The organism is Roseivirga sp. UBA838 (genome assembly GCF_002296035.1).
Taxonomy (GTDB): domain Bacteria; phylum Bacteroidota; class Bacteroidia; order Cytophagales; family Cyclobacteriaceae; genus Roseivirga; species Roseivirga thermotolerans.
The window spans coordinates 57,672-115,342 of record NZ_DBHC01000033.1 but is presented as its reverse complement, the minus strand read 5'-3'; the positions used below and the strand labels follow the sequence as shown (position 1 = coordinate 115,342).

General features: G+C 43.7%; 48 protein-coding genes (2 of these 48 cut by a window edge). 29 read left to right on the top strand and 19 right to left on the bottom strand.

The features are described 5' to 3' along the window. From B3O12_RS11625 to B3O12_RS11610, 4 genes are all read left to right on the top strand, one after another. A protein-coding gene (locus B3O12_RS11625) for a DUF58 domain-containing protein (RefSeq protein ID WP_189629228.1) crosses the window boundary here: on the top strand, window positions 1-604 show its final stretch. Its footprint begins 728 nt before the window's first position; 604 of the gene's 1,332 nt are visible here — the last part of the coding sequence; its start codon lies off the left edge, out of view; its stop codon occupies window positions 602-604. Further along, window positions 601-1,110, top strand: coding sequence for a hypothetical protein (locus tag B3O12_RS11620; RefSeq protein WP_286756399.1), 510 nt, complete (start codon window positions 601-603; stop codon window positions 1,108-1,110). Before B3O12_RS11625 ends, B3O12_RS11620 begins: the two co-directional genes overlap by 4 nt. Window positions 1,111-1,113: 3 nt before the next feature. Then, window positions 1,114-1,509: a hypothetical protein gene (locus B3O12_RS11615; protein ID WP_286756398.1), complete on the top strand. Its 396-nt coding sequence runs from the start codon at window positions 1,114-1,116 to the stop codon at window positions 1,507-1,509. Between the two features lie 297 nt (window positions 1,510-1,806). After that, window positions 1,807-2,310 (top strand): DinB family protein, encoded by a 504-nt coding sequence (locus tag B3O12_RS11610; RefSeq protein WP_189629225.1) that lies wholly within the window; start codon window positions 1,807-1,809, stop codon window positions 2,308-2,310. Window positions 2,311-2,341: 31 nt separating this feature from the next. Here B3O12_RS11610 and B3O12_RS11605 read toward each other — a convergent pair whose 3' ends face one another. Then, on the bottom strand, window positions 2,342-3,562 hold the full coding sequence (locus B3O12_RS11605; protein WP_286756397.1) for a PHP domain-containing protein: 1,221 nt from the start codon (window positions 3,560-3,562) through the stop codon (window positions 2,342-2,344). Between the two features lie 249 nt (window positions 3,563-3,811). Between B3O12_RS11605 and B3O12_RS11600 the strand changes: the two genes are divergently transcribed. The 3 genes from B3O12_RS11600 to B3O12_RS11590 all read left to right on the top strand — a co-directional run bounded on the left by B3O12_RS11600 (window position 3,812) and on the right by B3O12_RS11590 (window position 7,863). Continuing rightward, window positions 3,812-5,836 carry a tetratricopeptide repeat-containing sensor histidine kinase gene (locus B3O12_RS11600; protein ID WP_286756396.1) on the top strand — a complete coding sequence of 675 codons (2,025 nt, stop codon included), beginning with the start codon at window positions 3,812-3,814 and terminating at the stop codon, window positions 5,834-5,836. Beyond that, a complete protein-coding gene (locus B3O12_RS11595) occupies window positions 5,829-6,551 on the top strand; it encodes a LytR/AlgR family response regulator transcription factor (protein ID WP_286756395.1) in 723 nt (240 codons plus the stop codon). The genes B3O12_RS11600 and B3O12_RS11595 overlap by 8 nt, the downstream gene beginning before the upstream one ends. 115 nt (window positions 6,552-6,666) lie before the next feature. Then, complete coding sequence (locus B3O12_RS11590; RefSeq protein WP_286756394.1) at window positions 6,667-7,863, top strand: hypothetical protein; 1,197 nt, start codon at window positions 6,667-6,669, stop codon at window positions 7,861-7,863. Window positions 7,864-7,969: 106 nt separating this feature from the next. Here the strand turns inward: B3O12_RS11590 and B3O12_RS11585 are convergent, their stop codons facing one another. From B3O12_RS11585 to rho, 3 genes are all read right to left on the bottom strand, one after another. Beyond that, complete coding sequence (locus tag B3O12_RS11585) at window positions 7,970-9,106, bottom strand: formimidoylglutamase (RefSeq protein WP_286756393.1); 1,137 nt, start codon at window positions 9,104-9,106, stop codon at window positions 7,970-7,972. 69 nt (window positions 9,107-9,175) lie between these two features. Beyond that, window positions 9,176-11,584, bottom strand: coding sequence for an ABC transporter permease (locus B3O12_RS11580; protein ID WP_286756392.1), 2,409 nt, complete (start codon window positions 11,582-11,584; stop codon window positions 9,176-9,178). Between the two features lie 256 nt (window positions 11,585-11,840). After that, window positions 11,841-13,445 (bottom strand): transcription termination factor Rho, encoded by a 1,605-nt coding sequence (gene rho / locus B3O12_RS11575; RefSeq protein WP_189629218.1) that lies wholly within the window; start codon window positions 13,443-13,445, stop codon window positions 11,841-11,843. Window positions 13,446-13,687: 242 nt separating this feature from the next. On the opposite strand from rho, the gene serS reads away from it, so the two are divergent. Both serS and B3O12_RS11565 read left to right on the top strand, forming a co-directional pair. Next, window positions 13,688-14,959, top strand: coding sequence for a serine--tRNA ligase (gene serS / locus B3O12_RS11570; protein ID WP_286756391.1), 1,272 nt, complete (start codon window positions 13,688-13,690; stop codon window positions 14,957-14,959). 139 nt (window positions 14,960-15,098) lie between these two features. Then, window positions 15,099-15,560, top strand: coding sequence for a GNAT family N-acetyltransferase (locus tag B3O12_RS11565; protein ID WP_189629216.1), 462 nt, complete (start codon window positions 15,099-15,101; stop codon window positions 15,558-15,560). On the opposite strand, the gene B3O12_RS11560 is transcribed toward B3O12_RS11565, so the two are convergent. Beyond that, window positions 15,557-15,859, bottom strand: coding sequence for a DUF4286 family protein (locus B3O12_RS11560; protein ID WP_189629215.1), 303 nt, complete (start codon window positions 15,857-15,859; stop codon window positions 15,557-15,559). The two genes, B3O12_RS11565 and B3O12_RS11560, sit on opposite strands and share 4 nt — an antisense overlap. A gap of 75 nt (window positions 15,860-15,934) precedes the next feature. Here B3O12_RS11560 and B3O12_RS11555 point away from each other — a divergent pair, with 75 nt between their 5' ends. The 8 genes from B3O12_RS11555 to B3O12_RS11520 all read left to right on the top strand — a co-directional run bounded on the left by B3O12_RS11555 (window position 15,935) and on the right by B3O12_RS11520 (window position 22,924). Next, window positions 15,935-16,585 carry a carotenoid biosynthesis protein gene (locus tag B3O12_RS11555; protein ID WP_189629214.1) on the top strand — a complete coding sequence of 217 codons (651 nt, stop codon included), beginning with the start codon at window positions 15,935-15,937 and terminating at the stop codon, window positions 16,583-16,585. Between the two features lie 42 nt (window positions 16,586-16,627). Further along, window positions 16,628-17,077 (top strand): sterol desaturase family protein, encoded by a 450-nt coding sequence (locus B3O12_RS11550; protein ID WP_189629213.1) that lies wholly within the window; start codon window positions 16,628-16,630, stop codon window positions 17,075-17,077. Between the two features lie 4 nt (window positions 17,078-17,081). Then, the gene (locus B3O12_RS11545) at window positions 17,082-17,984 is read left to right on the top strand and encodes a MerR family transcriptional regulator (RefSeq protein WP_286756390.1); all 903 of its coding nucleotides are present in this window, start codon (window positions 17,082-17,084) and stop codon (window positions 17,982-17,984) included. Window positions 17,985-18,424: 440 nt separating this feature from the next. Beyond that, complete coding sequence (locus B3O12_RS11540) at window positions 18,425-18,931, top strand: RNA polymerase sigma factor (protein ID WP_286756389.1); 507 nt, start codon at window positions 18,425-18,427, stop codon at window positions 18,929-18,931. Window positions 18,932-18,947: 16 nt separating this feature from the next. After that, window positions 18,948-20,423 (top strand): phytoene desaturase family protein, encoded by a 1,476-nt coding sequence (locus B3O12_RS11535; RefSeq protein WP_286756388.1) that lies wholly within the window; start codon window positions 18,948-18,950, stop codon window positions 20,421-20,423. A gap of 32 nt (window positions 20,424-20,455) precedes the next feature. Further along, entirely contained in the window at window positions 20,456-21,289 is an 834-nt protein-coding gene (locus tag B3O12_RS11530) for a phytoene/squalene synthase family protein (RefSeq protein WP_286756386.1), read from the top strand. Window positions 21,290-21,360: 71 nt separating this feature from the next. Continuing rightward, window positions 21,361-22,206, top strand: coding sequence for a 4-hydroxy-3-methylbut-2-enyl diphosphate reductase (locus tag B3O12_RS11525; protein ID WP_286756385.1), 846 nt, complete (start codon window positions 21,361-21,363; stop codon window positions 22,204-22,206). Between the two features lie 16 nt (window positions 22,207-22,222). Next, window positions 22,223-22,924, top strand: coding sequence for a fatty acid desaturase (locus B3O12_RS11520; RefSeq protein ID WP_286756384.1), 702 nt, complete (start codon window positions 22,223-22,225; stop codon window positions 22,922-22,924). Window positions 22,925-23,016: 92 nt separating this feature from the next. On the opposite strand, the gene B3O12_RS11515 is transcribed toward B3O12_RS11520, so the two are convergent. From B3O12_RS11515 to B3O12_RS11505, 3 genes are all read right to left on the bottom strand, one after another. Then, on the bottom strand, window positions 23,017-23,691 hold the full coding sequence (locus B3O12_RS11515; RefSeq protein ID WP_189629206.1) for an ABC transporter ATP-binding protein: 675 nt from the start codon (window positions 23,689-23,691) through the stop codon (window positions 23,017-23,019). A 137-nt stretch (window positions 23,692-23,828) separates the two neighbouring features. Continuing rightward, window positions 23,829-26,237 carry an ABC transporter permease gene (locus B3O12_RS11510; protein WP_286756383.1) on the bottom strand — a complete coding sequence of 803 codons (2,409 nt, stop codon included), beginning with the start codon at window positions 26,235-26,237 and terminating at the stop codon, window positions 23,829-23,831. 35 nt (window positions 26,238-26,272) lie between these two features. Further along, window positions 26,273-27,490 (bottom strand): Pycsar system effector family protein, encoded by a 1,218-nt coding sequence (locus B3O12_RS11505; RefSeq protein ID WP_286756382.1) that lies wholly within the window; start codon window positions 27,488-27,490, stop codon window positions 26,273-26,275. A 99-nt stretch (window positions 27,491-27,589) separates the two neighbouring features. Here B3O12_RS11505 and B3O12_RS11500 point away from each other — a divergent pair, with 99 nt between their 5' ends. Next, window positions 27,590-28,426 (top strand): SdiA-regulated domain-containing protein, encoded by an 837-nt coding sequence (locus B3O12_RS11500; RefSeq protein WP_189629203.1) that lies wholly within the window; start codon window positions 27,590-27,592, stop codon window positions 28,424-28,426. A 109-nt stretch (window positions 28,427-28,535) separates the two neighbouring features. After that, window positions 28,536-32,216: a BamA/TamA family outer membrane protein gene (locus B3O12_RS11495; RefSeq protein ID WP_286756381.1), complete on the top strand. Its 3,681-nt coding sequence runs from the start codon at window positions 28,536-28,538 to the stop codon at window positions 32,214-32,216. Here B3O12_RS11495 and B3O12_RS11490 read toward each other — a convergent pair whose 3' ends face one another. Continuing rightward, window positions 32,217-35,243 (bottom strand): PAS domain-containing protein, encoded by a 3,027-nt coding sequence (locus B3O12_RS11490; protein WP_286756380.1) that lies wholly within the window; start codon window positions 35,241-35,243, stop codon window positions 32,217-32,219. Window positions 35,244-35,357: 114 nt separating this feature from the next. Here B3O12_RS11490 and B3O12_RS11485 point away from each other — a divergent pair, with 114 nt between their 5' ends. Further along, window positions 35,358-36,125 (top strand): response regulator, encoded by a 768-nt coding sequence (locus B3O12_RS11485; protein ID WP_189629199.1) that lies wholly within the window; start codon window positions 35,358-35,360, stop codon window positions 36,123-36,125. A 6-nt stretch (window positions 36,126-36,131) separates the two neighbouring features. Here the strand turns inward: B3O12_RS11485 and B3O12_RS11480 are convergent, their stop codons facing one another. From B3O12_RS11480 to B3O12_RS11465, 4 genes are all read right to left on the bottom strand, one after another. Next, window positions 36,132-37,052 (bottom strand): hypothetical protein, encoded by a 921-nt coding sequence (locus B3O12_RS11480; RefSeq protein WP_286756379.1) that lies wholly within the window; start codon window positions 37,050-37,052, stop codon window positions 36,132-36,134. Window positions 37,053-37,134: 82 nt separating this feature from the next. Next, a complete protein-coding gene (locus B3O12_RS11475; protein ID WP_229838537.1) occupies window positions 37,135-37,563 on the bottom strand; it encodes a c-type cytochrome in 429 nt (142 codons plus the stop codon). Between the two features lie 114 nt (window positions 37,564-37,677). Continuing rightward, window positions 37,678-38,910: a diaminopimelate decarboxylase gene (gene lysA, locus B3O12_RS11470; protein ID WP_189629197.1), complete on the bottom strand. Its 1,233-nt coding sequence runs from the start codon at window positions 38,908-38,910 to the stop codon at window positions 37,678-37,680. 93 nt (window positions 38,911-39,003) lie between these two features. Continuing rightward, complete coding sequence (locus B3O12_RS11465; RefSeq protein ID WP_286742451.1) at window positions 39,004-40,008, bottom strand: T9SS type A sorting domain-containing protein; 1,005 nt, start codon at window positions 40,006-40,008, stop codon at window positions 39,004-39,006. 126 nt (window positions 40,009-40,134) lie between these two features. Here B3O12_RS11465 and B3O12_RS11460 point away from each other — a divergent pair, with 126 nt between their 5' ends. From B3O12_RS11460 to B3O12_RS11450, 3 genes are all read left to right on the top strand, one after another. After that, on the top strand, window positions 40,135-41,724 hold the full coding sequence (locus B3O12_RS11460; protein ID WP_286756377.1) for a sensor histidine kinase: 1,590 nt from the start codon (window positions 40,135-40,137) through the stop codon (window positions 41,722-41,724). Then, window positions 41,717-42,424 (top strand): response regulator transcription factor, encoded by a 708-nt coding sequence (locus tag B3O12_RS11455; RefSeq protein WP_189629194.1) that lies wholly within the window; start codon window positions 41,717-41,719, stop codon window positions 42,422-42,424. The genes B3O12_RS11460 and B3O12_RS11455 overlap by 8 nt, the downstream gene beginning before the upstream one ends. A gap of 138 nt (window positions 42,425-42,562) precedes the next feature. Beyond that, window positions 42,563-43,285 carry a HisA/HisF-related TIM barrel protein gene (locus B3O12_RS11450; RefSeq protein WP_189629193.1) on the top strand — a complete coding sequence of 241 codons (723 nt, stop codon included), beginning with the start codon at window positions 42,563-42,565 and terminating at the stop codon, window positions 43,283-43,285. Window positions 43,286-43,306: 21 nt separating this feature from the next. Here B3O12_RS11450 and B3O12_RS11445 read toward each other — a convergent pair whose 3' ends face one another. Beyond that, entirely contained in the window at window positions 43,307-45,685 is a 2,379-nt protein-coding gene (locus B3O12_RS11445; RefSeq protein WP_286756375.1) for a TonB-dependent receptor, read from the bottom strand. An 82-nt stretch (window positions 45,686-45,767) separates the two neighbouring features. Then, window positions 45,768-46,130 carry a hypothetical protein gene (locus B3O12_RS11440; protein ID WP_189629191.1) on the bottom strand — a complete coding sequence of 121 codons (363 nt, stop codon included), beginning with the start codon at window positions 46,128-46,130 and terminating at the stop codon, window positions 45,768-45,770. Between the two features lie 115 nt (window positions 46,131-46,245). Here B3O12_RS11440 and B3O12_RS11435 point away from each other — a divergent pair, with 115 nt between their 5' ends. Both B3O12_RS11435 and B3O12_RS11430 read left to right on the top strand, forming a co-directional pair. Beyond that, entirely contained in the window at window positions 46,246-46,584 is a 339-nt protein-coding gene (locus B3O12_RS11435; RefSeq protein ID WP_286756374.1) for a tRNA-binding protein, read from the top strand. Between the two features lie 11 nt (window positions 46,585-46,595). Further along, window positions 46,596-49,022: a bifunctional UDP-N-acetylmuramoyl-tripeptide:D-alanyl-D-alanine ligase/alanine racemase gene (locus B3O12_RS11430; protein WP_286756373.1), complete on the top strand. Its 2,427-nt coding sequence runs from the start codon at window positions 46,596-46,598 to the stop codon at window positions 49,020-49,022. On the opposite strand, the gene B3O12_RS11425 is transcribed toward B3O12_RS11430, so the two are convergent. Continuing rightward, window positions 49,023-49,178 (bottom strand): hypothetical protein, encoded by a 156-nt coding sequence (locus B3O12_RS11425; RefSeq protein WP_286742437.1) that lies wholly within the window; start codon window positions 49,176-49,178, stop codon window positions 49,023-49,025. 42 nt (window positions 49,179-49,220) lie between these two features. Between B3O12_RS11425 and B3O12_RS11420 the strand changes: the two genes are divergently transcribed. From B3O12_RS11420 to feoB, 3 genes are all read left to right on the top strand, one after another. Further along, window positions 49,221-50,546 carry an HTTM domain-containing protein gene (locus B3O12_RS11420; protein WP_286756372.1) on the top strand — a complete coding sequence of 442 codons (1,326 nt, stop codon included), beginning with the start codon at window positions 49,221-49,223 and terminating at the stop codon, window positions 50,544-50,546. Between the two features lie 70 nt (window positions 50,547-50,616). Further along, window positions 50,617-50,838, top strand: a complete 222-nt coding sequence (locus B3O12_RS11415; RefSeq protein ID WP_229838535.1) for a FeoA family protein — start codon at window positions 50,617-50,619, stop codon at window positions 50,836-50,838. A 5-nt stretch (window positions 50,839-50,843) separates the two neighbouring features. Then, a complete protein-coding gene (gene feoB, locus B3O12_RS11410; RefSeq protein ID WP_286742432.1) occupies window positions 50,844-52,955 on the top strand; it encodes a ferrous iron transport protein B in 2,112 nt (703 codons plus the stop codon). A 91-nt stretch (window positions 52,956-53,046) separates the two neighbouring features. Here feoB and B3O12_RS11405 read toward each other — a convergent pair whose 3' ends face one another. Genes B3O12_RS11405 through B3O12_RS11395 form a run of 3 tightly spaced genes read right to left on the bottom strand, consistent with a single transcriptional unit; the run spans window position 53,047 to window position 56,137 of the window. Beyond that, window positions 53,047-54,519, bottom strand: coding sequence for a carboxypeptidase-like regulatory domain-containing protein (locus B3O12_RS11405; RefSeq protein ID WP_189629186.1), 1,473 nt, complete (start codon window positions 54,517-54,519; stop codon window positions 53,047-53,049). Window positions 54,520-54,527: 8 nt separating this feature from the next. Continuing rightward, window positions 54,528-55,517 carry a FecR family protein gene (locus B3O12_RS11400; RefSeq protein WP_286742429.1) on the bottom strand — a complete coding sequence of 330 codons (990 nt, stop codon included), beginning with the start codon at window positions 55,515-55,517 and terminating at the stop codon, window positions 54,528-54,530. Window positions 55,518-55,564: 47 nt separating this feature from the next. Continuing rightward, window positions 55,565-56,137, bottom strand: coding sequence for an RNA polymerase sigma-70 factor (locus B3O12_RS11395; protein ID WP_189629184.1), 573 nt, complete (start codon window positions 56,135-56,137; stop codon window positions 55,565-55,567). Between the two features lie 134 nt (window positions 56,138-56,271). Between B3O12_RS11395 and B3O12_RS11390 the strand changes: the two genes are divergently transcribed. Then, on the top strand, window positions 56,272-57,671 hold the 5' portion of the coding sequence (locus B3O12_RS11390) for a MutS-related protein (RefSeq protein ID WP_286742424.1). Its footprint extends 403 nt past the window's final position; the window shows 1,400 of its 1,803 coding nt (coding positions 1-1,400); the start codon lies at window positions 56,272-56,274; its stop codon lies off the right edge, out of view.

The window sequence follows — 57,671 nt, the reverse complement described above, 5'->3', positions numbered from 1 at the left end:
GATAGACAAAGGTCGGGTAATGCAAATGCCTTTTGAAGGGCTCAGCTTGCTGGATTATGCCATCAATGCCTCATTGGTAATTTCTAACATTGCCCTCAAAAAAGGAGATAAAGCAGGCATCATCACCTTTCAACACAAGGTGAACTCCATTTTGCCGGCTTCTTCCAGAAACATGCAATTAAACCTTATTCTGGAACACCTCTACAAACAAAAAACAGCCTATAAAGAATCAGATTTTGGGCAACTATATGCCAATATTAAACGGAAGGTCACTCAGCGCAGTCTCATATTGCTCTATACCAATTTTGAGTCGCTATCGGCTTTGCACCGCCAACTTCCTTACCTAAAACGCATTAGACAACATCACCTGCTGGTTTGCATATTTTTCGAAAACACAGAAGTAACCAAGTTGACCAAAAGTAAGGCCAGTGATTTGGAAGAAGTATATACAAAGGGTATTGCCGAACAACTACTTCTGGAAAAACGCCTGATTGCCAAAGAGCTGCAACGGCACGGAATCCACAGCATTCTAACACCACCAGAACAGCTAAGTGTGAATACTATTAATAAGTACCTTGAGCTTAAATCGAGAGGGCTGATATGACTGAGTCTCTGCTTAGCTACTACGAACATATGTCTGCTGGCGATAGATTTCTATTTCAGACTCAGGGTTTGTGGACCACTATATTCTGGGTATTTGCGGCATTCCGCATCTTTCTGCACATGTGGATTTATAAAAAAGCCCAATCTCCATTTTACCACCCCAATGTCACAGGAACTGACGCTTTAAAACAACGGTATCTAGGCCAGTCTACTGCTGATATTGAAAAGCTAAGAAAGAAGCATCCTGATATAAAAGACCCAACGGTCGATGGAAATCATATGGGTAGAGACCAAGAGTTTTTACTCATTTGCTTTTTTACATTCTGGTGGAACAAAGAGCCGGACGACTCAAAAACACTCTTGAAGTGGAAACACAGAGCCAACATTGCCAACTTCATATTCTTAGCCCTACTCCTGTTTGTCATCCTTCTTTTTTTCTACTTGCAAGAATATAATCTACGCCTCGATAGCTTTAAAAAAGACTGGTTTTACTTACTCTCCAATTAGACTATGAAAGCAAAGCGCCTTATTGGATTAACTGTTGGCACAATCCTCATTTTAATGATGTGGAAGACTTTTAGCCAAAAAGGAGTAAGCCATCTCGATACAAGCTTCAGAGAGGTAGCGCGCTATAGAAATGAGAACAATACCGGCCCTGTCAGGCGTGTGTATGTAGTTGCTGTTAACGACACCAACTGGACAGATCTGGAAGCGTATGGCAACTTTCAGCCACACTCAAAACTCGGCACTACCGAGGTGTTCTTCTTTTTAGAAGGACAAGATGTTCCTACAACACTTAACGGTTCGGCCCCATATTTCAGCTCGTCCTACAACCAGCAGGTGATCGCCCATTATGAAAAAAATCCATCGGGTCTGGTTTCATTCAAAATGTTCCCTTTCCGGTAATTAAGCTAACCCTTTAGAGTTTTCAGAAAAACCCCTGAGCTTATCAGCCATGCAGCAATGTGCAGTGCTCGACAAGAGAGTTTGATGGAGATAAGAAAAACAATCTTTCACAGGAAGAAGTAATTCAAACCCCAACGGCATTGATCACTATGCCTAAGCCAAAACAGAGGCCTAAGCCTTATTTAATAAATCACTAAAAAAAGTAGCCTTATCAATCTCTACTGACATAGGGCTGTCACAGGAGCCTGTTTACTTGGCACCATCAATTCATTCATACTTTTTTTAAACACTAAAGAAATGGAAACACAACCCCTAACCTCCAAAGAACAAATGTTTGTTTCAACCGATGTAATGCTAAGGCACTGGCAAGGTCACAGAAACCTAACCAGAAGAGTGATAGAAGCCTTTCCGGAAGACAAGCTCTTTTCTCATTCCATTGGTGGAATGCGACCCTTCGCCCATATGGTAATGGAAATGATTGACATTGCCGAGCCTGGCGTGAAAAGCTTAGCCACCGGAAACTGGGAAAAGGTAGAAGAGTTCGACCACACCAAAACAATGCCCCAAACCAAAGAAGGCCTGCTAGAGCGGTGGGATAAGGTAACAGCGTTGATCGACAAAACGTGGCCCACCATAGCTCCTGAACGATTTCAGAAGGTGGAAATCGCTTTTGGTCAGTATGAAAATGCCAACTACGACACGTTATTTTACTTTATCGACAATGAGATACACCACAGGGCTCAAGGCTATGTTTACTTGAGGTCGCTCGGAATTGCGCCACCTTTCTTTTGGGAAAGATAAGGTCAAATACTCAAACTAATTCAGGTGCCTCTTAATAGGCACCTGAATAGATAATGCCTTTAACACTCCGGCCCTGTGGTGCCACAGGCTGGGTCCAGGCCGTTTCAAAGTCTCCTTCTTCGAAAGGGTTTTCTTTGAGCCGGGAAGACACGATTTTGGTGCGCACAAAGAGCACATCATTAGGAATGGCCAACTGCACTTCCGCTCCTCCTTTAATGGCCAAAACCTCCGCTTTCTTCCTGCCTTTTCTCACCCCAATCAGAGACGTTTTGTAGGTGACTCCTTCTTCTGCTTCAATGGTCAGCGAAATGGTACCCTCTTTTACCCGATAGTTGCTCAGTTTAACTCCGGTAGATGCATAGAATTTACCCTCTTCCATAGCCTCTACAATTGCATTGCCGTTAAGTTCACGGGCCTCAACCATTACCCAACCTCTACCGCTATTGCTAAACTGCGGGCCAAACTGATGGTAGTAGTGGCTATCGTCTGTAGCAATACCATACATTATGGGTTGCCCTCTTTCCAGATAAGCTATGTTAATGGCATCCCACATTTGCTCTGTACTCAGGCGAATTGAATCGCCATAGTTATTTACTGAAGGATGCCCGTTAAACACTTCAAAGAAGCGCTCTCCTTTGAGGGCAATCATATCTTCAAGTGAAATAGCCCAACCAAAATTGGGATGGTTAATATGAGGCATTATTGGCTGACCGGTTGCCTCTCTCTGCTCCAGCACAGCATTGATATTATTTTGCAGCACTTCGGCCACACTATTGCCATGCCTTGGTTCTATCAGGTTCTTTACATTTGTGGCATTCATGTGCAAAGGCTTGCCATTGTAACTATCGGTGATTTCCAGCCCTCGCATAATTAAAAAGTCTTTGTCTTGAAAAAGCGGCAAGTACTCTTCTTCCGTTTTTAGTCTCACCATCAGTCCGGCAGAATCTCTGGAATACTCTACCCAGTCGGTTCCATAAGCCGACAGATAATCATCGAACGCCTGTTGATAGATATGGCTTTTAGGAATCTTCTTCCATTTTTCGCCTTGTTGTAAAGTATTATGGTCAGTAAGACTCACAAAGTCATAACCATTGGATTTATACCAGTCCAAGACCATCTCAGGAAATGCATCACCATCGCTCCAATAGGTATGCGTATGCAAATTTCCTTTAAACCACTTTTGCTCTTCATTTTGGCAAGAGAGTAAGCCAAAGAGTATTAGAGGGGCACAATACTTAAATAAAGTTTTCATTATCAGTATGTTTTGCTTCAGAAAGTTCTAAAAAAATCAGAATCCACATAGGGTATATTCTGTAAAGAGAGTATTAACAATATCTGAAGAGATATACATTCATAGTTGATTGAGTTTACATAAAGCGTTAAAAAACCATTTATTTTAATGACCCAGCGAAAAGCCCTGCCACATACGGTGACCAGGGCTTTTTCATTATCACTGTTATTAGCCAATAAATCTGTACTTTAGATAGGGCATTTTTTAACCATGAGAGCTTCACTCCTGATTATTTTTTTTGGATTTGCAGCAAGCTTTTCTCCAAACCTTTCGGCACAGAGTATTCAACAACTGCGCATCGCCTTCGAAAAGGCTCCCAACGACACCATTAAGCTCAATACCGCCAAGCAACTTTTTGGCCGATATGTCTACTCCAAAGTAGACTCGGCCATTTTTTATGCAGAGCAGGTAATGGCACTGGGTGAAACACTAGCAAACCCAAAACATAAAAGTACGGGAGTCCAATACCTGGGTATAGCCTATACCATAAAAGGAGACTTTGAGCAAGCCGCTAACTACATGCAACAAAACCTAGATTACTATACCCGTATTGGCGACTCACTCAACATGGCATACACACTAAACAACCTGGGGGTTAACTTTCTGTATGCTGAAGACTGGCTTCTGTCCAGTCAAAATTTTTTGCAGTCCGTTCGAATTAAAGAAGATCTGGTGGCTCGGGGAGCTATTGGTTCAAAAGAGGCCGACCTGGCTTCCACATTGCTCAATGTGGCCATTACCTACGACAACCAAAGCGATACCTCTCAGGCTGCTAAGTACTTTACCCTGGCTCTCAATGAAGCCCGAATGGTTAAAGACAGCCTCAACGCTGCCAAAGCGCAAAATGGCTTAGGTAATCTGGCTCTCACCCGAAAAAACTATGAACAGGCATTGCTCTATTTTAAAAGTATAGAACCGGTTTTTGCCGGCCAAAACGACTTGTTTTCTCTTGGTAAACTCTACAACAATATGGCTTTGTGCTATGCAGAGTTAAACAACACGAATGAGCTAATGACTTATGCCAAACGCGCCACAGAAGTGAACAAGGAAATAGGCAATGAGCAATCGGAGGGATTGGCTCTGATGTATTTGGGGCTTGGTTACTTAAAAATGAACCGGTTTGGTGAAGCCATAGAAACTTCTGCCAAAGCACTATCCATTGGGCAGAGGCTAAACACAAAAGCACTAATGGCCGGCAGTTATAAAAACCTCTATGAGGCCTATGCAGCAGTTGGCAACTATACTAAGGCCTATGAATATTCACTGCTATTTCAACAGACAGACAAAGACCTCTACTCTTTGGAAAGAGCAGAGCAAATTGAAAAGCTCAGCGCCCAATATGAAGCAGAAAAGCGAGAAGCTCAGATTCTTCAGCTCAACCAAGAAAAAGCACTTCAAACCCTGGCTTTGGAAAAGGCAAATTCAGAACGCAACCTCCTGCTTGCTCTGCTCGCCAGTGCGCTTATTCTAGCCGCCCTCATTATCTACTTCTACCGAAAAATTGCGCTGAGTAAAAAACAACTGAACCAGAAAAACGTGGAGCTAGAACGGTTGAATAAAACCAAAGACCGATTCTTTGCCATTATTTCGCACGACCTCCGTAGCCATATCAGCGCCTTTCAAAGCTCTGGCCGACTTATGAAACACTATATGGCAGGTAAAGACACTCACAAACTGGAAACTCTGAGTAAGGAACTAGACAAGAGTGCACACAACATCGGTCATTTGTTAGACAACCTGCTGCAATGGTCTATTGATCAGCTACATGGCTATGAACCTAAACCACAGCCGCTTTCGCTCAAAGCGGTAGCCCTTGAACTTATTCAAATCTACGAGCCTCAGGCGTTGGCCAAAGGGCTCTCAATCCATAGCACCATAGATGATAATCATAAAGTGATGGCCGACCGGGGGAGCCTTTTTGTAGTAATGCGCAACCTGCTGGCCAATGCCATTAAGTTTACCGAGCAAGGCCGCGTACAGCTTTTTTCAACCATTGAAGAGAACTGGGTGGTTCTAGGTGTTCAAGACTCGGGCATAGGCATACCCGCTCCTATGCAGGCCGAGTTATTCTCCATAAACGAGCAAAAAATAAGAAGGGGAACACAGAATGAGAAGGGAACCGGTTTAGGCTTGCATTTGGCCCATGAGTTTGTACGAATGAATGGGGGTAAAGTAGCCGTAAGATCCGAACCCTATGAGGGAAGCACCTTTTTAGTATATTTAAAACATGCCTGAGGTGACCGTATTTGTGGTAGAAGATGAGCTAATCCATGCCGAAAACACCAAGTTGAGCATAGAAGAAGCAGGCTTTCGGTTAGCTGGTGAGTGCGCTCATGCCGACATGGCCCTTAGCGCCATCGAAAAGGCACATCCCGATGTGGTATTGATGGACATCTCACTACCCGGCAAACACAATGGCATTAGTTTGGCCAAAAAACTGGCCGACTCAGGAGGCCCGCCTGTTATTTTCACTACATCTTACAACGACACTGAAACCATATCTGAAGCGGCTCAGTCGGCTCCTGTATCTTACCTGGTAAAACCTATTGACACCCACAATCTAAAAGCCGCAATTACCCTGGCCCTTAACTCTCGCACCGGCCCGACCGCCTTACCGCAAACCACCGATCAGGAATCGCTTTTTGTAAAATCGGGCAACAAACTACAAAAAGTATGGCTCAAGGATATTCTGTGGCTGGAAGCAGCCGGAGACAATTACTGCAAAATTGTAACCTCTACGCATCAGCTGGTTTCCCGACATACTGTAAAGGCCATGGTCAGAGAGCTCAACTCAAGCTTGTTCATACAAATACACCGTGCTTTTGTAGTGAATCGCAACCACATAGAAAGCATCAATGAAAAGGAACAAACAGTAGTGGTTGGGGGCAATGAAATTCCATTGGGCCGAACCTTTAAAGAGAATCTCTATGCTCAACTAAAGCGATATTAAACTTCGGCTTACTTCAAAGCTTCATTGGCTTACAGAAACCTGTCACTGGCTGACATTTCGAAAACACGCACCATCAAAATGCCCAGCTTGGATGCATCATTAAATCCATCCAACCATGAAAAAGACATTCGAATTTCTACTGGCCGGCCTAGTGGCCCTGGCTTTGAGTTGTACCGAAAAAGAAGACATTATTCCTGAAATTCCTGTAGAAGACTTTCCAGCCAACTTCTATGATACCGCTTCCCTAACCACCATTCTGAGAAAAATAACAGATACTATTCCCAGTTGGGAGGTACTGAAACGATTTACGGATGAAGCCGAGAGGCTTCCTCTGCCCTCATTTGAGAAAAGGGCACTCTTCTGGGCCGATCCGGATGGGAAGGAAAACCCTTTCAACGATCCGCAATTCGATTACATGACCAACCTGATGCGCCACCACGCAGAGCTGGTTGAAAATTTTGGAGCTAATGAATCTAGCGCGCTCTTTACCTCAGTTCCTCCATTTGATGGCCCCAACGGTGGCGAAATTGTAGTACCGTATCCGTTAGACATTCTGGATGCTAAACTCAGGGCAACTACCGTGCTTTTCTTACGCGAAAAAGAATTGGGTCTGCCCACCATTCTGGTCAATTTTTATCCTCCTTTCATAGACATGCCTGTATTCAAAACCAAAGCAGAATTCGAAACCTGGTTTGCAGACCGCTACCTCCCTGAAAAAGAGGCCGAAGCCAAGGCTGCAGAACTCATGAAGGCTGAGAAATACATTCCATGGCCCATAGAGTTTGAACTGTTCATTACACAAGTCGGGGGTATTTATGACGATGGATTTTTAGCCGGAGCCACTGAAGATGAAATATTGATCTTTGCCAACGAAGTTAAAGATCGCATACTATCTACCGTAAAGCCCCATTATAGAGGCATAGTGGTAGCCCATTTGTACACTAACTATCAGATGACCGAACGAAAATTCTGGAACAGAATGTCATATACAGGTTTCGATGAACTGGAGTTCGCCATATTTCCTCCCTTCGATGCAGAAACTACAAACACCTACATGGATGTGCAGCTGGAAAACTATCAAAAGATTATTGAGAATAGCGGCAATCTGCCCTGGGTAGCCTCTGAGGTAAGCGTTTTTGAGTGGTATGTAGAAGATGGTAAGTTCGAAGAGTACGAGAAAGCCATGTATGAAGCCACCTTTAATAAATTAGAAAATGCCTCCAATCCACCTCGGGGCATATCGGCAGCTGCGGGCTACATGAAAACCGAGGCGGCAAAACAATACCTGAAAGAATACTTCAGCCGTCATTGATCTTTGGTGTAACAGTTGAGGTTTTTGGATTGTCGGCAATCCAAAAAAACAGGCCTCTCCATGGATGGTGGGGAGGCCGCCTTTTGAACTATCTGTATGGTGTGGTTTAAATAAGTTTGCCCTGAGCTTTTATCCAGCGCTCAGGAAAATCGCCATGTGTTGCGGTAGTATAGTCTTCGTATGAACAAGGAATGTAAGCCCTGTCCATAAAGTTTTCACCATAATTCACCAGCATCCACCACTTTTCGGTGAGCTTACTTTTAAAGAAGGTCATGGTATCGTCAGTACCCTCAAAGCTCACCGTGTACTTGGTGTACTGGTCTGAGTTAAATTGGCCTGTATCTCTTCGGTTATAAAAGCCTTCTATAAAGTACCAAATCATGGTACTGATTATGGCTCCCGTAGAATAGTGTTGATCGTCCAGGTCGGGGTTATATTCGGCTATACTTACGGAGCTCATTTTCTCATTCATGCCGGCATACCACATCAGCTGGCAGGCCTCTTCACCGGTAAGGCCAAAGGGTTGTGCGGCTGCGTTGCCTGTAGCATCGGCCGCCCTAATGGCCGTAATATCGAAAGTCATCATATTGGCCATGCGCACAATGGGTTCTGCATGTGCGAATTTTTCGCGTAACTCGCCCAGTCTCAAAGCCTCAAAATAGAGTTTATCTAAGGCCGTTAAGGCTCCTGCCTCCACCAGATAGCTTTGGTGTGCCAAGTGATTGTAGCTAAACATAAAGTTGGGCTGATGGGTAATTAGCCGTGAAAGAAAGGTCTCGTTAGCATCGCCTTCCTCTTCCACATCCAGCTTGGCGTCTACGTTGAGTACCGATATTAGATCCTTTTTACTTTCGTAGGCCAGGTACTGCGGCAGAGCAAAATCATGGGTACCTCCTATAATTATAGGAATCACTTTAGCGGCCAGCAAATGTTCACAAACCTCGCGCAGTCGTTCGGCCGTGTCTTCATGATTTTCTCCATTCTGAAGATTCCCCAGATCGGCCAACCTGTAGGTATTGCTGCTTCGCTTTAGCCGGTAAAACTTTTCTCTAATCCGATCGGCTGCACCGCTAACTCCCACGTTTACCCGAGTACCTCGATTGTCGGTGAGGCCCACAATGGCAATGTCTGTTTTGGTAATATCTAAGCCAGGGTCATTTAGCTGCTTAATGCTATTGCCGAGTGCAGACTCATGCAAACCATCAATTTTTGGAGGGGCTTTAAAGAAGAGTTGTAGGTTCATAGGCTCTGTTGAAATCCAAAATTAAAGATATAGGATTTCAACTGACAATACCTCACAGAAACCTTCTCCTTATTCGTACCTCAATGATTTTATGGGGTTGGCTCTTGCAGCCCTGATGGACTGATAGCTAATGGTGAGCAAGGTGATTAGCAACGCAAAAGCCAAGCTAATTATAAAAGCGATTGCTCCTATCGAAATACGTTCGGCAAAACCCGCCAACCAGTTATCCATAGCGAAATAGGCCAATGGCGAGGCCAGTACAAAGGCAATTACTACCAGCTTTAAAAATGCCCCTGATAGCAGAGCCACAATTCCGGCCACGGTAGCTCCCAACACTTTTCGAACACCAATCTCTTTCATCTTTTGCTCGGCAGTGTAGGAAGCCAAACCATAGAGCCCCATGCAGGCAATCCATATGGCCACAAAAGAGAAAACAGTAAATATGCGACTGAAATTGGCTTCCGCCTTATATTGTTCATCAAAATCCTGATCAAGAAAATAGTATTCAAAAATCCGGTCTGGCATTATTTCATTAAACCTGGCCTCAATTTCATTTACCACCTGACCAAACCCATCGGTGGCTACATTTACCGACAGATAACCGGGTGTTCGGTCGGTCAGCATTACCATTATGAAAGGTTCCACCTCTTGCTGAACTGACATGAAGTAAAAGTCTCTAACAACTCCAATTACCCTACCTTGGCGGTTCTGCCAGCGCAAAGGTTTGCCCAGGGCGGCTTGAGGCGAGTCGAAGCCTAGCCGTTTTACCCCTGACTCATTGAGAATGAACCCTTCCGTTTCATCGCTGGGAAAGGATCGATCGAAGCCCCTGCCTGCGGCCATTTTCAGACCATACAGGTCAATGAAATCATAGTCAACCGCCAAAAAGCGCATGTCGCTCCATTCGGCATTATTGTCCCACCCCAGTCTCACAACATTGTTACCAAGCTCTACACCGGGCACATTGCTAGACAGGGCAGTGCCCTTTACCGCAGCCGTTTGTTTTAGCTCATCGCGCAACACAGCAAATTTCTCAGCTGTACCCTGTCCAAAACGAGTAGGCAGGTATATCATTCGCTCCTTTTGAAAACCCAGTTCCAATTGACGCATGTATTGTAATTGGTTAAAAACCACATAGGTAGAAATAATGAGCGCAATAGAGATTACGAACTGAAAGACTACCAAAAATTTTCTGAGCATTGCCCCTTTTGAAGAATTCTGAAAGCTTCCTTTGAGCGTTTCAACAGGCTTGAAAGAAGAAAGCACCAGAGCAGGATAACTACCGGCCAGCAAACCCACAAGCATGGTGATGCCCAGAAGAATTACTGCCGGCCCCGGATCTGACAGTGGATTGAAAACAAGCTGTTTATTAGTAAAATCGTTGAGCAAGGGTAAAGCCAAAAGTATAAGAGCCACCGAAAGCACCATAGCCAGAAAAGAAAGCACCACCGACTCATTCAAAAACTGAACAATCAAATGCTTCTTATAGGCTCCCACCACCTTTCGTACTCCCACTTCTTTGGCCCTTTTTACCGAACGCGCAGTGGCAAGGTTCATAAAATTAATGCAGGCAATAAGCAGTATGAACAGACCAATGAGGGCGAATATCCTCACATTGTTTATGTTGCCTCCCGGAGCAAACTCTGCCCTAAAACTGCTCTTCAGGTGAATATCCTTCAGCGGCATTAGATAGTACTCTTGCCTATAGCCCGAACTCTCTTCCTGATCCAGTATATACTTGGCAGAAATGCGTTTTATTTTATTCTCCAAATCCTCAGGGTCTGTCCCTTTTTGGGTTTCCAAATACACATAAGTGCTAAAATTCCACCAGTTGTTTTCAGAGGTTCTATTGGTAGCTCTTAGAGTTTCAAAAGAGGCTAGCACATGGAACTTTAGATGAGAGTTGTGAGGAATTGGAGCCAAAATACCTTTAACTGTAAGTTGGGTGTTAAAGTCGGGGAGGCTCAACACCTTGCCCATAGGATCGGTACTGCCAAAATACTTCTGAGCTATGTGCTCTGAGATCACTACCGCAAAGGGTTCATTGAGAGCCGTGCGAGAATCGCCCTTTAACAAAGGAAAATCGAAAACGCTGAATACAGCAGAGTCGGCATATACTACCTCTTCGTAGAACCGCTCCACACCTTCCGGCCGCTCAACCACCACATTCTGGCTCTTTCTAAATCTTACTGCTTTTAACACTTCCGGGTAATCTTTGACAAAATACTGCGGCACCCAGTCTGACATAACCGCCCACTTTTCAGTACCTCCATTGTTAGGAAGTGAGTATTCACAGGCAACCCGGAAAATACGGTCTGCTTTGGTATGTTGGCTATCAAAAGTCAGTTCATCCTGCACATAGAGGTATATGAGAAATGAACAGGTAATACCAATGGTAAGCCCAAAAATATTTAAGAAAGAGTAGGCCCTGTTTTTAAGCAGTGACCTGAAAGCAATTTTTAAGTAGTTTGTAAGCATACGGCTCCGGGTTTGAGAGAAACATATGCTTAAAAGACTGGCGAAGGGTGAATTCGTTACACTACGAACTAAAAGAATGGATATTAAAACCTTGAACCACCGTAGCTCAAAGCCACTTCCAGCACGGTAGTGAAAAAAGAAAGCTGTCTAAAAGATTTCTCATTTTTTACTCCAGAGATTCTGGTTAGTCTCCACTACTTAGGGAGTAAATGAGAAGTGCCTTCCAGACAGCTTCGTGTATTTCGAATTATTTATCTTATCCGTTCATTGAAATCAGGAACTCGTTGTTGTCGCGAGTACCTTTCATTCTGTCGAGCAAGAACTCCATGGCTTCTACAGAGTTCATGTCGGCCATAAACTTGCGAAGTATCCATACGCGTTGCAATTCTTCTTTGCTCATGAGCAGATCTTCTCTTCTGGTACCCGATGCCGGAACATCGATAGCCGGGTATACTCGTTTGTTCGCCAGTTTTCTATCGAGCTGAAGTTCCATGTTACCGGTACCCTTGAATTCTTCAAAGATCACCTCATCCATTTTTGAACCAGTCTCAATAAGTGCAGTGGCTATGATAGATAGCGAGCCACCATTTTCTACATTTCTGGCTGCTCCGAAGAAACGCTTAGGCTTGTGCAATGCGTTGGCATCTACACCACCGGAAAGAATTTTTCCTGAAGAAGGCACCACAGTATTGTAAGCACGAGCCAGGCGGGTAATGGAGTCGAGTAGAATAACTACATCATGTCCACACTCTACCATACGCTTAGCCTTTTCCAGTACTATGTTCGACACCTTCACGTGTCTCTCGGCCTGCTCATCGAAAGTAGAAGATATTACCTCTGCTTTCACGCTTCTGGCCATATCTGTTACTTCTTCCGGACGCTCATCAATAAGCAAAATAATGAGGTAGCACTCCGGGTGATTTTCTGCTATAGCATTGGCTATCTCCTTCAGCAATACGGTTTTACCCGTTTTGGGCTGAGCCACAATCATTCCCCTTTGTCCTTTACCAATTGGAGCAAACATGTCCAAAATACGGGTAGACATAAGGCTTGGCTTGGTGCTCAACTTAAGCTGTTCTTCAGGGAAAAGTGGAGTCAGGTATTCAAACGGTACTCTGTCTCTGATTTCCTCTGTGGTTTTTCCGTTTACAGACTCAACACGCAGTAAGGCAAAATACTTTTCACCTTCTTTTGGTGGTCTAATCTGTCCTTTCACCGTATCACCGGTTTTCAGGCCAAACAGCTTAATTTGGGAAGGAGAAACATAAATATCATCCGGGCTGGCCAGGTAGTTATAATCTGAAGACCTGAGAAAACCGTAGCCATCCTGCATCATTTCGAGTACACCTTCATTTTCAATCAGGCCATCAAAATCTTTAATGTTTTGATTGTACTCTTGCTTTTTGCGCTTGTTTTCTTTTTTCTCTGAACGTTCCGTTTTTTCGTTCTGCTCGGTTTTCTCTGCTTTTTCAGGCTGGTTTTCAGCACTCTTCTCTTTCGAAACCTCTTTCTTTTCCTCGGTAGGAGCTTCCTCTTTCGGGTTGCTGGCTGCGGCAGTATCCGTCACATTTTCTCTGCGTGGCCTTCTGCCAGACTTGTTGTCCGACTTGGGTCGCCTTTCGCGCGGCTCTGGTTTAGATTCCTTTTCTTGTGTGGTTTTCTCATCTTTAGGGGAGTCGGCTCCGGTGTCGGAGTCTGCCTTCTTGGGCAGTTTTTCGTCTGGTGTAATCGCCTGCTGATCGAGGATAGCGTAGATGAGATCTTGCTTGTTCAGCTTTTTGAAGTTCTTTACACCAAGATTTTCAGCAATTTCTTTCAGCTCTGAAAGAAGTCTGAGCTTCAGTTCTTCGATGTTATACATAAATGAATTTATTGGGAACCCTCGAATCTGAGGATTTTAAAAATGATTTCGGTTAAATGATTTGTAGTTAGAGATGATTGTTGGAAAGCATCCGATCATCTAAGGACAACGCAATATTAGACCAAACATTTAAACTCTCAAAATTTAGCCATTGTTTTTATTCGTTTTGCAGCTTTTATGGCCGTTTTTGGGCTTTTTATTCAGGCGAAATAGATAATTTAGCGCCCAAATTCAAAAAACTAATGCTTCAGGTAAATAACATTCTTGCTGAAAAAGAGAAATATGTGGCCGGCCTTAAGAAAAGGAACATCAATAACGCCACAGCCTTGTTGAACGAAGTGATTCAGTTAGACGAATCGCGCAAAAAGACACAGCAGGAATTAGACTCCAATTTGGCCGAAGCCAATACCATAGCCAAACAAATTGGGGCGCTTATGAAGCAAGGCAGAAGAGAAGAAGCAGAACAAATAAAAACACGTACTGCAGAACTCAAGCAACTGAACAAGGAACTTGCCGATCGGCTGAATGAAATTCAGTCGGAACTCACTCATAAGTTATACAACATTCCAAACGTACCGCACGAATCGGTTCCTGCCGGTACTTCGGCCGATGACAATGAGGAGATTAAAAAGGCAGGCGAAATTCCGCAATTGCACGGACAGGCAGTTCCCCATTGGGATCTCATTAAAAAATACGACATCATAGACTTTGACCTGGGGGTAAAAATTGCCGGTGCGGGTTTTCCTGTATACAAGGGCAAGGGTGCCCGTTTACAAAGAGCCCTGGTCAATTATTTTCTCGATGAGGCTGTAAAAGCAGGCTATGCCGAAGTGCAACCACCCATAGTGGTAAATGAAGCCAGCGGATACGGCACCGGCCAGTTGCCCGACAAAGAAGGACAGATGTATCATGTACAGGCCGAAAACCTATATCTGATTCCAACGGCAGAAGTGCCCATTACCAACCTTTACCGCGATGTGATTTTAAACGAAAGCGAATTACCGGTGAAGAACGTTGGTTTTACACCCTGCTTTAGGCGAGAAGCCGGTAGCTGGGGGGCACATGTAAGGGGCTTGAACCGACTACACCAGTTCGACAAGGTAGAAATTGTTCAGATTAGAAAACCTGAGGAGTCTTATCAGGCGCTGAACGAAATGTGTGCACATGTAGAGCACCTACTGAATAGTCTCAACCTGCCATACCGAATACTGAAACTTTGTGGAGGCGATATGGGCTTTACCTCTGCTCTAACATATGACTTTGAGGTATACTCAGCCGCTCAGGAAAAATGGTTGGAAGTTAGCTCTGTGTCTAACTTTGAAACTTATCAGGCCAACCGTCTTAAACTGCGCTACAAAGACGAAAGCAAAAAGTCGATTCTTTTGCACACCTTAAATGGTAGTGCCATGGCTCTGCCGAGAGTTATGGCAGCCATTTTGGAAAATAACCAAGATGAAAATGGCATTGCCATTCCGGAGGTTCTGCATATGTACACCGGTTTCGAACGAATTTAATGACACCATAAAAACTCATGAAAAGCAGGTCTTTATATATAAGGACCTGCTTTTTTATACCCTCCCACTTGCAAAGCCTCGTCAACCATAAAGAGTCGTTTGGCTAGGAGGCCTCAAACTCATGGCTTAACTTGCCTCTATGAAAATTCGAAAAGGTGTAAAATCAGACCTGCCATCTGTACTTGAGCTAATAAAAGAACTAGCCGTTTATGAAAAGGCGCTTCATGAAGTAGAAATAACCCTTGAACAACTGGAAGAAGACGGTTTTGGAGAAGAGCCGGTTTTCCAATTTTTAGTGGCAACGGAAAATGAACAAATTGTGGGCCTGGCACTTTACTACTTTCGTTATTCTACCTGGAAGGGCAAAGCCATATACCTGGAAGATCTGGTGGTTAAAGAATCGCACCGTGGAAAGGGCTATGGTCAAAAGCTTCTCGATGCCATTGTGGAAGAAGCTCGACAAACCGGATCGAAGCAAGTCAGGTGGCAAGTGCTGGACTGGAACGAACCAGCCATTAACTTCTACAAAAAGCTAGGCGCTCACTTAGACGGTGAGTGGATTAACTGCACGCTCACTGCCAAACAAATAGCCAACTATTAAACCGTTTCGAGCAAGGTTCTAAAGGCCGCAAACTGATTAGGGAACTGTAAGTGGTGCTTCTGCTGAAGTTCAGGGGCAAACATTGACAGATACATCTGTACGTTGTTCATGTGCTCAGCAAAGTATTGAATACTGTAAGAAGAAGATTCCGGATCGTCCGTATTGAGCACCTTAAAGAACTTATGATCTAAAAACTGGTTGGTAGCCAGCACTTCCGGTATGTGAATGTCTTTCATCCATTTTACCCACTCCTTCTCCACTTTTTTATCGATCGCTACTGTAACGTTATATAGAATCATTTTTTGTCCTTTGGCCTCAAAATTAACCTTTATTTTTGAGCAAACATTTTTTAAGCCAACCGAGTTTCTCTCCCTATGCTTGCCAAGATAGACCAACTTCCTTTTGTCAATCAAAAAAATGCCTTGTGGCTTTTGGTGGCCATGCACCTGGCCGGTGCAGTAGGACTATACTTTCAAGGCACACAATCGCTTTTCCAGAGCCTTACCCCTTTCAATCTGCTGGCTACGGCTGCCATTGTGCTCCACTTCGAAGAACAAAAGAAAAGGGGCTACTTCCTGTTCATAATTCTCACCTTTGGAATTGGCTTTTTTGCCGAGGTTGTGGGCGTAAAAACAGGCCTATTATTCGGCCACTACACATACGGAAACACTCTGGGCTGGAAATTGCTGGACGTTCCCCTTGCCATTGGATTAAACTGGGTGGTGCTGGTATACTGTGCAGGCATGCTGTCCAAAAAGCTCACCAAGTCGCTGCATGTGGCGGCACTGCTCGGAGCCCTTATAATGACTCTGCTAGACCTACTCATAGAACCTGTGGCCATTACCTACGACTTCTGGCAATGGAAAGGCAGCGAAATTCCAATGACCAACTACGTGGGCTGGTTTGTGCTGAGCCTTGGGCTTCAATACCTCTTTAATTTTCTTGCTCCCCGGTCAAACAATCCTCTGGCTATTAAGCTTTTATTTATACTAGCCGGTTTCTTTGCCGTGCTCAATTTAATTTGAAGGGTTTAAAACAATTGATTATACATAGAGTTTGAAAAGCAAATGTGGAACGCAGTTCTATGGACATTAATGGGTTTTTGTTTGATGGAAGCCTTTTCATGGGTAATTCATAAATATTTGATGCACGGTGTACTTTGGAATATTCACAAAACTCACCACACCCATGGCAAAGGATTCTTTGAACTCAACGATGTGTTTACTTGCATCTTCGGAGGTACGGCCATTGCGCTCATTCTTCTGGGAGTAGAACAACTAGACTATCGTTTTTGGATTGGCTGCGGTATTAGTCTTTATGGAATGTCGTACTTTTTGCTTCACGATGTACTTATACATCGAAGGTTAAAATGGTTCGACAAACCCAAAAACAAATACCTCAAAGCTATAGCAGAAGCCCATAAGGCCCATCATCAAACACAGAAAGAAAATGCTGTGTCTTTCGGCTTATTTGTCGTGCCGAGAAGGTTTTTGAAGGAAGAAGGAAATAAAGAGTAGGGGATTGGCAAATTATTCGATTAAAGATTTAGAACACCTTTCGGGAATTAAAGCGCATACGCTCAGAATTTGGGAGCAACGATATGGGCTCATCAACCCGAAAAGAACAGATACAAATATCAGATTTTACGATCAGGACGATCTGAAATTGATATTGAACGTGTCTTTGTTGAAAGATAACGGATTCAAAATTTCCAAAATCGCTCAAATGAGCAAAGAGGAGATGCATGAAACCGTCTTGGAAATTGCCGACAAGGCCACCAGCTTTGCCGATCAGATTTATGGCCTCACTCTGGCCATGATAGACCTTGACGAACAACGGTTCGAAAAAATAATTTCATCCAATACACTTAAAATTGGTTTTGAGCGCACCATGCTCAATATAATCTATCCATTCCTCACCAAAATAGGAATCATGTGGATTACCGATTCCATCAACCCGGCTCAAGAGCACTTTATTTCTAATCTCATTCGGCAAAAAGTAATCGTAGCCATAGACGGGCAATACGAAACCTTTGATGAAGAAGCCAAGAAGTATATGCTCTTTCTCCCGGAAGGCGAACTGCATGAACTAAGTCTTTTGTTTGCCAACTACCTTATTCGTGCTCGAGGCAATCGCGTGGTCTACCTGGGTCAAAATATGCCCTTCCAAGATTTACAAGTGGCCTTCAACGCCTATAAACCTGACTACCTTCTCACCATTATGACCACCAAAGACCGAAACATATCTACGGAAGAATACCTGGCCAATCTGGCCGATAATTTTTCCGATACCCCCATATTGGTGGCCGGCAGCCAGGTAATTGGACAAGATTTGGAATTGAAAGAAAATATTGTTCAGATAGCCAATCCCAATCATTTGCTTGAATTCATAGAAGAGCAGCAGGGACACTCAGTTAGCCGATAGTTTCTCCAATATTTTTAGAGGGTTACCTAGTTAAATCGTATAACATACGTTTAGACATTATTTGTGTCTTCACAAACGGTTCTTATAAGACGCTCTTAAGTCAAAGCTTGTAACTCATGTTGTTGGTTTACTTCTATGAGATAGATACCACCCCTTTAGTAAAAGTTTTGAGTTACCTCAATCTTTAACACTTCCCTACACCGTATATAAACTGTGGCACTCAGGATGTAAAGTGCGGCTTACGGCATTCTAAAAATATTTATATGTACATACCCTTAAACACAAAGTGTTTAATGATTCATGGCAATACTGAACCAAATTTTAATCAAAACGAGTGTAACGTATTTTTTTGTTTAACGTTTGAAATAAATATTTCCACAAAATATACTTGACTTTTGTTTAACGTTTTACAATATTTGTTCAACATTAACGCAAACACTATGACTGCTCTGGAATATAGTTACACCATTGCGCAAATGACCAAGTCCTTAAAACCATTTGCACTAAAGCTCACAAAGGATTCTGAAGATGCGAACGACTTGCTTCAGGAAACACTCATGAAGGCCTACAAGAACAGGGAGAAATTTTCTGAAGGCACCAATCTGAAGGCATGGTTATATACCATCATGAAAAACACCTTTATTACCAATTACCAACGAATGGTAAGAAGAGGCACCTTTATTGACACTACCGACAATCTTCATTTTATTAACTCCAGCAATACTAAAATTGAAAATGGAGCCTACGGAAATTTTGCACTGAAAGACATTAACCATGCGATAGATTCGCTGGACGATGTGTATAAAACTCCTTTTATGATGTATTTCAGAGGGTTTAAGTATCATGAGATTGCCGATAGACTCGAAATTCCTATTGGTACGGTAAAGAATAGAATTCATATTGCCAGAAAGCAATTGAAAGAAAAACTTAGAACATATAGAGGCTAGTGCTAGTTTAGCCTAAATGAATCGGAAAAAGGCACTGGTTATAGGTTCTGGTTTTGCCGGACTGTCTGCCGCCATTAATCTGGCCGACAAAGGTTTTAATGTTACTATTCTAGAAAAAAATAACTCCATTGGAGGAAGAGCCCGACAATTTACCGAGTCGGGCTTTACTTTTGATATGGGCCCCAGTTGGTACTGGATGCCCGATGTGTTCGAGTCCTTCTTCAATCGGTTTGGCAAGTCAGTTTCCGATTATTACGAGCTGGTAAGACTCGACCCTTCCTACCAGGTAATTTACGAAGGTGGTCAAGCCATGCCTATACCTGCAAAAATGGACGCGCTTAAAAAATTGTTCGACTCTCTGGAAGAAGGTGCGGGAGATCGGCTGGAAGCATTTCTGAGGCAGGCGGCCTATAAGTACGAAGTGGGAATTAACCAACTGGTATACAAACCGGGCCGATCGTTGAAAGAATTTGCCAGCTTGAAACTACTTTTTGATGTGGTAAGAATGGATGTGTTTCAGTCCATGGCCCGGCATGTCAGAAAATACTTTAAGCATCCAAAGTTGGTTCAGCTTATGGAGTTTCCGGTACTCTTCTTAGGTGCTTTACCGCAAAATACTCCTGCGCTCTACAGCCTGATGAACTATGCCGACATGGCCTTAGGCACATGGTACCCAAAAGGTGGTATGTATAAGATTGTGGAAGCCCTGAGCAGCTTAGCCTCCGAACTTGGTGTTGAAATAAAAACCGATCATGAGGTGACCTCCATTGTTAGTCACGGACAAAAAATAACTCATGTAGAAACCAACAAAGGTAATTTTCAGGCAGACGTGGTTGTTGCCGGGGCAGACTATCACCATGTAGATACTCAACTGCTCAACGACTCCACAAGAAATTACTCCGATAAGTACTGGGACAAGCGTGTTCTGGCTCCATCCTCTTTACTCTACTATATTGGGCTCGACAAAAAGCTCGAAGGGCTTTTGCACCACAACCTTTTTTTCGATACGGATTTCGCTCCCCACGCCCATCACATATACACCAACCCACAGTGGCCAGAAAAACCACTGTTCTATGCTTCGGTTACTTCTAAAACCGATGAAACCGTTGCCCCGGAAGGCTGTGAAAACTTGTTTCTCCTTATTCCCGTAGCCCCCGGGCTGCAAGACACCGACACCATAAGGGAGCACTATTTTGAACTAATCCTGAAACGAATGGAAGACTACTGTGGCCAAACCTTAGCCGAGCACATCGTTTATAAGAGGAGCTTTGCCCATACCGACTTTGTAAACGACTACCACTCCTTCAAAGGCAATGCTTATGGACTGGCCAATACGTTGCGGCAGACGGCCATATTAAAACCGGCACTCAAAAATAAACACCTCAAGAATCTTTACTACACCGGTCAGCTAACAGTACCCGGTCCCGGAGTACCTCCCAGCCTGATTTCAGGAATTGTAGTAGCCAATGAGGTGGCCAAAGATTTTTCATAAACCTCTTACCTCATATTTAGTTATCTTTAATTATGAAGCTATTTGATCAAACCACACTGGAGTGCAGCAAGCTGATTACTCAGCGCTACAGCACTTCGTTTACCCTGGGCATTAGAACCCTGCACAAAAAGCTCCACTTTCCTATTTATGCCATTTATGGCTTTGTGAGGTATGCCGATGAAATAGTGGATACTTTTCACTCTAAAGATAAACTGGCCCTACTAGATAAATTCGAGCATGATACCTTTGAGGCCATTTCTGAAAAGATAAGTCTAAACCCAGTGTTACATGCCTTTCAGTTGGTTGTGAACCAATACCAAATAGACCATCAGCTCATTAAAGCCTTTTTGCATTCTATGCGTCTGGATCTTAGCGAAACAAGTTACAATCAGGAAGGCTACGAAGAATACATTTATGGTTCTGCCGAAGTAGTTGGACTCATGTGTCTGAAAGTATTTTGCAATGGCAACAATCACCTGTATGAGGAGTTGGTACCCCCCGCCAAAAAATTGGGAGCAGCATTTCAGAAGGTTAATTTTATTCGCGATATCAAAAGCGACTATGAAGAACGTGGTCGCGTTTACTTTCCGGGAGTCAACTTTAACGACTTTAGCCTATCGGCCAAAGAAGCCATAGAAGCAGACATTCAACACGATTTTGACGAGGCGCTGGCGGGAATCAGAAAGCTACCCGCAGAAGCAAGGCTTGGGGTTTACCTGGCCTATAGATATTACCTTAAACTCTTCAAGAAAATAAAAGCCTGTCCTCCGCAGCGCATTAAGGAAGAGCGAATTCGCATACCCGACACCCGCAAGCTTACCATGCTACTGGGCATATATTTCAGGCACCGCATTCACGCCATCTAGGCCCTACAAAAAAATCTTTCTTAAGCACCCCACATTTTCAAACATAAGAACCCCTTCTAAGTTTATGTATTATGTTCAACCTCAGCGTGGATATAGACATTAATTCCGGCTTCTGCTTTGGGGTAGTGTATGCCATAGAAATGGCCGAAGAAATTCTGGATGAAGAAGGTCAACTCTACTGTCTGGGCGACATTGTTCATAACGATGAAGAGGTAAAACGATTAGAGCAAAAGGGGCTTCGGATTATAGACCATACGCAGCTACGATCGTTGCGAAATGCCAAAGTACTTATCCGCGCTCACGGAGAACCCCCAAGCACTTACCAACTGGCCATGCAAAACAATCTTGAGCTCATCGATGCATCGTGCCCGGTAGTACTCAAGCTTCAAAACCGAATTAAAACCAGCTACGACAAGGAGGAAAAAATTTATATCTACGGTAAGCATGGTCATGCTGAAGTAGTAGGGCTTCTAGGCCAGACCAACAACGAGGCAGTGGTTTTTCAAGACCTGGAAGAACTAGACTTAGCAGCACTCCCAAAGGAGATTACCCTCTATTCTCAGACCACTAAAAGTACCCATAAGTTTTACGAGATAAATCAGGTGCTTGAAACCAATGGTATAGCCGTGAAATCCAACGACACCATTTGCCGGCAGGTTTCTAACCGCGACAAAGAGCTACGGGAGTTTGCCAAAAAATTCGATGTAATTGTATTTGTGAGTGGCACCAAATCTTCCAACGGAAAGGTTTTGTATAAGATATGTGCCGAGCAAAACCAGCGTACCCACTTTGTATCGTCAATAAGCGATGTAAAAACCGAGTGGTTTGCTCAAAACGAGACTGTAGGAATTTGCGGAGCCACCTCTACCCCCATGTGGCTTATGGAAGAGGTTAAAAACCACTTAGAAAAGCTATAATTACTAACTTTAGGTTATGGTCACACCCAAAAGCAATAGGGGCATATACGTGGCGCTAATCATTATAGCGCTTTGGTTTGGTGTGCTGACCTGGGCTTTGCAACAACCGGTAAATTCACGTGCACTCATCACCTATTTGCTGATAGCCATTCTCACACATCTCTATACCGGCCTTTTTATTACAGCCCATGATGCCATGCACGGAACAGTGGCCAAAAACAGTAGAATAAATCACTTTATTGGTCACCTTAGTGCGTTACTGTTTAGCTATAATTTCTACAACAGACTGTTTCCAAAACACCACTTACACCACCGACATGTAGCTACAGACCAAGACCCTGATTACCACAGGGGAGGTTTTCTTGCCTGGTACTTCAGCTTTTTGAGGCAATACATTTCGTGGCAACAGATTGTACTCATGGCTATTTCGTTCAATGTACTAAAGCTATGGATTCCTGCCGAAAGGCTGATAGTATACTGGATGCTCCCGGCTGTGCTTTCCACCTTACAGCTTTTCTACTTTGGCACCTACCTGCCCCACCGGGGTGAACACGCTCCCGAAAACCCTCACAAATCGGGAAGTCAGCGACTAAACCATGTGTGGGCGTTTATTAGCTGTTATTTTTTTGGCTATCATTATGAACACCATGCTTCACCCGGCACACCTTGGTGGATGCTCTGGAAGGTTAAAGAAAACTATGCGGCCAGGCAAAAATAAAAGGCTGTCTCAAAGCCTGCCTATGCTATATCTCTATGAGCCTTTGCATATAACAGTCTTTAAAACAGCCCCTTGAATTTAAGAAAAGCCTTTTAGTGTCTATCGTCTTTATCGATAGCTCCATCGACTAAATTGATGGTACGCTTGCCATAGGCGGCATTCTCTTTGGAGTGGGTCACCTGAACAATAGTCATTCCCTCCTGATTGAGCTTTTGAAAAAGCTTCATGATTTCTTCTGCCTGATCGGAATGTAAGTTTCCGGTGGGCTCATCGGCCAAAAGCAATTTAGGTTGCCCAATGAGGGCTCTTGCCACCCCTACCAACTGCTGCTGACCACCGGAAAGCTGCTCCGGAAAGAGGTCTTTCTTGGCAACCATTTGAAAGCGATCGAGCATTTCGGCCACCAAGCTTTTACGCTCCTTGCTCTTTACTCCTTTGTATAAGAGCGGGGTTTCAATGTTTTCGTAAACAGTGAGTTCGTCAATAAGGTGATAGGCCTGAAAGACAAATCCAATATGATGCTTATGTAAATCGCTACGCTTGCGCTCCTTCATGCGGTGAATAGGTTCATCGAAGAAGTAATACTCTCCCTGTGATGGCTCATCCAACATTCCAATAATGTTCATAAGAGTGGACTTACCCGCCCCAGAAGGGCCCATTATGGTTACAAATTCACCTTGTTCTATATCTAAATCTATGCCTTTAAGTATGAAGGTTCTCTGGTATTTTGAATCAACGAACTTGTCGATGTCGCGAAGTTTTATCATCTGATTAGTTTAAGTTTTGACCTAATGGGTTTAACAATTGATATGCCAATAGCGAATATATTGATTTTAGCCATTTGGCAGCTTCATCAGCTCTACAAAGTGTACAATATCGGCCACATTTGTTCATTATTGACACGCTATTCTGACCGAAGAGCCCGAACAGGATTTGAGCGCGCGGCCTGATAGGTTTTATAACTTACGGTGAGCAGAGCAATACACATAGCCACCAGACCTGCCAACAAAAAAGTAATTATCGAAGGCGTTATAGCAAAAGCGAAATTCTGCAACCACCAACCGGTTAGGTAGTATGCCGCAGGCGCAGCAATAACAAAAGCCACAACAATGAGCAAAGCAAAATCGCGCGATAGCAGGTACAACACCTGTCCAATTGAGGCTCCTAACACTTTTCGTACACCAATCTCTTTTATGCGTTGTTCGGTGCTGTAGGAGGCCAAGCCAAACAACCCCAGGCAAGCTATTCCAATGGCTAGGGCGGCAAAGAAAATCACCAATTGCCCCAGCTCTTTCTCATTTTCATAGTACGTATTCAGGTCATCGGCCAGAAACGAATATTCGAAAGGTTGGGAAGGAGCCATGGATGACCAAACCGACCGAACGTGTTCGATTACCTGACCAGAGGCCTCTGGCCTGAGTTTTACAAAAACGTACTGAAAATTGGGAAAGAAATAAGCGTAAAAGCAAGACTCCGTACCTCTTTGCAAGGGTTCAAAATTAATATCATCGATTACTCCAATGATCTGTTTACGCTGCCACTGACCACCAAAATTTTGCACATCGATAAACCTTCCCACAGCATCATTCTCCATATTGAGCTCTCGCGAAGCTCTTTTATTGATAATAATAGCCTCTGTTGAATCGGTTGGAATGGACGGATCGAAATTGCGGCCTTCCAGAAGCTCTATCTCCATTACTTCAAGGTAGTTAAGGTCAATATTGATACCGGCCAGATTGAGTCCATCAACTTCTTCCGAAACCGTTTCTGATTTCACAAAAACTATAGGCCGAAGGCCACCGGGCTTAGAAAAAGTGGCCGTAACGGCCTCCACATCGGGACTTTTAATTAGTTCATTCTTAAATGCCTCAAGCTTTGGGGTAATAGCCTGGTTGGTATTGGAAACCATTAGCACATGTTCTTTCTGAAAACCCAAAGGTTTACTTGTAAGGAAGTTGAGTTGTTTGTAAACGATGGCCGTACCAATAATCATGACAATGGAAATAACAAACTGAAATACGACCAGTGCTTTTCTAAAAAAGCCGGAGCTGCCCATGCCCGGAACAAGCTTACCCTTGAGTACTACTACGGGCTTAAAAGCTGAGAGAAAAAGGGCCGGATAGCTCCCTGAACCCAGACCAATAATGAGCACTATGGCCACTAAAATTAACACTACCTCCGGTTGATAGAGCATATCCGTACTAACCGGCCTGTTAACCAAATTGGCAAACCAGCCCAGTAACAGCCCTACAATGAGCAGAGACAAGAGCGCGGAGATCACTGAAAGAACAAGCGACTCGCCCAAAAACTGAGCGATAAGCTGTTTTTTATAGGCTCCTAAAACTTTTCTTATACCTACCTCCTGGGCTCTTCGGGCCGACCGGGCCGTTGCCAGATTCATATAGTTGATTCCGGCAATGATGAGCACAAACAAGCCTACGGCCGAAAATATATAGACAAAATCCATGCTGCCATTCACAGCAATCTCATTGCGCAAGTTGGAGCTGAGATGAATATCTTCCAGAGCCGTAAAATCAGGGTTAAACATGTGCTGCCTGGCCTCCTCCACATTGGCTATCTTCAGCTCTTCTAGTTTATTAGAAACGATTGTGACGTCTTCTGGCCTGGCAAGTCTTATGTAAGAATAGAACCCATCATTACCCCAACTATTGAGTATGTTGCCATTGTTCATTTGGCGAAGGGTAAGATTGGAAAACACCATATCCAACTGAATATGAGTATTACCCGGAAGATTCTTTAGTATACCCGATACTTCATATTCTGTCTCATTTTGGCCTTTTACTTTCAGAGTTCTCCCTACAGCCTGAGTAGTGCCGAAATACCTTATGGCGGCCGCCTCCGTGAGTACCACTCGGTTGGGAGCATTGAGTACATCGGCCGGTCTTCCCTGTTGCAGCTCAAAATTGAAAAACTCCAGAAAGTTCGGGTCGGCAAAGAAGGAATCATCTTCCTTAAAAAGCTCAGTTCCTACTTCAATAACTAATTGCTGACCTCCTCCACTTAAACGTGTAAAATCCAACACTTCCGGCAACTGACTGGTAAGGGCAGGTGCTACGGCCGAAGGGCAAGTAGGATACTTGTAGTTACCACTGCTTAGCCTTAATTCATTGTTTATTCGGTAAATGCTGTCTGAATGACTATGGAATTTATCAAAGCTAAGCTTAAACCGAACAATTAGGAGAATGAATAAGAAGGAGGAAATACCGAGAGTAAGTCCAAAAATATTGACCCCGGCATAACCCGGGTGCTTGCGTATGGTACGCAAGGCTACCAGAAAATAACTCTTTAACATGAACCTATTTAGCCAGTAAGTTCAAGAAAATCAAGCTAAAAGGTATAGAAGCCGGTTTGTTCTTGTGGAGGAAAGAGAAGCATGGCACATACAAAGGCTATGATTGAAATAACAAAGCCAATCATAAAAAAGGTATAGCATGCCCGTAGCAATTTGTACTTCTTACCCAGCACCACACCCAAAAAATAAATGTCTTTGATAAAGCTACCATAGAGGTAATCTCCATCCTTCATCATTTCGCGCATACCCCACTCGTATCGATCCAGATCCATCTTATGAAAGTTACCAAAGAAAAGAAGGTTAGTACGCTTGCTCAAAACCTCTGCATCGGTAAAAACACCTGAAGATACATTTGGCCGTGTAGCCAAAATGGCCAATACTATGGTGGTAAGACAAACCACAATAAGCACAATGGTAGGAATTACCAGGTTCGGATATTCATATAGTTTTCTGATGAGTACTGAAACCACCACCGACAGAATAATGGTATTGACTGAAATCATGATATTGGCCTTATTATCGGCCATAGCGCTCAATTCCAAATGGTTTTTAGAGGTGGTTCTAAACATCGTTTCAATACCCCTATCCGGCTTTTGTTCGGTCTTCTTCTCCAGTTTAGCCAGCTTTTTTTCGAGCTTCTTCACATACTTACTGTCAGACTCTCCCTTTTTGGCTTTCTTTATCTGTTGCAGGTTTTCTTCTTTTATGGGTTGCAGGTGTTTTTTGGCAAATTCAGTAAAATACTCATGGTCTTTGAAGAAGTTGTAATTCATCTCGTTCCACAAAGAAGGGTCAATCTCTTTGTCTTTTACGTGTTCAATCTCCCGGTGCATACGCTCCGACATCATTTCATAGTCAGTACAAGCCAAATGGTGCAAATCGGCATCACAAAGCACTTCTTCCATTAGGTTTTTAGGAGATTGAGGAATGCGTGTGGCCATTATACAGCCCTCAATAGCCTCTATTCTTGCAGCCTCTACCTTCTCTTTTTCCAAAAATGAGCGAGCCAACTTGGCACTGGTGGCTTCGTGGTAATCGCAGCCATGCGTATACCCCACATCATGAAACCAGGCAGCAATGGTTACCGTCTCCAGCTCCTTCTCATTCAGCCCTGACTCACGCCCAATCATTCGGGCGGCATCTACCACTCGTTCGGTATGATTGTAGTTATGATAAACAAACTTTTCAGGAAGCTCTCTTTCGAGCAACTCCTTACAATACGATTGAACTTTAGCTATGAGCGATTCTGCCACTTTTTCGGATTATGAACTAAATATATGTGCTCTGTCTGAATTTACCTGAAAATCAACACTTATTAGGAATGATCAAAAGCTTATTTTTGTTCCATCGTCATGCCAACTAAACTCTGCTTTGTCATTCTCCTTTTCCTAAGTTTGGGAACCTCCATTTGGGCTCAAAAACATCAAAAACCACCCTATTCCTTAGATTCCCCAACAGCCGTATACAGGCTCCCAGACTATTTGGAAGAGGTTTCCGGACTCACCTACTATGCCCCGGGTCAACTTGCTATGCACAACGATGAGAATGGCAGAATGTATGTGTTTGACCTGGAAAAAAGAAAAGTTGTACAACGTGTGCGTTTTGGAGGTGATGGCGATTTTGAAGGAATTGAGCGCATAGGAGATCACATTTATGTGATTAAAAGCAATGGCAAACTATACCGTTTTCATGTGGGCTTAGAAGGGGTTGTGGAAGAAATAAGCACTCCTTTTCATGTAGGCAATAATGTAGAAGGCTTGGGCTACGATGCCCAAAAACATTTGCTACTCATTGCCTTAAAAGACGATGGCGATGTGGATAAAGTAAAAGTGAAAGGGAAGGCTATTTACGGCTTCGATCTAAAGGAGGAGAAGTTCATCAAGCTCCCTATTTATTCGGTGAGTCATAAGCAACTAGAACAGGTAGTGGGCAAAGACTTTAAGTTTCATCCTTCGGGCATAGCCATTCACCCACTCACCGGAGAGGCTTATGTACTCTCTGCACACAAAAGGGCACTTATGGTCTTTGGCACAGATGGAAAACCCAAGAATCTAACGGAACTGAAAAGAAGTCTTTTCCCTCAACCGGAAGGAATTGCCTTTGCCCCCAATGGCGACTTGTTCATTTCCAATGAAGTTGAAGGCGATGGAGGCACGTTACTTTGGTTTAAACTGAATAACGGCAATTAATGCAGGGCCTCTTTTGGCTGTAAAAGTTAATAAGACCTGTTTATCTTTAAATTAGCGCAGCCAATAGAACCTTTAGATGTACATTTCTGTTGCCACCAAAACAAAATTCATGTCGAGGCCACTGCTCATTCTATTTTTTTTGCTCGCTGGTTTTACCGCCAGTGCTTTTCAAAGTCAACCTCCACGATATTCCTTATTTCTAATTGGCGATGCCGGAGAACCATATGAAAACCCGGTACTCACCTTGCTCAGGCAAGAGCTAACGGCAGCAGGAGAAAATGCCGGAGTAGTTTTTCTGGGCGATAACATATACCCAAAGGGCATGCCTCCGGCCGACCATCCGCTTCGTGCCGAAGCGGAGAAGGCCATTGATGGACAAATTGACGCTGTAAAGGGCTTTGCAGGCACAACCATCTTTATTCCCGGCAACCACGATTGGGCTCAGGGAAAAGATTATGGGTTGGAATGGCTTAAAATTCAGCAGCGGTATGTAGAAAAGGCGCTTAACAACACCAATATCTGGCTGCCTCCCAATGGTTGCCCCGGCCCTGTAGAGATTAATCTCTCCGAGGGCATTACACTTGTAGCCATAGACACTCAGTGGTTTCTTCATAAGGGCAAAAAGCCCGAAAACAGCAACGACTGTGGCGTATCGTCTTTGGCCGAGGCCGGAGAACAACTTCAGGATATTATTAGGAGAAATACTCACAAGAAGCTGGTGGTGGTCTCTCATCACCCTATGTATACCTATGGTATTCATGGAGGAGTGTTCAGCCTTAAAGACCACCTATTTCCGCTTACGGCCTCCAAACGACTCAAGAATTTTTACCTCCCCTTACCGGGGCTGGGCTCAATTTATCCGCTCTATCGCAAAGTGTTTGGCAATATTCAAGACAATACCCACCCCATTTACAAGCAGTTTCGCGATGGGCTGGTGCAACTCATGCAACAACACCCCGATGTTATACATGCAGCAGGCCATGAACACGCCCTTGAACACATTGCAAAAGAAGGAATGCACTTTGTAGTAAGCGGTTCAGGTGCCAAAAACAATGCTCATGTAAAACAGAAAGGCGATGCCTTGTTTGCCCAAAACACCATGGGGTTTGCACGAATAGACTACCTGCACAACGGCAAAGTCGTACTCCGGTTCATTACCCCTGAAAACGGTGAAGCAAAAACATTATATGAGGCCACTCTCTCCGAACGAGAATGGCAGCCCTCGCCCAAAGACTTATTGGCCGAGTTCGATACTGATCAATTCAAGGATAAAGACACTGTATTTGCCGCTAGCTTAAAATACCACAACCGTAGTGCTCTGCACGAAGCACTCTTTGGAGAAAACTACCGGCAGGAATGGGCCACACCAATTGAGTTGCCGGTTTTTGATATTGGCAGTGTAAAAGGAGGATTGAGAATATTAAAAAAGGGAGGCGGACACCAAACCACCTCTCTGAGACTGGAGGCTCAAGACGGCAAACAGTATGTCTTACGATCTATGGACAAAAACCCTGCTTTGACCTTGCCTCCCGAACTAAGGCGCACCTTCATAAAAAGTATTGTTCAAGATGGTATCTCCTCTTCTCACCCCTATGCACCATTTGTAATTCCGCCCCTGGCCGAAGCTGCAGGAATATTCCACGCCAATCCTAAGGTTTATTTTATACCGGACGATCCCCGTTTTGGCATATACCGCGAAGACTTTGCCAACACTATGGCCATTTTTGAAGAACGCGCCAATAAAGAACACATTGAAGAATCCTTTTTTGGAGCCGGAGACGATGTAGAGTCGAGCATAGACCTGTACGAAAAACTCAGAGACGACAATGATGAAAAAGTCGATCAGGTATTTGTGGTGCGAAACAGGCTCTTCGACATGTGGCTAGGCGATTGGGACAGGCACGATGACCAATGGCGATGGGTTGAATATGACCTGAAAGACGATAAGAAGCTGTATAAACCAATACCCCGCGATCGCGATGTGGTATTCTTTGCCGGTGAGGGTGTCTTTAAGAAACTGGCCGCTTCCAAATGGGCTCAGCCTGCTCTAAAGGGTTTTCATGATGAAATAGACTATACCCCTGCCTACGGCTTTTATAGAATTCGGTGGTTCGATAGGTACTTTATGACGGAACCTTCTGAAGAAGACTGGGTGAATCAGGCCAAAGAACTACAAGCAGCCCTCACAGATGAAGTGATTGAACAGGCATTCAAAGTTTGGCCAAAGCAAATCTTCGACCTGCATGGCGAGGAGATTATACGAAAGCTCAAAAACCGCAGAGACCGGCTTCATGAATATGCCGCTGACTACTACAAATTTTTGTCGAAAACGGTGAACGTACTGGGCAGCGACAAGAGAGAGTGGTTTATAGTAAAACGCCTTAGCGATGAAGAAACCCAGGTAGAAGTGTATAAAATATCTGATAAGGGCAACCGGGATCAGTTGCTCTATCAACGTACATTTAAGACTTCAGAAACTGAAGAAATACGACTTTTTGGTTTCGACCAGGAAGATGAGTTTGAACTGTGGGGCAATGTAAATAAAGGTATAGTTGTACGAATCATTGGCGGAGATGGAGAAGATATGGTAGTAGACAAAAGCCGGGTAAAAGGACTAAAAAAACACACTGTGGTTTACGACAAGTCCCTCAATACAATCCTGGACCCCAGCAAAGAAACCAAAGACCTGACCACCGATAAGGATCCGCTCATAAACCACTACAATATGGAGGAGTTCGACTTTGACGTGCTAATGCCACTTGTTGGATTCAACTATAACCCGGACGATGGTGTTTTTCTTGGAGGTGGGTTTATGTATAAGAGTGATGGCTTTCGCAAGGAGCCTTTTGCTGCAAAGCACACTTTGCTGGCCAGCTATGCGCTGGCCACCAGCTCATATAGCCTGGACTACAGCGGTGAATGGGTTGATGCTCTGGGCAAAGCCAACCTGTTGCTCGATATGGAAATAAAGGCTCCTAACTTTGTGAACAACTTCTTTGGTTTGGGCAATGAGTCGGCCTACGACAAAGACCAACCCCTAACCTACTACCGCACCCGCTACGAATCCTATTTTGTCAACCCGGCCCTAAGCTTTCAGGTAGGGTCAAAGGCTCATTTTAAGGTAGGCCTTAGGTTTTGGGACGTGGAGATAGAAAAGAATGACAACCGCTTTATCTCCAACTTTGCAGAAAATGGGCTTGATCCAAGTCTACTGGAAAATCACAGAACCTATTTAGGAGCTAACCTGGGCTTTTACCTGGATACCCGAGACGATGCCGTTTTTGCCAAGCGGGGCATCACTTTTAACACCGAACTGCTGTATGACAACGGGCTAAACGAACTATCTGCAAACAGTGCGCGCTGGCGCTCCGACCTTACATTTCGTTGGATTATGGATGGCTTCGGGCGCACCTCAATGGCTACCCGTGTAGGCTACCACAAATCGTTTGGCGATTTTGAGTTTTTCCAGGCCAGTTATCTCGATGGCTTCAATACCCTGAGAGGGTATAGAAGATACCGCTTTGCAGGTGAAAGCAGCTTCTACCATCAGCTAGACCTAAGAATAGATTTACTAGAGTGGAGGAATTACTTTCTGCCGGCCAGAGTTGGTCTTCTGTTTTTCAACGATTTGGGCAGGGTATGGATAAGCGGAGAAAACTCCAACCAATGGCATCATGGCTATGGTGGAGGGGTATACCTTACTCCATTCGGCCGTTTTGCTGTAAACATTCTACTGGCGAAATCTGAAGAAACTCTTTTGCCTCTCTTCAGGCTCGGTTTTTACTTTTAACTAAACATTGGGAATGGCAATGGTAAAGGTAGTTCCTTTGTGTACTTCCGACTGAAAGGAAATGGTACCACCATGCATCTCAATAAATTGTTTGACTATTACCAGCCCCAAACCGGTGCCGTCAATATCGCCCACGTTGGAGGCTCTTGAGAACGACTCGAACAAGCTGGCCTGATCTTTCTTAGGAATTCCTATTCCGTAGTCTTTGACCTTTAGCTGTACCGAATCAGGTTCGTAAATGATGATAACTTCCGGATCTTTTTTATTCCCCGAATATTTAAGGGCGTTGTTAATGAGGTTGGATATGGCATGAGAAATGAGTTGGCTATCGAGTAATAGCTGTCTTTCCTGCCCCTCAATTTTCAATTGCACCTTGCGGTCTTTAAACTGCACCTGACACTCCAGTATTACCTGGCGAACAATTCCCGTTAGCGAAGTAATGTCTTTTTTCAATTGGGTTTTTCCAACATCCAGCCTACCCAGGGTAAACACGTCCTTCAAAAGAGCATTGAGGCGATCCAGTTCTGTACGAATTCGACTCACGTGTTTCACCAGACGGTTATCGTTTATTTCTGCCTTGTTTTCCAGATACATGCTTATGAGCTCGTTGCTGGACTGAATGGTGGTGAGGGGTGTTCTAAACTCGTGAGATGCCATGGAAATAAAGCTCGACTTAAGCTTGTTGAGCTGTCGCTCCTTTTCTATTACGTTCACAATTTCCGTAATGTCTCTTGTAGAGGTAAGTACAAATTGTGTTTCCTGATCGCTATTCAGGACCGCACTCATTGAAACTCCTGCCCAGAAATACTCTCCATTCTTTTTCTTGTAACGATACTGCGTAATGGTATTCTTGCGCTTGTTTTTTGCGGTTTCTTCGAACACCTCAATGGCTCGCTTATAATCATCAGGGTGAATAAGGTCTGCCAGGGTAAGCTCCATCTTTTCTTCTACGGAATAGCCCAACAGCCTTGAACAAGAGGGCGATACAAAAGTAAAAGTAGCATCGAGCTTATGTAAGCAAATAACATCGGCAGAATTTTCAGACACTAGCTTATACTGCTCTTCTTTCGCCTTTAGGCGCTCTTCTGTAAGCTTCTTGTCTGTGATGTCAATTTTATTGGCTCTAAAGTAGATGGGGTTCTGATGCTCATCCAGAATAATTCCGCCTGTGGCTTTCATCCATCGCCAGCTGCCATTCTTGTGCTTGTATCGGAAGATCATCGTTCTTTCCTTGATCTTCTTCTCAAGGGTTTCTACAAAGCCTTTTTCAATATCGGGCAGGTCTTCCGGATGCACAAAGTTGCGTGTATTCTGACCAATTACCTCATCTACCTCCCAGCCCATTGCTTCCTTAATAGAAGGAGTAATAAACACGTAGTTACCTTCAACATCCATGAGCGTCACAATGTCGTTGGAGTTTTCGGTAATAAGCTTGTAGCGCTCCTCGCTTTCCTTTAGCTGTCGTTGAGCTTCTACCCTGTCCGTTACATTTCTTGTGCTTGTTTGTAAAAACATAGGCTCGCCCTGGTCGTCCAGAATAGCTCCTCCAACAGTTTCCAGCCATTCGAGGCTGCCATTTTTGTGCCTGGCCTGAAAAGTTATGGAAACGGTTTTCAGCTTACCTTGAATTACGCCCAGCATGGTGTCTGACACCTTATGTAAATATTCTTCGGTAATAATATCTCTTAGCCTCATACTAGCTAGTTCGCCCGGAGTGTAACCCAGGACGTCTTTCGATGAAGGCGACACAAAAACAAAGCGCCCATTGAGCTCCTGAAGGCATATACAGTCGCTCGAATTTTCTGAAATAAGCTTATACTTCGCTTCGCTTTCTCTCAGTTTGGTTTGAGCCTCCTTGAGGGAGGTAATGTTGGAAAGAGAACCCACAGCTCTAAGGGGAACTCCCTTGTCGCTGTAAATAATGCCAGCCTTAAAAAGGGCCCAGATTATTTTGTTTTCGGCTCCTGAAAGCCTGAACTCCAGGGTGAGTTTTTCCTTCTTCTCTTCCAGGTGCTGGTTGAGCACCACAATGAATTCCTTTCGGTCTACTTCGTGAAGGTATTTGGCTATTAACTGATCATCCAGTGGGTTTTCTTCCGGAGGCAGCCCCATACCTTCCCAAAACTGAGGAGAAAGGTAAGACTTCTTGGTGTGGAAATCATATTCCCAAATAGCATCATTGGTTCCTTCAACCGCCAACTGATATCGCTCATTACTCTCCTGAAGCTGTTTTTCAAGATTTTTACGATCGGTAATGTCTTGTAGAATGGTAATAAAGCACTCCTGATTCTGAAAATCGAGTGGCATGGTGGAAGCACTTACCCAAAACGATTCGCCCTTTTTGTTGCGCAACACAAGCTCATGCCCCTGAATATGGCCTTCGTTCTGTAATCGTTCTATATAAGACTTCCGACCCTCAAAGTTCTGGTAAAACTGAATTACCTTTTTGCCCAGAAAATCTATGGGAGACATCTCATAAACCTTAAAAAGCACTTCATTGGCAAAAATGACCTGACCATCTTCTTTTGTAGAAATAAAAACCGGGTCGGGCAGTGCATCTACAATTGCTTTTAATCGCTGCTGACTAAGCTCCAGATTGAGCCTGGAACGCCTTATATGGTCTATGTCTATGGTTATTCCATCGAGCCGAACAGGTTTCTCATTTTCATAAAGCACACTTATCCGGTCGCGGAAATAACGAAACTGATCCTTTTTACGAAGGGCCCTATAGGAGTAGCTCGCATTGCCTGAACTAAGCGCATTGACCACCTCTTCCAGCACTCGTTCCCGATCATCGGGATGTATACATTGCTGCCATTCTTCCATGGTTCGGGGTGGCGGATCCAGTTCATCAGGGTTACCAAATCGTTCGATTGGATTATTGTGATAGATGATTTCATAAGGCTCAGAAGTGAGGTCTATTGACCAAATTGCCTCAGTCAAATTATTGATAACAGACTGAAGCTCAACCGATCTGCTTTTTACATCTATTAATTCGTTCGTAACATCTTTTAAAATGTTTTCCATCACTTGAGCGCTTAAGAAGGGCGTATTTTGGATAATTTTAAGTTACTATTTTAGTAGTTTTCGACCAATTAACCTCGATATTTAAGATATTCACCTAACCAAATAACTGACATCATGGACAGCGATTACCAGAACAGTCCCAAAATATTGATCGTTGAGGACGAGCCATTCATTGCTGAAAATCTTCAAGAGATGCTAGGCATCTTTGGCTATGAGAATACAGAAATAGCCAATTCGGCCAATCAGGCCATTAAAGCGATTAAAAGTTCCCGACCTGATTTGATCTTGCTCGATGTTAAAATTAAGGGTGACCAAGATGGTATTGAACTAGGCGGTATTATTAAAGAGCAGTATAAAGTTCCTTTTGTTTATATCACTTCTTATTCTGACAAAGAAACCGTTAGTCGTGCAAAACAGACTCAGCCTTTAGGCTTCATTGTAAAACCTTTTACAAAAGACGATGTTTATGCCGCCATAGAAGTGGCCTTGTTCAACAAAAATCGCCTGGCGAGTATTCAGGGTGAGCGACTACCCGAAAACAACCCAACTACTTATAACAACGACTCCATCTTTATTAAGAAGAAAAGCTTGTTGGAGAAGGTGAAATATGAGGATTTGGAATGGATTGAAGCCGATGGAAACCACATTACGATTCATGCCAAAGACGGCAGAGATTTTACCATACGCAAGTCGCTAAAGGAAATTACCGACAGACTGCCAAAAGACCGGTTTTTACGTGTACACAAATCGTTTGTGGTATTGGTAGACTCGGTTACGGCCATCGATACCAGCTATGTGTATCTGGGCAATAAGAAAATTCCAATTGGCAGGTCGTATTACAATGCCTTTACCGCAACACTGAACACGATTAGCGCCAGCTAGAGCAGCTCAATTTCTGTTATAACGAAACAAAACTACGGGTGAGGAACCGTTGGCTTCGCTAATGGTATAATAGGCATTGTGGCTGGAGTCCCAGGCAATAGCTTCTCCCTGGGGCTCTCTGGTATAGTTTAACCTAAGAGGGGTTTTGCTTAACATCTCCTGTATACTTTCTGTTGCTGATCGCTTCCAATAGTATACGTTTTCATAATTTTTGAGCAAGAGCTCGGTTCCATCGGCCGAAAGATCGGCTGCCGTAACAAAAGTGAAAGGAATGACCGCAACACGTTCGGCAACATTTTCTGAGCTAAGGCTTTGAGGGTAAGGCAGGCGATAGACAATTACACTGGGTTCTCGTTTGGTGACAATGTAAATATCTCGTGTGGCCGGATCCACAAACAAAGCTTCTGCGTCTCTGGCACCATCGGCATACCGATAGGTTATGGTTTCGTAATCTGTTGCACTTACTGTATAGGTAGCAGGTATATCGGCCACCGTAAGGTCCGGCTCAGGCACCCTGTAAATAACGCAATTGGCCCGAACCGCACGGTTATCGCCAATGTCAGCAGCATATAAATAATTTACTTGATCTACAGGCCCCGGGCCAATAGCCATATCTTCCCAATCAACATTTTGAGCCCCGTTAAGAATAAGCCGACTGGAATCGGCTCCTGTCTGAGTAAACAGAAAAAACTGAGGGTCTCCCCCGCTATCGTTGTGAGACCAAAAGTAAAACGGATTGGATCGGCTATTGACCAGCCCAGAAGCTTCGTCTAACTGAGGAATCTGAATCTGGGCTTGTTCCTGAGCCCGGCCAAAGGCATTGGACACTTCCTGATCGCTGAATTGCGGATTGGTATCATTTTCCGGACTTTTACATCCGTGAGCACTAAATAGCAATACAAACAAAAAAGCAGTCATACTTCTCATCCACTGATTCATTAAGCAAAAATGCACTACAGGTTTCAAAGTGTTAACTGCTTTCTCGACCGATTATTTTTCGGATACTTGCTTATTTGAGACTTGCTCTTACTTTGGCTACCTGCTCTTTAGTCACCATTTTCTCGGCTTTATTGCCCCACGAGTTCATCACGTAGTTCAATACATTGGCTATATCCTCATCGTCTAAGCCAGAGGCAGGCATTACCTGATTGTACTTTTTACCGTTTACGGTTATTTCTCCGCTCAAGCCCTGAATAAGGTTTTTAATGTTGCGGTCTACATCTTTCATCAGGTAGTCAGACTTGGCCAAAGGAGGAAAAACATTAGGAATTCCCTGGCCTTTGTCCATATGGCAGGCCAAACATACGGCATCGTATGTAGTCTTTCCGGCTGCCATACTTTTTTTCAGTGCATCGCTCTGGTCGACTGACTTAAATGAGAAAGAGGCTAACAAAAACCCTCCAAACAGGGCTAGTAAAGTCATTTTCTTAGTGTTCATAAGCGCGTTTCTTCTTGAATTTTCTAAACTAATGAAGTTTCGCAATTTTCACGTTGCAAAACGGGTAATTAATTGGCTTAGCAAGTCGAAAAACCGACTTCTGAAGCCCTGAAATTAGATATCTATCTCTACCTGATTTCGCAGAATATCATCGAAGGTTTCTCTTTGCCTAATCAGGTGGGCCTTGCCGTTATACACCAGTACTTCGGCCGGTCTCAGGCGTGAATTATAGTTAGAAGCCATGCTAAAGCCATAGGCTCCGGCATTCTTAAAGGCCAGAATATCTCCTTCTTTTACTTCACTCAATTTTCTGTCTAAACCAAAAGTATCGGTCTCGCAAATGTAGCCAACCACAGTGTATACACGTTTTGTGCCAGAGGTGTTCGAAATGTTTACAATCTCATGGTAGGCATCGTACATCATGGGGCGGATGAGGTGGTTTAATCCTGAATCTACGCCCGCAAAAACTGTGGCGGGAGTTGTTTTAACCACATTGGTCCGCACCAGAAAAACACCGGCCTCGCTTACCAGAAATTTACCGGGCTCAAACCACATTTCGAGTTTTTTACCATAGGTCTCGCAAAACTGCACAAAAGCCGAAGACAGCTTTGCCCCCACTTCCTCTATGTCGGTTGTAATATCTCCTTCTTTGTAGGCTACTTTAAAACCGCTACCAAAGTCTATAAACCGAAGGGCATCGAAGTTTTTGGCCGCATCGAAAAGAATTTCGGCTCCTCTTAGAAACACCTCCGCGTCTAAAATATCGGAACCTGTATGCATGTGCAGCCCTACCACATCGATGTTGTAGGTAGAAACCACCTTGAGAATGTGAGCTATTTGGTAGATAGATATACCGAATTTGGAATCGGCATGTCCCGTACTGATTTTCTTGTTGCCTCCGGCCATTATATGAGGATTGAGGCGAATGCAAACGGGAACGGTATTATGGTACTTGTTTCCGAATTGCTCAAGAAGCGAGATATTGTCGAGGTTTATCATCACCCCCAGTTCTACCGCTTGCTGGATCTCTTCAAACGAAACACAGTTTGGGGTATATAATATTTGCTCAGGGCTAAAACCTGCTTTTAAACCCAATTTTACTTCTTGAACCGATACACAGTCTAACTCAGAACCATAGCTCTTCAATAGCTTAAGTATGGAAATATTAGTAAGCGATTTACAGGCATATTTAATTCGGAGGTCTACCTGAGGAAAAGCTCCGGAAAGACGATCGAACTGCGATTTTATCTTGGCCGCATCATACACATATACGGGTGTGCCAAACTCTTCAGCAAGAGACTCTAAGTCAATCCCTTGAATATTGTATCGGCCATTCACTAATTCCATAATTTTCTAATTGAGCGCCAAATATAGAGCCATAAAATAAAAAGAGGAAGCTTGACCGGCTTCCTCTTCGAAATACTCAACTAAAACTAAAATTTACTCGATTACCACTCGCTTGGTAAGCGCTTTGTCGTTTTGAATCAATTTCATAACGTAAATGCCTTTGCCTTCGTGCGTTAGGTCTACGTTGAATTTATATTCTCCGGCCTGCGGACGGCCGACTCTGTTAAAGACTTCATTGCCATTGTCGTCTACAATTATCACCTGAATGGGGGAATCGGCTTTCGTTTTTAGTTCAACATCGAAGCGGCCATCGCTTGGATTGGGGTAGAAACTAATGTCCCTCAACTCCAGTGCTTCCATGTTTTCGGTTCCTACCACTTTTTTATCTTCTTCACTAGCCGACTTCACCATTACTTTGGCTCGTGTAATTACTCTTACGTCATCATCGTCATGGCTAAAGCCCCAAGCTCCAAAAGAATCATCTTCCCAATCGCCAAAATCGAAATCGAAATGAAAGTTTTTAAACTTGTCTTTCATAACCTCTTTTAGCGAGTCCATATCGGTAATTTCCTTCCCGTTGAAGAAAAACCGGCCATTGTCATTTTTAAAACTAAAGCGCTGCACCAATGAGTCCATATTCATGAAGTCATCATCATCGAACCCAAAAGCAAAACCTCTGTGGCCGAACTGCTCCATCATTTCTCTCATTCGCTCTTCCATTTCTCTAAAAGGAGCCATGGAGAAATCATCATCGTTCCAAAAACCCTGAGCCGGTCCATTGTGGAAAAAGAATTGAGGTTTGCCCATGCTTCCGGTAAAGCCTAATGCATTTTTATTAATGCCGTATTTTTCCAAATCGGGGTCGTTGTGCATGGCCTCATAAGAATCATATGTCTTTTCAAAAGTAGTTTCATCATCGCCCCTCTTTTGCACTACTTTCAGCTTAATTTTTCCCTCTTCGGTAGTAGATATTGAAACAGACTGGCTCTCTTTTATCTGTTCATTCTGAGCCTGCACTGCCTGATTGCAGCCCACAACCAGCAACAGGGCAAACATACCCAGCAGTAACTTTAAATGGTGGAAAATTGACCTTTTCATAGTTTCTTGTTTTGACTATGCTAAATTACTGGGCAGAGCTGCAAAACGTTGTTAAAGGCCGGTTAAACGATGTTAATAATTGTTAAGCAGCACTTTAGGCCTGTTATTTAGCCGTAATTTAGTCGCGTGACTCAGAGAAAGATTCGTTGGTTGATTGGTTTGTTGAGTGTAGCACTGCTTGGGCTCATAGGGTTCCAGTTTTACTGGATCAATGAGGTAAGTGCAGTGAATAAGGAGCGTTTTACCAAAGCGGTTAACGATGCGCTCAACGAAGTGACCTACAAACTGGCCATACAAAACGACTATAATTTTCTGCAGCGCGATGCCAATCGCATAATGCCTATTCAGCAAAACCGATTGGAAGCTCTGAGAGACACCCTTAACAGATTTGCCAACAACAACGCCTATGAGCGGGCTGGCAATGCCCAGGTTCAAAACATAGAAGAGGTGTTTAACAGCATGTTACAGGTTGAGGTAAACGAACAAGCGGGCGAAATTCTTTTTTCTTTCAATTTTAATGCTTTTGTAAACCAACCTCCCATGGGCTATGGACCCATGCCTCCTACTGATAATAGCCAGCGTTTGCTCATGGAACGCCAAATGAACCAGCGCATGGACATGCTCAAACAGAGTTGGCTGGAACATCTAATGGGAAGCAACAATCTTTTTGAGCGTGTAAACCCTGCCGACTTGGACACTCTGCTGCGCAGGGAACTAACCAACCGTGGTATTGACCTGGAGTATAACTATGGCATTATAGACCGCGCCAAAGACGAGCTTAAGCTCTTGAATGCCAATGTTAAAGAAGATGCCGAAAGCATAAAATCTTCTCCTTTAAAGGCCAATCTGTTCCCCATGGATCTGGAGGTGAAAGACTATTTTCTGGCCATTGATTTTCCTAACGAACGCAACTACCTTTTAAAACAGGCCCTCTTGCCGCTTTCGGCCTCAGGCCTACTCATGTTTATTGTGGTAGGCTGTTTTGCCTATGCCATTATGGTAATACTGCGGCAAAAGAAGCTTTCGGATATCAAGAACGACTTCATTAATAATATGACCCATGAGTTTAAAACTCCTATTGCAACAGTGTCTTTGGCCACAGAAGCTTTGCAAGATGATGATATTAAAAGCAACAAGGCCATTATTGACCGTTATGTACAGGTAATCCGAGATGAGAATAAGCGCCTGGGAATGCAGGTTGAAAAGGTACTTCAAATTGCCAGCCTGGATAAAAAAGACTTTAGGCTCAAATTTGAGCTTTCAGATGTTCACGACATTATAGAAAAGGCCTTGGTGAACATTACCATATTGGTAGAAAAAAGGGGAGGTACCATAACCAGCCAATTACTCGCTTCCAATTCAGTGATTGAGGCGGACAGGGTGCACCTCACCAACATAATTTATAACCTGTTGGACAATGCCAATAAGTACTCGCCAGATGCTCCGGAAATTCACATTCGCACAGAAAGTATTTCTACAGGAGTGATCATTAAAATATCTGACAAAGGAATTGGCATGTCTAAGGAGGCCACTCAGAAAATATTCGACAAGTTTTATCGTGTATCTACAGGAAACGTTCACGATGTAAAGGGCTTTGGGTTAGGCCTTTCGTATGTCAAAAACATTGTAGATATGCACCAGGGTTCAGTAAGTGTAAAGAGTGAACCCGGAAAAGGAAGCACATTCAAAGTATTTTTACCGTTTGCTCATGGCTAGTTTTAAAATTTTGCTGGTTGAAGACGACCCCAATCTGGGGCAGATTCTCAACGAATATCTTACCCTAAAAGGGTACGAAACCAAACTTTGCAGAGATGGAGAAGAAGGTCTCTCAACGTTTAAAAAAGAGGCCTTCGATTTGTGCCTTTTCGATATTATGCTGCCCAAAAAAGATGGCTTTTCTATGGCTAAGGAAATACGGAAAAATGATTCGGTAACCCCTATTATTTTTCTCACGGCCAAATCAATGAAAGAAGATACAATCGAAGGGTTCAAAATTGGGGCCGATGATTACATTACCAAGCCTTTCAGCATGGAAGAATTGCTATTGCGAATTCAGGCAATTTTGAGAAGAACAGCAGAAAAGAACCCTCAAATTTCTGATCAGAAGGAGTTTCACTTTGGCTCATTCCACTTCGACTATGATAAGCAACTGCTCATGCATGGAAATGACCAAACCAAACTTACCTCTAAAGAATCGGAGCTTCTAAGACTACTTTGCCTTCACTTAAACCAGCCGTTGGACCGAAGTACGGCACTAAAAATAATATGGCGAGACGACTCCTACTTTAATGCCCGAAGCATGGACGTATATATTGCCAAATTGCGAAAGCACCTAAAGGCAGACCCTTCTGTACAGATCATGACACTGCACGGCTCTGGATTCAAACTCATTACCAATGCCCAATTAACCAACTGATTCATAGCATAAAGCTTGCAGGAAGCTGTATTTTTTACTAGTTTATTCAACCGGCTTTTAATAAATAATTAAAGTTGGGCTTCATTTTTCTGGTTAAAAAATTACTAGTTTTAGCCGCTTTTAAAGTGCTCAATAACCATGATTCAGATTATACCATCAATATCTATAATAAACGGAAAGCTTACCCGATTAAAGCAGGGCGATTATTCAAGAGAAACTGTGTATCAGGATAGCCCTGTAGATATTGCAAAACAATTTGAAGATTATGGCATCCAGAAAATTCATATTGTAGACCTTGATGGCGCACGCCAGGGCTCTCCTATTAACTACCACATACTGCAAATGATTGCGGGCTATACCGACCTGAAGGTAGATTTCAGTGGGGGTATAAGAACTGACGGTGACATTTCGAAAGCCTACGAACACGGAGCTACCTCAGTAACCGCCTCTTCAGTTGCTATAAACAAGCGAGAGTTGTTTTCTTCATGGCTTATGTCTTATGGCCGCGAGAAAATTACACTTGGAGCCGATGCCAAAGATGGTAAAATAACCATCAGGGGCTGGCAAACAGCAACCAATACCGATGTAGAAGAGCATATAGACTACTTCTACATGAGGGGTATTAAATACGTGAAGTGTTCTGACGTGAACAAAGACGGTATTGAAGAGGGGCCTAACTTTGACCTTTACAAACATCTGGTTAAAACCTTCCCTAACGTACACCTCTTAGCCAGTGGTGGGGTTCGCTCTGTAGATGACATCAAGAAACTGGAAGATATTGGAGTGAAAGGCGTTATTTTCGGAAGGGCATACTACGAGGGCAACCTGACGCTCAAAGACATTGAAAGCCTGCTGAAGTAGGCTTTTTCTTTTGGTTCTAACTCAAAACTCGTAATTCAACCGCAGGGTAATGTTGCGCCCCATCTCAGCCGAATAGTACCTGAACCGGTTCAAATAATCTCTATATTCCACATTAAAAAGATTGGTAACCGCCAGGTTGACGCGAAGCGCTGAGTTTCTAAGCCTTTTCTCCAAACCTGCTTCCAGGTTTACAAGGGTATACGCTCCGGGTACATCCAGAATATCGAAAACCGATTGATCTGACGCAAACAAGTCCGAATCGCTTTCATTAGCCTCCAAAATTTCAGCAATTGAAACCACTCGGGGTGCATTTCTCTGTCTATCTGTAAAGGCCAGTTCAAAGCCTATATGAGAAGACTCAAAGCCCTTTAAATTAAGAGCGTACTCCAAAGCAGTTGATACGGAATTGGCCGGAATATTTATAAGTGGCGATCGCAGGCGCTGGTCTTGAGCATAAATAACGGAGAGTTTGCTTTTGTTCTCCAGCCGGTCACTAATTTTATAGCTAACATCTGCATCTATTCCCGTAAGAAGCGCATCGGTTTGCCTGTATCGAAACACAGGGAAAGCACCACGTATGGTCAGAGCCACATCTTCTGGCCTTAGATAAATATAGTCTGTAATCAGGTTGATATATCCTGAAAAATTAAAAGCGAGCTTCTCCGTATTCTTTTCCAGACTGGTTATCCATTTTACTGATTTTTCACTCTCAAGTTCGGGATTCCCTTCTTCTACAGCCGCGGCACCATGATGAAGCCCCTCGCTATATAGTTCGTTGACATGAGGTGCTCTCCAGGCTGTGCCAATGTTGGTTCTTAGCTGAAGATTATTGGAAAGGAAAAACAGTGCTCCCACTGAGCCTGTGAGGTTGCTAAAATCGAACTCCGGCTTTAACAGATTGTTGTTTCGATCGAACCGTTTGATGAGGTAATGTCTAAAGTCATACCTTGCCCCGGCTTCTAATTCGTAGTTGGTTTGAATGAACCGCGAGATTACATGTGCTCCGGCAGTCCAGTTTTCAAAATCCGGAATAAGTGGTCTAATCCCTGTTTCAGGATCATTTTCATTGTTCTGATACATAAAACTTGCTCCCACATCCCATTTCCAGCTTCCCTGAGGCAACATATCAAAGTCCAGATCGATGGTATGCGTATATAAATCGAGCGCAAGGGCCGGAATTGTAGAACGCCCAGCCCTACGAATATCGAACTCCTCTCTTCTATTAATTTGTAACCCATATTGAGCTGATAGTTCACCAATATTCTCGAGGGTCATATGCCCATTGGCCTTAAGCAACTGATGATTTACTGCCTGATAAGGGTTATTTATCGTATAACTGAAATCCTCCGCAAAAAGAGGCCTATCTCGTCCTATGGCCCGCTCAAGATCGGTGAGATTGCCAATGTGAGCGCTCCTCAAAATGCCAATTTCAGCATCGAAACTGCTATAGAATAGCTCTGCCCCCAAAGCATCGGTATGATACCCTGCACCAAGCGAAAAATTTCTTTCAAGGGTTCCCGTATTAGTAAGTCTGTATTGAGGTGCGCTGGCATCGCCAGCCCGTTTGTAAGTACCCTGAAAACGCCACCCAAAACCTCTGAGCCCTTTCAGCCCTCCTTCAACAAGCATAGAGCCAGCATACATTCCGTTATTGCTCGCACCAACCATACTTGCCTTTCCTGACAATCCTTCGCTTCGGGGCAGCTCGGCCGGATTAACAAGAATAACTCCTCCAATGGCATCGGAACCATATTTAACAGCCGCTGCTCCTTTTATCAACCTCAGGTTATTTGCCACAAACGGGTCGATTTCAGGAGCGTGTTCCTGCCCCCACTGCTGTCCCTCCTGGCGGATACCGTTGTTAAGAATTAGTATTCGGTTGCTGTGCAACCCATGAATTACCGGCTTGGCAATGGTGGGACCCGATTGCAACATATTCACTCCTGATAGGCCTGAAAGGCTTTTACCCAACGACTCTCCTCCTAATTTCTCAAGAGCCTTCGCGTTTACTTCCGCCCGGGCAATTGTAGCTACCTCTTCAACCCCCTCTTCTATCACCAGTACCTCTTCTAGTTCATGCACATTCTCCTGAAGCAATACTTCAATGGTATTACCTCCCGAACTTAGGGTCAATGTATCGGAGTAAGTCTGGAAACCAACGAATCGTACAGTAAGAATAACCTCTGAAGAACACAGGCCTGAAAAATTAAAGCTACCGTTGCTTGTAGATACTTGTGAGAGTTCTGTGTTGCCTTTGAGTAAGACCGTAGCAAACGGTATAGTTTCATCGGTTATAGCGGCCTTTACTTTCCCCTTGAGTGAATAGGAGCAATTCTCCTGAGCCATAAGGGCCAATGCAGATAAAAAGAAGATCAGACTATAAAGCGACCGCTGAATCATGCGGCAAAGGTATACAGCATTGCAACACTATTGCAAAAACAAAGAAAGTAATTACTTGAATGGTTGGTAAAAGAAAAGAAGTCTAGTTATCGACCTGTTTGAACTTATAGATCAGGTAGTAGATGATGTTAAAGGAAACCTCTTGTTTATTTTCCTTTGGTTTTACCTGTCCCTCAGGAGTTGTTTTATCGCCAGTATTCACTTTATTCACGGGCTGGGGTTTCGTCTTTCTCAATTCGTTGGAAGGAATATTGAAAGGTGTAGTGACTGGCTCAGATACAGATTCTTGTTCTCCCCGTTCCATAGTGCTTAAAGAATCTACGGGAGACACTTGTACATTTTCGGTTTTATCTACTGAACCTCCCTCTTCCTGAGCCAAAGCAGCCTGGTTGAGGAAAGCAATTCCTAGTAAACAGAGAGTAAAAACTGATATCTTTTGAGCCATACTTTAAATACTGGACGCCTAAATTAATCAAAAATTGTAACTAGCTTAACGTTAGGCAAATAATTTTGTTTATCGAATTACACCAATTGTCAAACCTTTTTTGTTTGTAAGTCATATGAACCTTATTGAATGGCACGATTTTGAGAAAGTGGAAATACGTGTAGGTACTGTTATTTCGGCCGAAATAAACGATTCGGCTCGTAAAAAGGCCTATAAACTGGTCGTAGATTTTGGAGAAGAAATCGGTCATAAAAAGACGAGCGCACAGATTACGGAACGATACACTCCAGAAGAATTAATTGGTAGACAAGTGCTGGCGGTGGTTAACTTTCCTCCCAAGCAAATTGGAAAAATGATCTCTGAAGTTTTAGTTACCGGCTTTCCTGACTCGGATGGAAATGTAGTACTTTGTGGTCCTGACGTACCTGTTCCTAACGGGGCAAAACTCTTTTAAACCTGTAGCCATTGGAAATAGATCAACTGGTAGCAATCACTGGTGGCACGTTGTTGTCTAAAACCACAACCCCCACTTTCGAAACCATTTGTTTTGACAGTCGGCAGGCCACTTTTAGAGAGACCGAGCTATTTGTAGCCTTAAGAGGGCAGCATACCAACGGACATCAGTTTATTTCGGGTCTGGCAGCACAAGGCACCCGGCACTTTCTGGTCGATGAAGAAGTGGAACTGCCAGATCATGCCAATGTGGTACGGGTTGAATCTTGTCTCCGAGCCCTTCAACAACTCGCCATTTACCAAAGAAGTGCCTTTAAGCAAACGGTAATTGGTATAACAGGCAGCAACGGCAAAACCATTGTCAAAGAATGGCTTACCGCCATATTGGCACCAACCCAATATACACTGTCCAATCCTAAAAGTTATAACTCTCAGTTGGGCGTAGCACTCTCCGTGTGGCCACTCTCCAATCGGTTTGACCTGGGCATTTTTGAAGCAGGTATTTCTAAACCCGGAGAAATGGATAGCCTGGAACTCATGATTGCTCCTACCCTCGGTATTTTCACCAACATTGGGCCTGCTCATGAGGAGAATTTCAATTCTATAGGAGAAAAAATTCGTGAAAAGCTCAAACTCTTTAAAAGGAGTAATGTATTGATCTATGAGGCTGATCAGCAAGAACTTGCTGCAGTAATCGACAAAGTGTTTGCCGGGCATAAACTGGCGTGGTCCAGAAAAGGTCGGGCCGAGATTGAAGTAAGTCATAGTCCGGGTCAATTGTCAGTTCAATGGAATGGACAGCGGCTAACCTTTAGCACGTCCATTACAGATGAAGCCTCCATGCAAAACCTTACACACTGTATAATTGCTGCGCTCTATTGCCAAACCCCCTTGCGTAAAATTCAGGAAGGGCTTGACAAGATAAAGCCCGTGAAAATGCGTCTGGAACTAAAACGCGGTGTAAGGGGCAATCAGATTATTGACGACACCTATAACAACGATCTGGCAGGCTTGGGTAAAGCCTTAAGTTTTATGGAGCAGCAACACATGTTCCACAAAAAGGCACTAATTCTTTCAGACTTCATACAGTCCAACATTGGGAAGGCCGACCTGGAAAGTCTCAATGAGCTTCTAATGGCCAAGGGAATTGAAAAACTGTTTGCCGTTGGCCCTCAGCTAAAGGAGGCACATAGAGCCTTTCGTATGGAAGCAAGGTTTTACAACAACACTGAAGCACTTCTGGAGTCGGACGACCTGGAAGACCTGAAAGATCATCTCATCTTGATCAAGGGGGCTCGTCAGTTTGCATTGGAAAGAGTATCTCGAGTGCTCACAGAGAAAGTGCACCACACAGTTCTCGAAATTAATCTGGATGCCATTCGGCACAATCTTAACTTTTACCGTTCGCTACTAAAGCCTCGCACCAAAATCATGGCGGTAATTAAGGCATTTGCCTATGGGTCGGGCAGCAGTGAAGTGGCGCGTCTTCTGGAATACAATAAGGTAGACTACCTGGCGGTGGCTTATGCCGATGAGGGTATAGCTTTGCGCAAAGACGGCATCAAAAGTCCTATAATGGTAATGAATCCCAATGTGGACGATGCGTTCAATATGATAAGGTATAAGCTGGAACCTGAAATATATTCATTGTCCCTGCTTCGTGAGTTTCATGAGGCCTACAATGCTTTTCAAAAAGAACTAGAGGTTCACCTCATTCTAAACACCGGAATGAATCGCCTGGGCTTTAACCAAACCGACCTGGAAAGTCTGAAAGAATATCTGCGCTATAATCCGGGCATTCGGGTAAACAGCATATTCTCTCATTTGGCCGCCTCCGATGAAGATGAGCACAACCATTTTACCCTGACACAGATTGAAAGTTTCAAGCAAATGGCCTCTGAGCTGTCAGCGCTTTTGAACTACAAACCGCTTTGGCATATTCTCAACTCAGGGGGTATTACACGTTTTCCTGAGCATCAGCTCGATATGGTTCGACTTGGCATTGGATTACACGGGGTGGAGGTTAATCATAAATACCAAAACCACCTGCAACGCCCTGCAGTATTAAAAACTATAATCTCACAAATAAGAAAGGTGAAAGCCGGTGAAACCATAGGCTATGGCAGGCAAGGCAAAGCTGAAAAAGACATGGTTGTTGCAGTAATTGCCATAGGTTATGCTGATGGCTATTTGAGAGCCTTTAGCCAGGGCAAGGCTTTTGTTTGCATTAAGGGACAACCAGCCCCCACTATAGGCAATGTATGCATGGACATGACCATGATTGACGTGACGGCCATAGAAGCTAAAGAAGGAGACGAGGTGATTGTGTTTGGAAACGAACCTACCGTGAGCCAACTAGCCGAATGGGCACACACCATCCCTTACGAAATACTGACCAACGTGAGTAGCCGTGTAAAGCGTGTGTTCTATTCGGAATAACTAGCCCCCGCAGCCTATATTCTTTTTCAGATCCCTATCCTTAGGCAACCCACCAAAATCCAGAGAGTCATCATCGGCAGTATAGTGCTTTACCTTACTTTCCTTCTCTTTTTCTTTTAGCTTTTTGCTCAAAGCCTTCATTTTACTTTTAGCCATACCACTTTAACCTTAACTTGACTTCAATAATTCAACTTAGCATTGAACTGGCTAAAATCACAATTTCAACCTGTAGATAATTCACCGCTTATTCTATTCAGAATTTGTTTTGGAGCGCTGGTCTTTTTAGAGTGCTTTGGAGCTACACTTACCGGATGGGTAAAGAGAGCCCTCATAGAGCCTGAATTTAATTTTACATTAATAGGCATGGAATGGCTGCAACCTCCTGACGGACCGTGGATGTACGTTTATTTTTATGCCATGTCCGTTTGTGGCCTGATGATTATGTTTGGCTACTACTATCGAATGGGGGTAGGACTCTTTACGATTCTTTGGACTTTGGTGTATTGGATGCAAAAATCGCATTACAACAACCACTATTACCTCCTTATACTCCTGAGCCTGTTCATGCTTATAGTGCCGGCTCATGCCTATGCTTCAAGAGATGCAAAACGGTGGAATTCGGTAGTATCTACCACATGCCCCAGGTGGTGCATTACCATTTTTGTTGTTCAATTGTGGATAGTCTTCACTTTTGCAGCTGCTCATAAGCTGTATCCTGGTTGGCTCAACGGAGACTTCATAGCCATGAATTTTCTTGGCAAAAGAAACCGCTGGTTAATTGGCCCCTGGCTTCAAAAAGACTGGCTTCAGCAATTGGTAATTTATGGTGGTATTTTGTTCGATGCCTGTATTGTTTACTTGTTGCTCTGGAAAAAGACCCGAAAAGCAGCATTTGTACTAGCCATCGTTTTTAACTTATTCAACTCCCTAGTGTTCCACATTGGCATTTTTCCCTACCTCATGATCGCCCTCATGGTCTTCTTCTTTGAGCCGGAAACCATAAGACGCATCTTCTTTAAAAAGAAGCCTATTATCACCACAGAGAAAAGTCTTCCATCGCTCACTCCCAGTTGCATTGGCCTGGTGGCCCTTTTTGTAGTCTACTTTGCGCATCAACTTTACCTACCTGTTAGACACCATCTGTACAAAGGCGATGTGTTCTACACTGAAGAAGGGCATCGGCTTGCCTGGCGCATGATGCTCCGTTATAAATCAGGCTATACCAACTATACTGTGTACTCTCCTCAGGCCGACTCGAGTTGGATAGTTAACCCTAAACAACACCTTACCACCCAGCAGTCGGCCTCTTTGCCCGGGCATCCGGACATGATATGGCAGTTTGCACGCTACTTGCATAAAAAATACGAGAAGGAGGGTTTTGGCGATGTTGAAATAAGAGCCGAAGCTTTTGTGAGCCTAAACAAAGAACCGCTCGTTCGGCTTATTGATCCGGAGGTAGATCTGGCCAAAATGCCCTGGCAACCACTTAAACATTCCGAATGGATTTTAAGCCCTGACAAATAGTATTAAAGGTTTTGTTAAACCGTTTTTCGCAGCTAACTTGCCACTCTTTATAATTAATCTAAATAAAGTCTTGAGAAACGTTACCCATTTAAAACTTCATGAAAAAGCCGTTATCAAAGGTTTTACTGATGAGGTACTATCGGTAAAGCTGATGGAAATGGGCTGTTTGCCGGGCACTGAAATCTCGTTGGAACTAACTGCCCCCTGGGGTGGTCCAATAGCTATTGGTGTGGCCGGGTATCAACTTTCACTAAGACGAACAGAAGCCTCAAGTATATTGATTGAAGGCTAGCAAACATGGCAGCTAAGAAAGACCTGAAAATAGCGCTTGTTGGAAATCCAAACTCTGGAAAAACTACCCTTTTCAATTTGCTGACTGGTCTCAAGCAAAAAACAGGAAACTTCCCGGGCGTTACAGTAGACAAAAAATCGGGCATTCTCAAACTGCCTGATGGCAGAATTGCCGAACTCACCGACCTTCCCGGCACTTACAGTATTTACCCGAAAACACTTGATGAACAGATTGTTCAGGAGGTTCTACTCGATCAGGATCATCCACAGCATCCGGATGTCATCATTGTTGTGGCCGATGCCTCTAACTTAAAAAGGAACCTACTGCTCTTTACCCAAATCAGGGATCTGAATATTCCGTGTGTGCTGGTATTAAACATGATGGACCTTGCCGAAAGACGCAAGCTAAAGTTTGACCTCCGCTCATTGGCCATTGATTTAGGGGTGAAAATAGTGCCTACCAATTCAAGATCGGGAGTGGGCATAGAAACACTCAAGAACGTACTCGTTCAAGAACTAAAAACACCCAAAAAACCCTTTTATCCCGTTAAAGACCTAGCCGAACAAACCATTGAGGAAATTAAAAGTGTTTTTAATCTCAATGAAGACTACAGAGCCTACCAGTATGCTCAGCAAAATGTACGGCTCAGCTTTCTTACCGAGGCACAACGCGAAGAAATTGAGGAAATTAAGCGCAATAATGGCTTTTATGACGTGCCCACACAGTCGCAAGAGGTTCTTGGTCGCTATGCCCTCATATCAGAAATTGTAGATAGAAATATTAAAACTGAGCAGGCCAATGAACTTAGCCTAACTCAGCGTATCGATAAGATAGTTACACACAAGGTATTCGGTTACGCAATTTTCGCTGCCATTCTACTGCTCATTTTTCAGGCCATTTTTGCCTGGGCAGAGTGGCCTATGGCTCTTATTGAAACCTCCATGGCCGACTTGTCTACATGGGTAAAAGAAGCCCTGCCGGCCGGAGTTATTAACGACCTCATTACGGATGGAATTATTGCCGGGCTTGCCGGAGTAGTTGTGTTCATCCCTCAAATAGCCCTGTTGTTCGGATTTATTTCGCTCTTAGAAGAGTCGGGCTATATGTCTCGGGCTGTATTTCTAATGGATCGGATAATGAGAAGCTTTGGCCTTAACGGAAAAAGTGTTGTTCCGTTGGTCTCCGGCATGGCCTGTGCCATTCCGGCCATTATGGCCACACGAAACATTGAAAGCTGGAAAGATCGACTCATTACCATCTTTGTTACGCCCTTTATGAGTTGTTCGGCCAGACTGCCGGTATACACATTACTCATAGCCCTTGTAGTACCGCAAAAAGATGTTCTCGGGTTCATAAATTTGCAAGGACTTGTGCTCACCTCTCTGTACCTGCTTGGCTTGCTAGCCGCCATACTTTCGGCATGGGTTATGAAATTCATTCTGAAATCTAGAGAGCGCAGTTACTTTATTATGGAACTGCCGGGCTATAAGCTCCCTAAATGGAAAAACGTAGGCCTTACGATTTATGAAAAATCTACCACCTTTGTTTTTGAGGCCGGAAAGGTAATTGTGGCCATCTCAATCATTCTGTGGGTATTAGCATCGTACGGGCCAGGAGAACGATTTAATAATGCAGAAGAGTTTGTGCTTCGTGAACTTCCTGAATCGGCTACGGAAGAGGAGTTCGAAAACGCCCTGAGTGCCTATAAGCTTGAGCACTCTTATGCCGGAAGGTTCGGAAAACTGATAGAGCCTGCCATAAAACCTCTTGGCTATGACTGGAAGATTGGCATAGCGCTTATCACTTCTTTTGCCGCCAGAGAAGTCTTTGTAGGTACCATTTCAACTATTTACAGTATTGGAGCCGATGAGGAAGACGAGCTCACTATAAAAGAAAAACTCGCCAAAGAGATTAATCCCAGAACCGGTGAAAAAATGTACACTCCGGCACTTGGCTTTAGCCTAATGGTATTTTATGCCTTCGCCATGCAGTGCATGAGTACGCTGGCCGTGGTGTATAGAGAAACCAAAGGGTGGAAATGGCCACTTATTCAAACCATATACATGAGTGCGGTGGCCTACCTGGCTGCACTGGCCACTTACAATATATTCAGCTAGTTGATGTTTAGGCTCTGCAAAGTACCTCATTAATAAATCAATGCGTTGGCTATAATTAGTCAGGCATCAATTAATTAGTAGGCATTCGCCATTAATTGGGGCGGTAGTTGAGCGGAAGCCAGTCAGAAAATGCTCCCCATCGCCACCAACCACCAAAAGTAACATCCCTTGGCCTCAAAAACTGACCGGGAAAGCCAATTGGAGTTTCATGATTATTGAAAAAGATAATGGACTTTTGAAAAAGCTCTACATCTTCCAGATCCATTCCAAATACCTGGTAACTGGTTAGGCTTTGTCCGTTCGAAAACTCAATAGAGGTGCGGGCTTTTTTGTCTGTGTACTTGTAGTTTCCGCTTTTACTGGAACTACGGTAGAGTTTTTTATACTCATCGTCTTCATATTCTCCGGTATAAGTCACTTCAATATCTTGCCGGGCCTTTAATGTGTATAGGTATTCTTTGTCTGTTTTTTCTACCTGAATAATCTCACTCACCGGAGCCGGATTAAGGGGGGTGGTATACTCTGAAGTGACAGAGTCGTAGTTTATGACATTGATCTTAAAACCTTCCTGGTCCAGCTTTCCCGTAATTAGGGCATTGAGGAAATGCTGCACAGAACCCTTATAGGCTTTCTCCCGGGCTTCTTCCCAGTTGCGATATTGCCTGCGCGACTTAGGCTCCAGCTCCTTAAACTGAGCTTTGCCAATGTTCATCTTCAAACCATTTTCAAACCTGAACTCTTCGAGCAAATAACTAACCCTAAACCCAAGGGCCCTATTTTCGACAAAAAGCATGTCTTCGGCAGTCACTCGGTAGTTATCCAAACTGTCGAGTATTTCAAACTCCAAAACTTCGGGATTAACAATCACACAACTTTTGGCGTTTTCAGACTTTCCCAAAAACTCTTCTTCGAATCGTTTGAAGAGTCTGCGCGCCTCACGGGTCTTTCGCCTTCGCGCTTTGCCTATTACCTGTATACTTTCCAGAGCAATTGGGTCTATCTTCATTTCAATAATGAACCTACGATCTTCAACCTCCTGCTTGTAATTAAAAGGAATAGATTTTGACTCATAGCCCACATAAGACACCACAAGGTTAAACCCGATATCAGGTATATTCTCAATCACAAAATTGCCATCTAAATCAGTAGCCACCCCTAGGGTACTGTTATCGATAAACACATTGGCAAAGGGCAATGGCTCCTGAGTTTCAACATCAACCACCTTTCCCTGAATTTTTCGTTCGCTATAAATGCGTTTGAGAATAATTATTGTGCCTTGTACTTCGCGGTAATACAAGTTCCCCTTTGAAAGCAAATCGTCTAACAAGAGCCTCAAAGAAACGTTCTCATACCTTTCTGTAATGCGGGTATCTCGCGGAATAATATTGCTGTTATAGGAAAAGCTGAGGCTTACCTCCCGGTTGAGTTGCCGTAGGGCATTGGGAAGTGACACATCATCGAACTCAATAGAAAGCTTGTGGTCAAGAACAGAATTCTGATTGTCTTGAGCAGTAATTTTAATAGCAACGAATAAAAGTAGGGAAACAATGATGTTTCGATGCATGTACCAATTTAATGAGTACAGCCAACACCATCTAATTTTATACGATTTTCTTTAACTCTGGAAATAGTCATAGAGGGGAAGGTGGCTTCTAGTATTTCAAGCGCTTCATCCAACGACTTATCTTTTACATTTTGAGAAATCCGGCAATCGCGAATATCTTCTGCCACTTCTATTTTCACCCAATAGGTTTTTTCAAGGTCTCTGGCCACTTCGCTCATGCGTGCGTTTTCAAAAATAAGCTCTCTTGTCCACCAGGCCGCGTAGTTTTTATTCCGCACCTTGTCCCGAACCATTTTTGTTCCATCGGCCGAAAGCACGGCTTTTTCTCCGGCTTCTAATACCTGCTCTTCTCCTTTGGCTTTCTTAGATCTAAAGCCCACTTTTCCGGAAGATACATTGACCTCTACCGCTTCTGCCTCATAGGCTCTAACTTCAAAGCTGGTACCCAAAACTTCTACCTCACTGTTTTCGGTAGAAATAACAAAAGGCAACGATTCATTCCTCACCACATCAAAATTAGCTGCACCGGTGAGAGAAATATTCCTGTTGGTTTTGCCAAAATCTTCATCGTATGTTACAGTAGAAAAAGCATTGAGCTTCACCGAGGTGCCATCGGGCAAGGTAAGCTCTTTAATTTCGCCCGATGAAGCCACTGTAGCCAATTGTTCGGCAGTGGTTTTTTGGGCAATGTTCTGCCAGCCTATATAGCCAAGAGCGGCAATAAACACTATGCTTGCGGCAATTTTTAAGAAAGAGAATCGGCCCTTTTCTGCAACCAACGATCGCTGCTTAGTGGTTTGCTGAGCCACTTTCTCCCAGGCCTGTCGGGTGTTTAAATTCAAGGAAGGTTGATTGGTACGACCAGAAATCTCCCAGGCAGCAATGGTTTTTTGCACCTCATTGCTGAGTTGTTCATCAAGAAGCAATTGCTCTTCAAATTTGCTTCTTTCTTCGGCTCCCATCTCATCAGCCAAGTATTTGGCTATCAACTCTTCCATTGTATTTTGTATCTACAATAATCTGACAATTTTAGGCACGCTTACCCCTACATTAAAGTTATAATTGGTAAAAAAAACATCAGGTAGTCACTTAAACTATCCCTCAGTATCCTTAGTGCCTTACCCATGTGCACTTCAACCGTTTTTTTCGAAATCCCTAATTCTTCTGCAATTTCGTGATATTTAAGCCCTTCTTCCCTGCTCATACGGAAAACCCGCTGACACTGTGGAGGAAGACTTTCCAGCGCATCGTCAATTCGCTTTTGCAATTCAAAATCGGGTTGATGGCTCACAAAGTTTCTTCTCACCTCCTCAATACGTTCTTGCTTACTGGCTACGTGCCGAGCCACTACCTTCTTGTGCTTAATGTAATTAAGAGCAGTATTGTAGGCTGCTCTAAACAAGTAGGAACGAAAGCTGATGTCCGAACGAATCATCTCCCGCTTCTCCCAAAGATTAACAAATGTTGCCTGCACAATTTCCTCGGCAGTATCCTGGTCTCTAACAATGCGCATTACGTACCTGCAAGTAGGTTCGTAGTATTCTTTGAAAAGATTTTCGAAGGCTGACTTATCTCCCTTTGAAAAGGATTCTAACAACTTACTTTCGCTTGTGGACACTCTTGGTAGTTTCTCGTTGGGGTTGAATTTATAAAGTTTTTACTAATTGCAAGCTGAAAGTGCTTAGTAAGCCAATCAGGCTTCAACTTAGCCATTACTTTATACGTAACTCCAAGTCTAAAACACAAAATACGTTGAAAGAAACACCGCAAACTGTTTTTCAGAACAGGCTAGAAAAGTTTCAGAGCAGGCAACAACTCATTAAAAAGAAAGCATCGACCTACTCTTGGTTAAGAATCGGCAGTTTTATACTCTATTTGATTGGCTTTGTGTACCTGGCTGATCGGGGCCATGCAGAGGTAATGGTATATATAAGCCTTGCTTTTGTAGTTCTCTACCTCTATCTCCTAAAAAAGCACGAAGGGCTGAAAAGAGAATTGCGGCTACTCGACAATCTGGTTGATATAAATTCGGACGAACTGAGCCGAATGCGTTTTGAGTTTTCACATCTGGACGATGGTGCTATATTCTTTGAACCCAACCATCCATACCACATCGATCTGGATATTTTCGGTCGTCACTCGTTGTATCAGCTTATCAATCGAACCTCTTCGGTTTATGGAAGCAAAACACTGGCAGGCTGGCTAAGCACACACGCCACTTCTAAAACCATAAACAACCGGCAGGTGGCTATTCAGGAATTAGCTCCCGCCATAGACCTTCGTCAGCAATTTCAGGCGGAGGGCTTGTCAGAAAAACTACCGGAGGCTGCTCAGGTACAGCAGCTAATCAACTGGCTTAACACCGAGCAGCAGCGTTCTAACTTTGGTCTGTACAAAGTGCTGTTGCCGGTACTGGCCACAGCCACATTGGCCTCCATTGTAGTCAGCGCAGCCGGCCTTGTGTCCATAGGGCTACCTGCCCTTCTCATTTTTGTGAATATTGCGGTTTTGGGTACTGTGTTTCGTCAACTCCTCGATATTACCAGACAAACGGAAAACGGTTATCGGTCATTGCGATCACTAAAAGAACAAATAGCACTCATTGAAAGCCATAGCTTTAATAGCCCGTTACTTAGTCAACTTAAACATGACCTAACCGGAAACAACCAAAGGGCTTCCAAAACCCTGCGTGAATTGTCGAACATTCTGGACAACCTGCAAAACCGCTCCAATCTGCTTTATTTGCTCTTTAACCTTACTTTACTGCTAGACATATACTGGTACCTTAAAATAAGCCGTTGGAAAAAAGAGAATAAGGCCAACCTCGAATCCTGGTTTAGCATAATTGGTGAGTTTGACGCTCTTATGAGCATGGCTGCTTTTGGCTATGCTAACCCCGACTATTGCTTCCCTGTACTTTCTAAAGAAGCCTGTACCATTAAAGCGACCGACCTGGGACACCCGCTCATTAACCCGGGCAAGCGAGTGAGTAATAACTTTGAATTTACCGGTCGCGGGGGAATTTGCCTAATTACAGGCTCTAACATGAGTGGAAAAAGTACCTTTTTAAGAACTGTTGGCCTAAATAGTGTTTTGGCTTTGGCCGGTGCACCAGTATGCGCCAAAGCCATGGAAATTGGCGAGCTAAAGGT

Bases quoted from the DNA above. Each gene is read 5' to 3' on its own strand.
- B3O12_RS11620 (WP_286756399.1), top strand. From the start codon at position 601: ATGACTGAGTCTCTGCTTAGCTACTACGAACATATGTCTGCTGGCGAT.
- B3O12_RS11400 (WP_286742429.1), bottom strand. From the start codon at position 55,517: ATGGAAGAGTTGATAGCCAAATACTTGGCTGATGAGATGGGAGCCGAA.
- B3O12_RS11615 (WP_286756398.1), top strand. From the start codon at position 1,114: ATGAAAGCAAAGCGCCTTATTGGATTAACTGTTGGCACAATCCTCATT.
- B3O12_RS11500 (WP_189629203.1), top strand. From the start codon at position 27,590: ATGCCAACTAAACTCTGCTTTGTCATTCTCCTTTTCCTAAGTTTGGGA.
- B3O12_RS11475 (WP_229838537.1), bottom strand. From the start codon at position 37,563: ATGAACACTAAGAAAATGACTTTACTAGCCCTGTTTGGAGGGTTTTTG.
- B3O12_RS11560 (WP_189629215.1), bottom strand. From the start codon at position 15,859: ATGATTCTATATAACGTTACAGTAGCGATCGATAAAAAAGTGGAGAAG.
- B3O12_RS11540 (WP_286756389.1), top strand. From the start codon at position 18,425: ATGACTGCTCTGGAATATAGTTACACCATTGCGCAAATGACCAAGTCC.
- B3O12_RS11445 (WP_286756375.1), bottom strand. From the start codon at position 45,685: ATGATTCAGCGGTCGCTTTATAGTCTGATCTTCTTTTTATCTGCATTG.
- B3O12_RS11425 (WP_286742437.1), bottom strand. From the start codon at position 49,178: ATGGCTAAAAGTAAAATGAAGGCTTTGAGCAAAAAGCTAAAAGAAAAA.
- B3O12_RS11610 (WP_189629225.1), top strand. From the start codon at position 1,807: ATGGAAACACAACCCCTAACCTCCAAAGAACAAATGTTTGTTTCAACC.
- B3O12_RS11490 (WP_286756380.1), bottom strand. From the start codon at position 35,243: ATGGAAAACATTTTAAAAGATGTTACGAACGAATTAATAGATGTAAAA.
- feoB (WP_286742432.1), top strand. From the start codon at position 50,844: ATGGCAGCTAAGAAAGACCTGAAAATAGCGCTTGTTGGAAATCCAAAC.
- B3O12_RS11495 (WP_286756381.1), top strand. From the start codon at position 28,536: ATGTCGAGGCCACTGCTCATTCTATTTTTTTTGCTCGCTGGTTTTACC.
- B3O12_RS11605 (WP_286756397.1), bottom strand. From the start codon at position 3,562: ATGAAAACTTTATTTAAGTATTGTGCCCCTCTAATACTCTTTGGCTTA.
- B3O12_RS11595 (WP_286756395.1), top strand. From the start codon at position 5,829: ATGCCTGAGGTGACCGTATTTGTGGTAGAAGATGAGCTAATCCATGCC.
- B3O12_RS11465 (WP_286742451.1), bottom strand. From the start codon at position 40,008: ATGAAAAGGTCAATTTTCCACCATTTAAAGTTACTGCTGGGTATGTTT.
- serS (WP_286756391.1), top strand. From the start codon at position 13,688: ATGCTTCAGGTAAATAACATTCTTGCTGAAAAAGAGAAATATGTGGCC.
- B3O12_RS11435 (WP_286756374.1), top strand. From the start codon at position 46,246: ATGAACCTTATTGAATGGCACGATTTTGAGAAAGTGGAAATACGTGTA.
- B3O12_RS11485 (WP_189629199.1), top strand. From the start codon at position 35,358: ATGGACAGCGATTACCAGAACAGTCCCAAAATATTGATCGTTGAGGAC.
- B3O12_RS11450 (WP_189629193.1), top strand. From the start codon at position 42,563: ATGATTCAGATTATACCATCAATATCTATAATAAACGGAAAGCTTACC.
- B3O12_RS11600 (WP_286756396.1), top strand. From the start codon at position 3,812: ATGAGAGCTTCACTCCTGATTATTTTTTTTGGATTTGCAGCAAGCTTT.
- B3O12_RS11510 (WP_286756383.1), bottom strand. From the start codon at position 26,237: ATGTTAAAGAGTTATTTTCTGGTAGCCTTGCGTACCATACGCAAGCAC.
- B3O12_RS11555 (WP_189629214.1), top strand. From the start codon at position 15,935: ATGCTTGCCAAGATAGACCAACTTCCTTTTGTCAATCAAAAAAATGCC.
- rho (WP_189629218.1), bottom strand. From the start codon at position 13,445: ATGTATAACATCGAAGAACTGAAGCTCAGACTTCTTTCAGAGCTGAAA.
- B3O12_RS11585 (WP_286756393.1), bottom strand. From the start codon at position 9,106: ATGAACCTACAACTCTTCTTTAAAGCCCCTCCAAAAATTGATGGTTTG.
- lysA (WP_189629197.1), bottom strand. From the start codon at position 38,910: ATGGAATTAGTGAATGGCCGATACAATATTCAAGGGATTGACTTAGAG.
- B3O12_RS11455 (WP_189629194.1), top strand. From the start codon at position 41,717: ATGGCTAGTTTTAAAATTTTGCTGGTTGAAGACGACCCCAATCTGGGG.
- B3O12_RS11550 (WP_189629213.1), top strand. From the start codon at position 16,628: ATGTGGAACGCAGTTCTATGGACATTAATGGGTTTTTGTTTGATGGAA.
- B3O12_RS11440 (WP_189629191.1), bottom strand. From the start codon at position 46,130: ATGGCTCAAAAGATATCAGTTTTTACTCTCTGTTTACTAGGAATTGCT.
- B3O12_RS11565 (WP_189629216.1), top strand. From the start codon at position 15,099: ATGAAAATTCGAAAAGGTGTAAAATCAGACCTGCCATCTGTACTTGAG.
- B3O12_RS11530 (WP_286756386.1), top strand. From the start codon at position 20,456: ATGAAGCTATTTGATCAAACCACACTGGAGTGCAGCAAGCTGATTACT.
- B3O12_RS11480 (WP_286756379.1), bottom strand. From the start codon at position 37,052: ATGAGAAGTATGACTGCTTTTTTGTTTGTATTGCTATTTAGTGCTCAC.
- B3O12_RS11515 (WP_189629206.1), bottom strand. From the start codon at position 23,691: ATGATAAAACTTCGCGACATCGACAAGTTCGTTGATTCAAAATACCAG.
- B3O12_RS11535 (WP_286756388.1), top strand. From the start codon at position 18,948: ATGAATCGGAAAAAGGCACTGGTTATAGGTTCTGGTTTTGCCGGACTG.
- B3O12_RS11520 (WP_286756384.1), top strand. From the start codon at position 22,223: ATGGTCACACCCAAAAGCAATAGGGGCATATACGTGGCGCTAATCATT.
- B3O12_RS11405 (WP_189629186.1), bottom strand. From the start codon at position 54,519: ATGCATCGAAACATCATTGTTTCCCTACTTTTATTCGTTGCTATTAAA.
- B3O12_RS11590 (WP_286756394.1), top strand. From the start codon at position 6,667: ATGAAAAAGACATTCGAATTTCTACTGGCCGGCCTAGTGGCCCTGGCT.
- B3O12_RS11525 (WP_286756385.1), top strand. From the start codon at position 21,361: ATGTTCAACCTCAGCGTGGATATAGACATTAATTCCGGCTTCTGCTTT.
- B3O12_RS11580 (WP_286756392.1), bottom strand. From the start codon at position 11,584: ATGCTTACAAACTACTTAAAAATTGCTTTCAGGTCACTGCTTAAAAAC.